34 protein-coding genes and 1 tRNA gene are annotated in these 41,512 nt (G+C 55.3%); 14 read left to right on the top strand and 21 right to left on the bottom strand.

All coding sequences use genetic code 11. The features are described 5' to 3' along the window. The 4 genes from Q0510_RS05200 to sufB all read right to left on the bottom strand — a co-directional run. The coding region (locus Q0510_RS05200) for an aminotransferase class V-fold PLP-dependent enzyme (protein WP_298708901.1) at window positions 1-624 on the bottom strand (624 nt) is incomplete at its 3' end. A 27-nt stretch (window positions 625-651) separates the two neighbouring features. Then, window positions 652-1,959, bottom strand: coding sequence for a Fe-S cluster assembly protein SufD (gene sufD / locus Q0510_RS05205; protein WP_298708902.1), 1,308 nt, complete (start codon window positions 1,957-1,959; stop codon window positions 652-654). Between the two features lie 3 nt (window positions 1,960-1,962). Beyond that, window positions 1,963-2,730, bottom strand: coding sequence for a Fe-S cluster assembly ATPase SufC (sufC, locus tag Q0510_RS05210; protein WP_298708904.1), 768 nt, complete (start codon window positions 2,728-2,730; stop codon window positions 1,963-1,965). A 17-nt stretch (window positions 2,731-2,747) separates the two neighbouring features. After that, on the bottom strand, window positions 2,748-4,193 hold the full coding sequence (gene sufB / locus Q0510_RS05215) for a Fe-S cluster assembly protein SufB (protein WP_298708906.1): 1,446 nt from the start codon (window positions 4,191-4,193) through the stop codon (window positions 2,748-2,750). 172 nt (window positions 4,194-4,365) lie between these two features. Between sufB and Q0510_RS05220 the strand changes: the two genes are divergently transcribed. Continuing rightward, entirely contained in the window at window positions 4,366-5,019 is a 654-nt protein-coding gene (locus Q0510_RS05220) for a metalloregulator ArsR/SmtB family transcription factor (RefSeq protein ID WP_298708908.1), read from the top strand. A gap of 103 nt (window positions 5,020-5,122) precedes the next feature. Here the strand turns inward: Q0510_RS05220 and Q0510_RS05225 are convergent, their stop codons facing one another. Then, on the bottom strand, window positions 5,123-5,707 hold the full coding sequence (locus tag Q0510_RS05225) for an MCP four helix bundle domain-containing protein (protein WP_298708910.1): 585 nt from the start codon (window positions 5,705-5,707) through the stop codon (window positions 5,123-5,125). Between the two features lie 137 nt (window positions 5,708-5,844). Between Q0510_RS05225 and Q0510_RS05230 the strand changes: the two genes are divergently transcribed. Then, window positions 5,845-7,590: a glycoside hydrolase family 9 protein gene (locus tag Q0510_RS05230; protein WP_298708912.1), complete on the top strand. Its 1,746-nt coding sequence runs from the start codon at window positions 5,845-5,847 to the stop codon at window positions 7,588-7,590. A 54-nt stretch (window positions 7,591-7,644) separates the two neighbouring features. Beyond that, entirely contained in the window at window positions 7,645-8,721 is a 1,077-nt protein-coding gene (locus Q0510_RS05235; protein WP_298708914.1) for a DUF4421 family protein, read from the top strand. A gap of 64 nt (window positions 8,722-8,785) precedes the next feature. On the opposite strand, the gene Q0510_RS05240 is transcribed toward Q0510_RS05235, so the two are convergent. From Q0510_RS05240 to Q0510_RS05250, 3 genes are all read right to left on the bottom strand, one after another. Beyond that, window positions 8,786-9,808 carry a phytase gene (locus tag Q0510_RS05240; protein ID WP_298708916.1) on the bottom strand — a complete coding sequence of 341 codons (1,023 nt, stop codon included), beginning with the start codon at window positions 9,806-9,808 and terminating at the stop codon, window positions 8,786-8,788. Between the two features lie 15 nt (window positions 9,809-9,823). After that, window positions 9,824-12,637, bottom strand: coding sequence for a TonB-dependent receptor (locus Q0510_RS05245; protein ID WP_298708918.1), 2,814 nt, complete (start codon window positions 12,635-12,637; stop codon window positions 9,824-9,826). Window positions 12,638-12,890: 253 nt separating this feature from the next. Then, on the bottom strand, window positions 12,891-14,468 hold the full coding sequence (locus Q0510_RS05250; RefSeq protein WP_298708920.1) for a tetratricopeptide repeat protein: 1,578 nt from the start codon (window positions 14,466-14,468) through the stop codon (window positions 12,891-12,893). A gap of 98 nt (window positions 14,469-14,566) precedes the next feature. On the opposite strand from Q0510_RS05250, the gene Q0510_RS05255 reads away from it, so the two are divergent. After that, a complete protein-coding gene (locus Q0510_RS05255; RefSeq protein WP_298708922.1) occupies window positions 14,567-15,451 on the top strand; it encodes a retropepsin-like aspartic protease in 885 nt (294 codons plus the stop codon). 4 nt (window positions 15,452-15,455) lie between these two features. Here the strand turns inward: Q0510_RS05255 and Q0510_RS05260 are convergent, their stop codons facing one another. The 4 genes from Q0510_RS05260 to Q0510_RS05275 form a co-directional block, all read right to left on the bottom strand. Beyond that, window positions 15,456-15,902 carry an N-acetyltransferase gene (locus tag Q0510_RS05260; protein WP_298708924.1) on the bottom strand — a complete coding sequence of 149 codons (447 nt, stop codon included), beginning with the start codon at window positions 15,900-15,902 and terminating at the stop codon, window positions 15,456-15,458. A 206-nt stretch (window positions 15,903-16,108) separates the two neighbouring features. Next, window positions 16,109-16,606 carry a 5-(carboxyamino)imidazole ribonucleotide mutase gene (purE, locus tag Q0510_RS05265; protein ID WP_298708926.1) on the bottom strand — a complete coding sequence of 166 codons (498 nt, stop codon included), beginning with the start codon at window positions 16,604-16,606 and terminating at the stop codon, window positions 16,109-16,111. Window positions 16,607-16,611: 5 nt separating this feature from the next. Continuing rightward, entirely contained in the window at window positions 16,612-17,733 is a 1,122-nt protein-coding gene (locus tag Q0510_RS05270) for a 5-(carboxyamino)imidazole ribonucleotide synthase (RefSeq protein WP_298708928.1), read from the bottom strand. 483 nt (window positions 17,734-18,216) lie between these two features. After that, window positions 18,217-18,289, bottom strand: a tRNA-Lys gene (locus Q0510_RS05275). Between the two features lie 87 nt (window positions 18,290-18,376). Between Q0510_RS05275 and Q0510_RS05280 the strand changes: the two genes are divergently transcribed. Next, entirely contained in the window at window positions 18,377-19,495 is a 1,119-nt protein-coding gene (locus tag Q0510_RS05280; protein ID WP_298708930.1) for a sialidase family protein, read from the top strand. A gap of 56 nt (window positions 19,496-19,551) precedes the next feature. On the opposite strand, the gene Q0510_RS05285 is transcribed toward Q0510_RS05280, so the two are convergent. From Q0510_RS05285 to Q0510_RS05310, 6 genes are all read right to left on the bottom strand, one after another. After that, window positions 19,552-21,117: a RagB/SusD family nutrient uptake outer membrane protein gene (locus tag Q0510_RS05285; RefSeq protein WP_298708932.1), complete on the bottom strand. Its 1,566-nt coding sequence runs from the start codon at window positions 21,115-21,117 to the stop codon at window positions 19,552-19,554. A gap of 19 nt (window positions 21,118-21,136) precedes the next feature. Next, a complete protein-coding gene (locus Q0510_RS05290; RefSeq protein ID WP_298708934.1) occupies window positions 21,137-24,181 on the bottom strand; it encodes a TonB-dependent receptor in 3,045 nt (1,014 codons plus the stop codon). 331 nt (window positions 24,182-24,512) lie between these two features. Further along, window positions 24,513-25,778 (bottom strand): PQQ-dependent sugar dehydrogenase, encoded by a 1,266-nt coding sequence (locus Q0510_RS05295; protein ID WP_298708936.1) that lies wholly within the window; start codon window positions 25,776-25,778, stop codon window positions 24,513-24,515. Between the two features lie 79 nt (window positions 25,779-25,857). Further along, on the bottom strand, window positions 25,858-29,262 hold the full coding sequence (locus Q0510_RS05300) for a PVC-type heme-binding CxxCH protein (RefSeq protein ID WP_298708937.1): 3,405 nt from the start codon (window positions 29,260-29,262) through the stop codon (window positions 25,858-25,860). Between the two features lie 151 nt (window positions 29,263-29,413). Beyond that, window positions 29,414-30,976, bottom strand: coding sequence for a flotillin family protein (locus tag Q0510_RS05305; protein WP_298708939.1), 1,563 nt, complete (start codon window positions 30,974-30,976; stop codon window positions 29,414-29,416). Between the two features lie 4 nt (window positions 30,977-30,980). After that, window positions 30,981-31,577 (bottom strand): hypothetical protein, encoded by a 597-nt coding sequence (locus Q0510_RS05310; protein WP_298708941.1) that lies wholly within the window; start codon window positions 31,575-31,577, stop codon window positions 30,981-30,983. A 98-nt stretch (window positions 31,578-31,675) separates the two neighbouring features. On the opposite strand from Q0510_RS05310, the gene Q0510_RS05315 reads away from it, so the two are divergent. Together Q0510_RS05315 and Q0510_RS05320 are read left to right on the top strand one after the other, a co-directional pair. Next, the gene (locus Q0510_RS05315) at window positions 31,676-31,861 is read left to right on the top strand and encodes a hypothetical protein (protein WP_298708943.1); all 186 of its coding nucleotides are present in this window, start codon (window positions 31,676-31,678) and stop codon (window positions 31,859-31,861) included. 44 nt (window positions 31,862-31,905) lie between these two features. After that, the gene (locus tag Q0510_RS05320; protein ID WP_298708945.1) at window positions 31,906-32,316 is read left to right on the top strand and encodes a hypothetical protein; all 411 of its coding nucleotides are present in this window, start codon (window positions 31,906-31,908) and stop codon (window positions 32,314-32,316) included. Between the two features lie 10 nt (window positions 32,317-32,326). On the opposite strand, the gene Q0510_RS05325 is transcribed toward Q0510_RS05320, so the two are convergent. Beyond that, entirely contained in the window at window positions 32,327-33,247 is a 921-nt protein-coding gene (locus Q0510_RS05325; protein WP_298708947.1) for an SH3 domain-containing protein, read from the bottom strand. Here Q0510_RS05325 and Q0510_RS05330 point away from each other — a divergent pair. Beyond that, the gene (locus Q0510_RS05330) at window positions 33,246-34,769 is read left to right on the top strand and encodes a sulfatase (RefSeq protein WP_298708949.1); all 1,524 of its coding nucleotides are present in this window, start codon (window positions 33,246-33,248) and stop codon (window positions 34,767-34,769) included. The genes Q0510_RS05325 and Q0510_RS05330 overlap by 2 nt on opposite strands. 39 nt (window positions 34,770-34,808) lie before the next feature. On the opposite strand, the gene Q0510_RS05335 is transcribed toward Q0510_RS05330, so the two are convergent. Further along, complete coding sequence (locus Q0510_RS05335; RefSeq protein ID WP_298708951.1) at window positions 34,809-36,269, bottom strand: hypothetical protein; 1,461 nt, start codon at window positions 36,267-36,269, stop codon at window positions 34,809-34,811. Between the two features lie 219 nt (window positions 36,270-36,488). Here Q0510_RS05335 and Q0510_RS05340 point away from each other — a divergent pair, with 219 nt between their 5' ends. Beyond that, entirely contained in the window at window positions 36,489-36,707 is a 219-nt protein-coding gene (locus Q0510_RS05340) for a hypothetical protein (RefSeq protein ID WP_298708953.1), read from the top strand. 46 nt (window positions 36,708-36,753) lie between these two features. After that, entirely contained in the window at window positions 36,754-37,509 is a 756-nt protein-coding gene (locus tag Q0510_RS05345) for a YgaP-like transmembrane domain (RefSeq protein ID WP_298708955.1), read from the top strand. A 13-nt stretch (window positions 37,510-37,522) separates the two neighbouring features. On the opposite strand, the gene Q0510_RS05350 is transcribed toward Q0510_RS05345, so the two are convergent. Then, window positions 37,523-37,732, bottom strand: coding sequence for a hypothetical protein (locus tag Q0510_RS05350; RefSeq protein ID WP_298708957.1), 210 nt, complete (start codon window positions 37,730-37,732; stop codon window positions 37,523-37,525). Window positions 37,733-37,853: 121 nt separating this feature from the next. Here Q0510_RS05350 and Q0510_RS05355 point away from each other — a divergent pair, with 121 nt between their 5' ends. From Q0510_RS05355 to Q0510_RS05370, 4 genes are all read left to right on the top strand, one after another. Continuing rightward, the gene (locus tag Q0510_RS05355) at window positions 37,854-38,630 is read left to right on the top strand and encodes an SDR family oxidoreductase (protein ID WP_298708960.1); all 777 of its coding nucleotides are present in this window, start codon (window positions 37,854-37,856) and stop codon (window positions 38,628-38,630) included. A gap of 165 nt (window positions 38,631-38,795) precedes the next feature. Continuing rightward, window positions 38,796-39,770 carry a manganese catalase family protein gene (locus tag Q0510_RS05360; RefSeq protein ID WP_298708961.1) on the top strand — a complete coding sequence of 325 codons (975 nt, stop codon included), beginning with the start codon at window positions 38,796-38,798 and terminating at the stop codon, window positions 39,768-39,770. Further along, a complete protein-coding gene (locus Q0510_RS05365; protein WP_298708963.1) occupies window positions 39,767-40,420 on the top strand; it encodes a DsbA family protein in 654 nt (217 codons plus the stop codon). Before Q0510_RS05360 ends, Q0510_RS05365 begins: the two co-directional genes overlap by 4 nt. Before the next feature lie 106 nt (window positions 40,421-40,526). Beyond that, window positions 40,527-41,512: hypothetical protein (locus tag Q0510_RS05370; protein WP_298708965.1), on the top strand; the 986-nt coding region annotated here is incomplete at its 3' end.

The following is a 41,512-nucleotide window of genomic DNA, read 5'->3' on the forward strand; positions in this document are numbered from 1 at the left end:
GTCGAGCAGCACGGGGATGCCCTGTTCGTGCGCGAGGGAGATGATCTCTTTCACGGGGTTCACGGTGCCCATGGTGTTAGACACCCAGGCGATGGACACCAGTTTCACACGGCCGTTCAGCATGGAACGGAAGGCGTCCATGTCGAGCTCACCGTTATCGGTAACGGGCACCACTTTCAGTTTCGCGCCTTTTTCCTCGCAAACGAGTTGCCAGGGCACGATGTTGGAGTGGTGCTCCATGCCGGAGATGATGATTTCGTCGCCCTCTTTCAGGAAAGTTTTGCGGAAGCCGTTCGCCACCAGGTTGATGGCGTCCGTCGTGCCCTTGGTGAACACCACTTCGTGATGGTGCGCGCCGATGAAGGCGGCCACGGCGTGACGGGCGGCTTCGTAGGCCGAGGTAGCCTGCTGGCTCAGCGAATGCACCCCGCGGTGCACGTTGCTGTTGTATTGGGTATAGTATTCCTGCATGGATCGGATCACCGAAACGGGCTTCTGCGTGGTGGCACCATTGTCCAGGTACACGAGGGGCCGCCCGTTCACGGTTTGCTGGAGAATCGGGAATTCGTTCCGGATCAGTTCCACTTCGGGCCATAAAATATCTTGTGCAGTAGCTGTTTCCATGATCCTTCCGGGTTTTAAGGGTGAAGGCTAGGCGTTCAGGTATTGCGAAGCGATCTGCTCCACATGCTTGCGCACAGCCGGGATGGTCACCTTGGCGGTGATATCGAAAGCGAACGCTTTCACCAGCAGGTTCCGGGCTTCGGCTTCGCCGATACCACGGGCGCGGAGGTAAAAGAGCGCGTCTTCACTCACCTGTCCGATCGTACAACCGTGGCTGCACTTCACGTCGTCCGCGAAGATCTCGAGCTGCGGCTTGGTGAACAGGGTGGCTTCCGGGCTGATCACCAGGTTGTTGTTCTGCTGGAAGGCGTTGGTCTTCTGCGCATCTTCATGCACGTAGATCTTGCCGTTGAACACGCCTGTGGCCTTGTCCAGGAGCACGCCGCGGTACAGTTCGTTGCTTTCGCAGTGGGGCATGCGGTGGTCGACGGACGTGTGGTTGTCGATTACCTGCGTGCCTGCGGCGATGTAGAAACCGTACATATGCGTTTCCGTGCGTTCTTCGTCGAGCGAGATATTAAGGTTGTTGCGGACGAAGTCGGAATCGGTGAGGGTAAAAGTATAGTTGTTGTAAAGGCTTTTGCCTTTCTGTTCCACCAGGTTCTGGTTGATGAAACGGAGTTGGTTGCCGCCTGTCTGCAGCTGGTATTGGCTCAGCTGCGCGCGTTCGGCCACGATGGATTCGGTAACGCTGTTGATGACAACGGTATCCGTCAAACCGAGCCCTGCGGCGGATTCTACGATCTGCACGCTGGCACCTTCGTTCACTACCACGAGGTGGCGGGGATTGAAGAGGCGGGATTGGCCGGCGGCGTACAGGTGGATCACCTGGATGGGTTGTTCCACGATCGCCTTGGCTTTCACTTCGATGAACAGGCCGTCGTTGAAGAGGGCGGAGTTCAGCTGCGCGAAATGGTGCTCATTGATTTTCGGGCTCTGGTTGAAGTACAGTTCCACAGCGGGCTGTGTACCGGCTTCGCTCAGCCTGCTGACCGTCACCTGAGCGGCGGGGGGCAATTGGGAAAGATGTTGCTGGAGCACGCCGTTCACCAGAACGAGGCGGTGGGCGTCGGGGATGAGCGTGGCGGCAGCTTCGAGCTGCGCCGCGGTTACTTCCGGTACTTCCGGCAGGGTGATCTGGATGTCGTTCTTGAAAAACGGCACCACGTTGGTGTATTTCCAGTCTTCCACTTTCACGGTGGGGATGCCACCGAGTGCGAGGAACTGCTGCAGCGCCGCTTCGCGGCCGGCGAACCAGCCATTGGCGGAGAACTGCGCGCCGAAAAGCGCGGGCAATGCCTCGTTAAATGATATATGCTTAGTTGCTGTGGTCATGTGTTATTGTACAGGTTCTTCTAAACGGATGTCTTCTTTCAGCCAGTCGTAGCCTTTTTCTTCCAGTTCCAGCGCCAGTTCCTTGGTGCCGGATTTCACGATGCGGCCGTTGTAGAGCACGTGTACAAAGTCGGGAACGATGTATTCCAGCAGGCGCTGGTAGTGGGTGATGATGACGAAGGCGTTGTCTTTGCTGCGAAGCTTGTTCACGCCGGCGGATACGATGCGGAGCGCGTCGATGTCGAGGCCGGAGTCGGTTTCGTCCATGATCGCGAGCTTGGGCTCGAGCATGGCCATCTGGAAGATGTCGTTGCGTTTCTTCTCACCGCCGGAAAATCCTTCGTTGAGGGAACGGTTCATTAGGTTGGCATCGAATTCCATGAGCTTCTGTTTGCTTTTCAGCATGTCCAGGAAAGCTTTGGCCTGCATGGGAGGTTCGCCATGGTAGGCGCGGATCTCGTTTACGGCCGTTTTGAGGAAGTTGATGTTGGAAACGCCGGGGATTTCCACCGGGTACTGGAAGGCGAGGAACAGCCCTTCGCGCGCGCGCACTTCGGGGCTCATGTCGAGCAGGTCTTTACCCAGGAAGTCCACCGAGCCATCGGTTACTTCGTAGGATTCGCGGCCGGCCAGCACAGAGGCGAGAGAAGATTTGCCGGAGCCGTTGGGGCCCATGATGGCGTGCACTTCGCCCGGTTTCACGGTCAGATTAATGCCTTTCAGAATAGCATTTCCTTCTACTGCAGCATGCAGGTTTTTGATATCTAGCATCTCTTTATTTTTATAGGTTATCCTACACTGCCTTCCAGCGTGATGGATAATAATTTTTGTGCTTCCACGGCAAATTCCATGGGCAGCTGGTTCAGTACTTCTTTTGCATATCCGTTCACGATCATGTTCACGGCCTGTTCGTTGTCGATCCCGCGCTGGTTCAGGTAAAACACCTGGTCTTCCCCGATCTTGGACGTGGTGGCCTCGTGCTCCACCATGGCCGTATTGTTTTTCGACTCGATGTAAGGGAAGGTATGCGCGCCGCAGCGGTCGCCGATCAGGAGCGAATCGCACTGCGTGAAGTTACGGGCGTTGGCGGCGTTGGGGCCAACCTTCACCAGTCCGCGGTAGGTATTATGGCCGTGGCCGGCGGAGATACCTTTGGAAATGATGCGGCTCTTGGTGTTTTTCCCGATATGGACCATCTTGGTGCCTGTGTCTGCCACTTGTTTGTTGGCGGTAACGGCTACGGAGTAGAACTCGCCGATGGAATTATCGCCCTGCAGGATCACACCGGGATATTTCCAGGTGATGGCAGAACCGGTTTCCACCTGCGTCCAGGAGATCTTGGAGTTTTTACCCTTGCAGATCCCGCGCTTGGTCACGAAGTTGTAGATACCGCCTTTACCGTCCTTATCACCAGGGTACCAGTTTTGTACGGTAGAGTATTTGATTTCCGCATTGTCCAGGGCGATGAGCTCCACCACTGCGGCGTGCAGCTGGTTCTCGTCGCGCATGGGGGCGGTGCAGCCCTCGAGGTAGCTCACATAGGAACTTTCGTCGGCGATGATGAGCGTGCGCTCGAACTGGCCGGTATTTTTCGCGTTGATGCGGAAATAGGTGGAAAGCTCCATCGGGCAGCGGACGCCCTTGGGAATGTATACGAACGACCCGTCCGAAAACACAGCGGAGTTCAGGGCGGCGTAAATATTGTCGGATTGGGGAACCACCGTGCCGAGGTACTTTTTCACCAGCTCGGGGTGTTCCTGAACGGCTTCGCCGAAGGAGCAGAAGATGATACCCAGCTCATGGAGCTGCGCCTTGAAGGTCGTAGCCACGGAAATGGAGTCGAATACCGCATCTACCGCTACGCCGGACAGCATTTTCTGCTCTTCCAGGGGGATGCCCAGCTTCTCGAAGGTGCGGAGGAGCTCGGGATCCACTTCGTCAAGACTGTTATATTTCACCTTGTTCTTCGGTGCGGCATAATAGGAAACTCCCTGGAAGTCCACTTCCGGGAGGTCGAAATTCTGCCAGTTGGGCATAGTCAGTTTCTGGAAAAGCTGGTACCCCTTCAGCCGCCACTCCAGCAGCCATTCCGGCTCCTGCTTCTTGGCGGAAATGAAGCGGATGATGTCCTCGTTAAGGCCCGGGGGCGCAATATCCATTTCGATCTGCGTCTCAAACCCGAACTCGTACTCACGGCCCGCCAGTTCCTGTAATATGTCTTGTTCTGCGCTCATAAATAATTATATACTCTTCTAATCGTTTATCTCGTTGCGTAAACCAGCTACAAAGATAGCGCGCTAAATGCGGTAAATCCATATCGCCGGCCCTATTTTCAAGCCCGTTTACGAATTACTTGCTTGAAATCCCGACAAAGTTACGATATTTGCGAATAAAGCAAGTGTAAACTTGGAAAATTATAAAGCACATCATACCTCTTCTGTCGACCGGCTGTTACTGCTGCTCAAAACGAAAGGCCCCCTTACCACGGGAGCCGTTTCCGTTGAGCTGGGCATCACCGCCGAAGGCGCGCGCCAGCAGCTCCAGCGGCTGGCCGAGGAAGGCTGGGTGCTCTTCGAATCCATCTCCCGCGGCGTTGGCCGCCCTTCCCTCGTCTGGAGCATCTCCGACAAAGGCAACCGCCGCTTCCCCGACTCTCACGCCGAGCTCACCGTTCAACTTATTGATACAATTCGTGATGTATTAGGCGCTGAAGCACTTAATAATGTGATATCCGCCCGGGAATACAAGGTCTTATTAAGATATTACGACATGTTAAAAGAGGAGGAAGGCCTCGAAGCCAAAGTCCGCAAGTTCGCCGAGCTCCGCTCGCGCGACGGCTACCTGGCCGAATACCGCAGGGAAGGTGAGGGGTTCATCATGATCGAAAACCATTGCCCCATCTGCGCCGCCGCCACCGCCTGCCATGACATCTGCAAAGTGGAGCTCCAGACTTTCCAGGAAATCTTCCGGGAATGGGGCACCATCGAACGCCTCGACCACGTGCTGGAAGGCGCCCGCCATTGCGCATACCGCATCTCCCCGGCAACTACCTCAGAATAAAATTTATGAATTATTACGCTGCTATTTGATTGAAAAATCAAATATGAAAAATATGCAATTAAATCTGGCAGCGCATTTCCACGGATTTTCGCATTCACAGTCCCTAATTCAGGCTCTGATGTTCCGCGGGATTGAACGCCTTCTCCGATAAACCCAGCAATACAATCGCCAGCACGCCCAGGATGATCAATAGCGTGAGCTCCAGCCGGGAACTGAGCGACGACCCGCTCGCAATGTCCCTGGAGTCGGTTTGCAGGTTCTTACCTTCCCCGATCTGGATGCCGCTGAGCGTGTTGAGGTTGATAACGGTTTCCTGGAATTGGTGCAGCATGGCCAGCGTGTCTCCGGAGGCGGCCAGTTGGCGGTAGGCAGACAGGTGGGATTTGAAGGAAGACCATTGCTTTTTCTCGTCCGGCGTAAGGTAGGTTGTTTCGTAGATGATAATAAGGCTGTCGATCGCTTCGGTATGCCCGTCGTTGCCTTTCAGCCTTTGTTCGTACAAATGGTTGGCGATGCCAAAAAGGTAAGTAGCTGGCAGCAGGCGGTCGTTGTATAAAGAAGTAACGGATTGTTCAAGCCGGTTGATGTTTCTCCGCTCACGAAGGTTGTTGAGCAATACCAAAACAATAATCACTATAAAAACACAACATACCTTGAACTTGGTCTTGAGTTGGGAAAAACGTTTCATTCGCGGAATTTACCTTAATATATCACTTTTTGCGGAATAAACAGGTCAACGATGAATTGCATGTCGGGAGATGTTGCTGTTGATGGGTTTCACAGGGATTGGGTTATTTGCTATCTTGAGCGGTAAATTCCACTGATATGAGAACCTTCGCGTCCCTCATGCTTTTCCTGCTGCCGGCCGTTGGCGCACAGGCACAGGAGAGCCCCGTCCGCCTGAACCAGAGCGGCTTTTACACTGCCGGCCCCAAACGCGCCGCTGTTACAGGCGCTGTTGCCTCCAGCAAGTTTTTCATCACTACAACCGATGGTAAAGACACGGTGTTCCGCGGCATCCTGCAGAAAGAGAAGCCCTCCCAGTGGTCCGCAACCATCGTCCGCATGGCCGATTTCAGCGCCCTGGAAAAGAAAGGGCACTTCGTCCTGCGCGTTCCCGGCCTGGCTCCCTCATTCCCCTTCGAAATCGGCGATGCGCCGTTCCGGGATTTGGCCGCTGCCTGTTTGAAGGGATACTATTTTCAGCGGGCTTCCATGTCATTGGAAGCGCAATATGCAGGCAAATGGGAACGCCCCGCCGGGCACCCCGACACACAGGTGCTGGTACATGCTTCCGCAGCAGACGGGCGTAGGCCCGGGGGGACGGTAATCGCGTCTCCCGGCGGCTGGTACGACGCCGGCGATTACAACAAATACATCGTCAATTCCGGCATCACCATGTATATGCTGCTGGCGGCTTACGAAGATTTTCCCGCGTACTTCGGCCAGTTTGATATCAACATCCCTGAAAGCGGCAACGGTGTCCCCGACATCCTCGACGAAGCGCTGTACAACCTCCGCTGGATGCTCACCATGCAGGATCCTGCCGATGGCGGCGTATATCATAAATGCACCAATGCCAGTTTTGACGGGATGGTCATGCCCCACGAGGCTACCAAATCTCCGCGCTATGTCGTGCAAAAAAGCCTGACGGCCACTTATGATTTCGCGGCGGTGATGGCCATGGGCTCCCGGATCTACGGAAAATTCGGGAAAGCCTTTCCGGGCCTGGCGGATAGCTGCCGGCAGGCGGCCGTGCGCGCCTGGGAATGGACAGAAAAACACCCGGATAACCGTAACGGTTACAGCCAGAAAGAAATCAATGCCTGGGCCAAACCTCCCATTACGACGGGCGAATATGGCGACAGGAACGCCGCCGACGAAAGAAACTGGGCCATCACGGAACTGTACCTCACTTTACGCAACGGGAAATTCGAATCCCTCCTTCAAACGGTCCCCGACGACGCTGCCATGCCCACCTGGTCGAAAGTGGGGATGTTGGGCGGATGGAGCAGCTTCCGGCTGGCAGCTTCGCCCGCATTGAAAAAACAGGCCGCAGCGCCGCGCGTAAAACTCGCCGGCGCTTTATTGGACAATATCGACAAAAACGCTTTCGGAACCGTGATGGGCCGCACCGCTGGCGACTTCAACTGGGGCGGCAACGCCAACGCCGCCAACCAGGGCGTCATGCTCGTATATGCGTATCTCGCTACCAAAGACAGGAAATACCTCGATCACGCCCTTTCCAACCTCGACTACATCCTTGGCCGCAACGCCACCGGGTACAGCTTCGTGACCGGTTTCGGCAGTAAACCGCCGATGCACCCCCATCACCGGCCCTCTATTGCCGACGGCGTGGCAGACCCCGTGCCGGGGCTCCTCGTTGGCGGGCCAAATGTAAAGATGCAGGACAGCTGCGAATATCAATTTAAAGAAATCGAAACGGCGTATGTGGATCACGAGTGCTCCTACGCTTCCAACGAGATCGCCATCAACTGGAACGCCCCGCTGGTGTATCTTGTCAATGCACTGGAAGCGCTGAAAATGGAAGCGGGCTACGTGAAGCCCTGAACGGGTTGATTTAATTTTATCCTATTTTGCGCCAAGCAATTCAAATTCAAGGAAATGCCCTTCACCAGCACCTGCCTGGGATGGATCGCTACCTGCGCTTCCGCCTTCGGCTTACCCACCGACAGCCTTCCGCACCGGGACTCACTTCCCCCGGGCCAGCCCGCCTGGATAGAGAAGATCGGCGATATGGCTACCGTGAAGGCTACTTACAGCGAAGATGTGGAAGCGTTATCGCTCCTCACGCCGGGGCTGGATGTGGAACTGGCGCCCAATTCGCAGGCTGCTCTTCATGCCAGTTTTTCCTACAGGTTCCTGTCGGTAGGGTTTAAAGTGGCGCCGGGCTTTATTTCTGGCAATAACGACAACGACCTGAAAGGCAAAACCTCCGTAAGAGGCCTTGGCGTGGGGTTTTCTTTCCGCCACTGGCAGCAGGAATTAAGCTACAGCCGCACCAAAGGTTATTATCTCGCCAATACCGCCGATTACGACCCCGACTGGAAAGAAGGTATGCCTTACCTGCAGTTTCCGCAATTGGTATTTACCAGCTTCCAGGGGATTACGGGGTATAATTTCAACTCCCGTTTTTCCGTCAACGCCGTACTCACGCAAACGGAACGACAGCGTAAAAGCGCAGGCAGCTTCATCCCGCTGCTGCTATACCGTTATTACATCATCGACGACCGCACCGAACCCGCATCGCCCGGCGGCGCCACACAGCGGTCCAACAACTTCGAAGTGCTGCTGGGAGCGGGGTATCATCATACTTTCGTCTGGAAAGACTTTTACGCATCGCTCGGCATTACCCCCGGCGCGGGGTACATCTTCACGAAACTAACGACGCGTTATCCCGGCGATCCCGTTCACAGCCATAACCACACACCCGCCTTCCGGATCGACGGCAGGGCAGGACTGGGGTACAACGGCCCCAAAGTCTACGCAGGTTCCTACCTGAACGTGATTTCCAATGCATCCAGGCAAGATAATAACGCCATTATCAACAGCGACAGCCGCCTGATCTTCCGGGTGTTCGTAGGATATCGGTTCCGGGCGCCGAGGATACTTTCCAATACTATGGATCGTATGACGGAGAAAGGTTTGGAGAAGTTGGACAGGATGCGTGGGAAGCGGTAACGTTTGACATAACGGCAACGGCCGACGAGTTATCGCCGGCCGTTATATGCAGTATTGTAAATCATCATTTCAACCGCTCCAGCAGATCCTGCCAGGCGTAATAATGGAACACCCGCCCGTTGCTCATCGCTACGAACAGCCCCCCGGGGAACTGTCCCCCGAAAGTCACCGGTGTGATATCCGATCCATCGCTTTCAATCGTGGAAACGGGCACTTCCCCCACAAAAACATTCTTCCCCTCGCGGCGGAATACCATGAACGTATTCGCCTGCTGGTTGGAAACGATGACATATCCCATGCTATCGCCCGTCGGATATATGGAAATCCCTTCGTGATCGGACGCAAAGCCCTCCCGGCCAAAGAACCCCAGCTCCGTATCGTCGCGCTTGTCCGGATCGGCGAAGTATTTCTTCACGCCCACCGTTTCATCGGAATAATACACGTACCCCAGCTGGTTGTCGACCGCAATCGCTTCGATCTCCTTCTTGCCGCTGTATTTCCCGAATTTGCGCACCAGTTCCGCTTTCACCTGTCCCTTGCCGTCGTCGGCCAGGCGGTACTGCCAGAGGTAGCCGTCGGTGGGGCCTTCCTTCCTGCCCACGATCACGAAAATGGCGGAGTCGTGCGGGCGCGTATACAATGCCACGCCCATCGGATCGGCCTGCGCCTCGCCTTCAAATACGGAAATGCCGCCGTTGTCGATAGGTTCGAGGCCGGGGAGGCGGAAGATGCGGATCTTTTTAGTCTCGCGCTCCGTAGCCACCGCGATATCGGTCAGTTGGCCGGAGAGTGGAAGGTTGTAAGCGATGTCCACGTTGTTGGGGCGCTTCAGTGGTTCCGACTGCCCGACGATCTTACCATCGAGGCCAAAGGCGTACAACGCGCCGTCGGAGTCCTTATCGGTGCCGATGACGAGGCTTTTCAGGGTGTCTGCCCGGTTGATCCAGATCGCCGGATCATCAGTGTCATGTTTCGTTTGCTGGGTCACCACCCGGGGTTTGACGGCATTCTCCGCCACGGGAGCAAGCCCGTTGCAGGCGGCGCCGCCCAATGCCAGGGCTATGCTGAGTATCGTAATTTGATGCATGTTTGATGTTTCAGGTTACAGATCGAATTTAAAGCCGAAGTTGAAACGCGGTCGATAGAACTCGGCCTGCATGGTTCTTTCGCGGATGCCCTGATAGTAACGTAACGGCTGGTTGGTAAGATTGTTCGCCTCGCCGAATACGCGAAGCTGGCTTGTCAGTTTCACGGAAGCGTTGGCATCCAGGAAAAACTGGCGGTCGTAGAAGCGGTCTTCGAAATCGTCGCCGCCCAGCTCGTCGAGGTAAGATGCGGCGTAGTTGCCAGACAGGCGGGCCGAGAAGATCTTGTTCTCGAAAGACAGCGATGCGTTAAACATATGCGGCGCGGTGCCTGGGAGCGTTACGCCGCTGCGCTTCTCGCCGTCGCCGTTGTACACCCCGTCGGCTTTGGATTTGGTGAAAGTGTAGTTCAGGTACACGCCAAAGCCTTTGGCGAAACCGGGGAGGAAGTCGAGCTGGCGTTGCAGCGCCACTTCAAACCCGTAAACTTTCACCTTGTTGCCGTTGCGGGCCTGGGTGTAGGACCAGTTTTCATCAACAGGAATGGGATTGGCCTGGCCCGGGAAGTCTGCCGCAAACTGGGCGGTGTTGTATTGTTCGTTCCGGTATGTGTAGATGAAATCTTTGATGTTTTTATAGAACACACCGCCCGACAGGATGCCCACCGACTTGAAATACTGCTCGGCCATAAAGTCGAAGTTGGTGGCGTAAGCGGCTTTCAGGGCGGGATTGCCGGCGCTGATCTCCTCGTCTTCCTGTACGATGCTCAGGAACGGCGCGATGTCGTAATAGTTCGGGCGCGCCAGCGAGGTAGTAGCGGCCAGGCGCAGCACGAGATTTTCCGTGGCGTTGTATTTGAACGTAAGGCCCGGCAGTACGTTGAGATAGCTGTTTTTGATATTGCGCTTGCCGGTGAGGGTTTCTTCTTCCTCCACCACGTTCCCTTCGTATTTGGTGCTGGTGTTTTCAAAACGGATACCGGCGATGAACGAAAGTTTGGACGTGATGTCCTGGTCCCAGCGCACATATCCCGCCAGGATCGATTCACGGGCTTTGTAATTCACGGCGAGGAACTCCGACGGGTCCGCCGTCTTCTCAAACAAAGAAGCATTTCCCAGGTCGAGCCCGCCGAGGAATTCCGGGGCCACGAAGCGGCCGGGAACATATTGGTTGCCGGGTTGGAAGGGTTGCTTGTTCCATTGGAAACCCGGCATTTTATCCAGCGTCGCGAATTCGTTGAGAGGCTCGTATCCGAAGAAGTCGTTTTCCCTTTCTTTATCCTTCAGGCGAAGGCGGCCACCCACGCGCATACGCCCTTTCTGACCGGGGATCACGCTGAGCGGGAAACGAAGGTTCACCTTCATGCCGAGCTCGCTTTCTTTCGTGAAATCGTTGTTCTCCGTCAGCGTAGCCAGGCTGTAGTCCCCGTCTGTAGCACCGGGCGCGGTAACGAGCGGGCGGCGGGGATTGGTGATGTCCATGGTCAGGGGAACGTCTTCATATTCGTATTCGATATAGCGCTCCCGGTCTTTTTTCTCGCTGGCGGCCGACCACGACGCGCTCCAGTTCAGGTCAACCTTCGGGCTCAGCAGGTGATCGCCGCGGAGGGAGTAATTCTGCACGCGCTGGGTTTCCAATCTCCTGTTCTTGCCGCGGTTCCCACCTGCGCCGCCTTTGTTCTCGCGCGTGAGGGTGCCGGTGTAGCCGGTGATATTGTCGTTCGCGTCATATTCCGGTTCGATGTCTTTGGCGTTGAAAGCAAAACGGTTCTCGCGGTCGTCGCGCCAGGTGTACATCGCGTTCAAGTATAGCGTATTGGCGGGATTGATCTTATAATCCAGTGCGGCCGAAGCATTCCTGCGTACGCGCTGCACAAAGTACTGCCGGATGCCCAGCTCTTCCAGGTACACATTCCCGAAATCGTCCTTCTTCCAGGTGGGCTCGATGTTATCCGACCCGTAATCGTTGTTGTTGTAGGACGCGCTCAGGATAGCGCCGAATTTGGAGTGGAAAAAGCGGTTCCCCAGCACGAGGGCGCCGTTGTAAATCGGCTTTTCCCGGATGGGGTTGTAGCCGGACGACAGCGTGGCCGATACGCGCGGGCCGTTTGGCGCGGCGCGGGTCACCAGGTTCACGGAGCCGCCGATGGCGTCGGCATCCATATCGGGCGTGAGGGTTTTATTCAGCTCGATGGTCTGCACCATATCGCTCGGGATAAGGTCCATCTGCACGTTCCGGTTATCGCCTTCGGCGGAAGGGATGCGGTCGCCGTTGAGTGTAACGGAATTCAGTTGCGGCGCCAGGCCACGAATGATGATATTGCGCGCCTCGCCCTGGTCGTTCTGCATGGTTACACCGGGGATGCGCTTAATGGCGTCGCCGATATTGCCGTCGGGGAAGCGGCCGATCTGGTCAGCGCTCACCACGTTGGTCACGTTGGGATTGTTCTTCTGTTGGTTGAGTGCTTTCGCCTGCCCCCGCAGCCTGTCGCCCACAACTAGCACTTCTTTCCCGGCGATGCCGCCGGCTTCCAGGGCGAGCGTTTGCTCAGGATTGCGTCCAGCAGAAATATTCACATCCTTCGACAATTTACCGTAACCGATGTAAGTCACTTCCAGCCGGTAAACACCGGCAGGCACGTTAAGAAACTCGAAACGGCCCTGCTGGTCGCTGACGGTATAGTGATTGCCGGGGCTCAGCCGGAGCGTGGCGCCGGGGAGGGAGAGCCGCTGGTTTTTATCCATAATATGGCCGGTCAGCAAACCGGTCTCCTGTGCAAATGCCCATATGCTGCAGCAGCAAAGGATCATTACAGACAGCAATTTTTTCATGGTATCTTTTTTAAGTTTTGCCTGCGCCCGGCCAAAAGCGGCCGTCTTTTTTCCGGGCACCCAAAGATGCGCATGAACCATCCGCCGCCGCAAATTTCTACCGTGAACAAAAAGGAAACACCGTTAACAGGTGCGTAAACAATCCGGCAACAGCGTGAACAATTGCCCTGCAAGTGCCTGATAATCAAATTGGAATTCCGTAACAAAATGGCTGTTAAGGAATTATTACCGTAACATGAAGGGCGTGTTAACCTCATATCGACTGGATGAAGGTGGTGAGGTTTTCGCCCTGGCGGAGCTGCAGTTTTTTGCGGAGCCGGTAGCGGACCACCCGCAGGCTGTCCTGCGAAATTCCCAGCAACACCGCGATGTCGGCCGAGCTGAGATTCATTTTCAGGAGGGCGATGAGGCGGAGGTCGCCGGGCGTGAGGGCGTTGCAGTATTCCCTGATTTTATCGAAGAAAGACTGGTGGATCTGCTCGAAAGTGCTGCGGAACTCATCCCAATGCTGATCGTGGTTGAAATTCTGGTGGATGAGCTGCTGGAGTTGCCTGAGTTGCTTCTTCTGGTCGCGGCGCTCGTCGTTGACCATATCCAGGAGTTTTTGCTGGATTTCCTCCAGCAGTTGGTTTTTCTGGATGATGTGGAGGGTGTGGGCGCTGAGGACTTTCGAGCGGGTTTCGAGTTCCTGCTTCAGGCTTTCTTCCTGGAGTTGCAATAGTTCTGTGCGGGTTTTGAATTGTTGCTGCTCCTGCATGCGGAGCAGTGCGGCGTTGCGGATGCGCAGCCTTTGCCGGGAGATCACCAGCACGCCGAGGGTCACGAGCAGGAGGGCGCCGATCACGAGGAAGATGGCGGAGTTGCGGGCATTCCGAAGGCGGACAATTTCCAGGTCTTTCTTCCCGGTATCATACATGGCCTGGATCACGGAAAGTTGCTTGCCGCTTTCGCGGGAATAAATATTGAGGAGGCTTTCGCGGCTGAGCTCACCATAATAGAAGGCACTGTCGTTGCGGCCCATCCCGTTATAGGCGCGGGCCATATCGCGGTAGGCGCTGCTGAGCTGGTATTCTTCCCGGGTGGCGAGCGCCAGTTCCAACGCGTTGCGGGTAAAAGTGAGGCTTTCGGCGTAGCGGTTGGTTTTACGGAGGATGTCGCCCAGGTTGTTGTAGATCTCGATGGTGGCGAGGCGGTCGTGGTGTTGGAGGTTGAGTTCCAGGGATGTGTGGAAGTAATAATAGGCGGAATCGTATTGCCCGAGGTCTTCATGGATGCTGCCCAGGTTCTCGTAGATCTTGGCGACGCCCTGTTGGTCTGCCGTTCGGGCGAAGAGGGAGAGGGCTTTGTGCTGGTAGTAGGCGGCGGAATCGTAGTCTTCACGTTTCTCGCACAGGTGCCCGATGCGGCCGATGGTCTGGGCCATGCCGTTGAAGTTGCCGGCGCGGGTGTAAAGCGCCAGGGCCTCGTCGTATTGGCGGCGGGCTTCCCGGGGCTGGCGGCTGTAATAATATAAGGTGCCGATGTCGTTGAGGTTTTGGGCGAGGGAGATCCATTGCTGCTCCCTGCGGTAGTGCTTCCCGGCCTGCAGGTGGTAGTCGAGCGCCTGGGGATAGTAGCCTAAGTGATAGCAGGCGTTGCCCAGCCGGCTGAGGATCCCCGCGGCGGAGATGGGGTCTTTGCGGGAAAGGGCCTGTTCCAGCGAATCCTTCAGCGCCTTGAACCCCGGGGCGGCGCCGGGCTCCGGCAGTACGGCGATCACGGCCGGCGTTTCCGGCTGGGCGGCGAGCGGAGCGGCAGCAATTAACATCAGGATCAGGAAGATGTATTTCATCCTGCAAAAGAAATAGTCCCATATTACCGCAATGTTAAGCCAAAGCTGCTTGCCGCTGTTTTAGACATTTCATTATCTTCACCCAAATTTTTTAGCTTATGAAACCGTGCATCCTGGCATTCCTCTTCGCCTGCGTCTTCATTTCTGCCAAAGCCGCTCCCGCCGCCAACGAAATCCCCTTCCAGCTCCTCGAATCCGGCCACCTGCTCGTAAAAGCGAAAGTCGACGGCGTAGAAGGCAATTTCATCTTCGATACAGGCGCCGGGCTCACCGTCTTTACCAAAACATTTTTCGATAAGCTGAAATATTCAAAGAAGGAAGACGGCGGATACACCGGATTCCGCGCCACCGGCGAACGGCTGGATATCGACTTGTACGAAGTGCGGAATTTCGAATTCGGGCCTCTGAAGAATGCCGTGCAGGAAGTGAGCTTCCTCGACGCCAACCTCGGCGGCATCGATGGTATCATCGCCATCAAAGTACTGGAACATCAGCCTTTCACGATCGATTTCCCCGCGAAAGTGATCCGTTTCGAGAGCAGGCAGTCGCTGGCCGGCATCCGTAAGCAGGCGAAATCCATCCCTTTGCAACTGGAGCAATCCCGCAATAAATCACTGACCATATTCGCCTATTTCTTGGTAAACGACAGCCTGCGCCTGCAATGCTCGCTGGACAGCGGGGCGGGCAAAGACGTGTTCCGGCTGAATGCAAAGCATCTATCGCGCCTGCACGTGGATGTGCGCGATACGGCCAATGTCCTGAAGGTGGAGCGGAAGAGCGAGTTCAACGAGCAATTCAAATCATCTATATACAAAACGAAGTTGCGGGAACTCTCGCCCGAAGGCGCCCCATCCATCAAGACAGGCCCTTTCCCCGCGCAGCTGGTAGAAGGTTTGATTTACGACGGGATCATGTGGATCAACTGGCTGGGGCAACGCCTGACGTTCGACCTGGATACGCCAGTGCTGCTGGTGCGGGAATAGGGATTTATTTCCACCAATAATAGTAATTATGCGCCCCGTCGTATTCGAAGCCGCAGCGGGGGTAGAGCTTGTTGCCGATGTCGTTGGTTTTTTCGGTTTCCAGCATCAGTCCGCAGGCGCCGGTTTCATCGCACCATTGTTTGGCGCGGTCGATCAGCGCCACGGAAAGCCCGTTCCCGCGGAAGTCGGGGTGAACGAAGAGGTCGCTGAGCAGCCATTGTTTGGCAAGCCGGATGTAGTGATAAAGCTCGTACAGCTGGACGAATCCCGCCGGGCGGCCTTCCGCATACACTAAAAAGATATGCGACTGCTCCTGCCGCAACCGGTCATGGATGAACGATTTACATTTGTCGTAATCCGCCGCCTGGCGGTAGAAAACCCGGTACTGGTTGAATAGATCCGCAGCTACGTCCAGCTCCGCCAGCGTAGCTTTTCTGATGATGAAATCCATGGTAAGCGTGTTGTTGAAGCTGCAAATCTATGGGTATATTGGACCAGCCCGGTCATCCAGAATGCATTATAATTGGTAGTCCAGCTTGGATGCCGTGCGACAGATGACCCGGGGGCATCCTGGGGGGGGGCATGCAGTCATAAAAAAACGCGTAGATACCGGATCTACGCGTTTTTCAAAATATATTGCCTGAGCCTTTCTGAAGGCTATTCAAACTGGTTCAATGTTTCGTTCTGCTTGTTAACTTTCTCGAGATTTTCCTTTTTCAGGTCGGCCAGCTTTTGCCGGAGCGCGCTGTTACTGGTGGCTAAAATCTGCACTGCCAGCAAGCCTGCGTTTCGAGCGCCGTTTACGCCTACGGTAGCCACCGGGATATCGCCGGGCATTTGAACGATCGACAGGAGAGAGTCCCATCCGTCCAGGGAGTTTGATGATTTGATCGGCACGCCAATCACGGGCAATGTAGAAATAGCCGCAACCATTCCGGGCAGATGAGCAGCGCCGCCCGCTCCCGCGATGATGATCTTCAGCCCCCGTTGTTCAGCTGACGATGCATATTCAAACATTCTTTGAGGGCTTCGATGGGCCGATACAACGCTGAATTCGTATCCTATGCCGAATTTATTCAGCACTTCTATTGCCTGGCGCATAATGGGCGCATCGGAACTGCTGCCCATGATAATGCCTACCTCTATCTGGTTCATTTTTATCAGTTTATTATTTTACGTACCGTCTCCGCTTTTGAGACAATTTTATCAATGGTACTGTCAGTAATTGTGATGTGCCCTATTTTTCGTCCGGGCCGTTGGCCACCTTTTTTATTGTACCAGTGCAGGTGAACACCCGGCAAATCCAATAATTCTTTGATTTTCTCTTCCTTGTTGTTGCTGAATGATGCATTATCCAGGATGTTCAACATAAAAGAGGGGGTCCGAAGGGTGGGATCGCCCAATGGCAAGCCGAGTATCGCACGGAGAAGCTGTTCGTATTGCGACGTAACACTCGCTTCAATAGTGTGGTGGCCACTGTTATGGGGCCGGGGAGCGAGCTCATTTACTAATATCCGGTCGTCTTTTGTCACGAACATTTCTACGGCAACAATACCAACCAGGCCAAGCGCTACGGCGATCTTCTCCGCTAACGCGGTAGCCTGGCCGGCAAGCTCTCCGTCCAGCTGGGCGGGCGCTATCTGGTAATCCAGTATGAACTTTTCTTCAGAAAAAACCATTGCGGCAGGTGCGTAAGATTTTACAACACCCTGCTCATTTCTCGCGACGATAACGGCTATTTCCTGCTTAATATCCACCAACTCTTCGAGCAGGCTCGGCTCATCAAAAGCAGTTTGTATATCGGCTGCAGACCTGAGAACCATTACTCCATAACCATCATATCCGTTACGGCGTTTTTTAAGGCAGAGCGGCAGCCTGTTTTCGAAATTGTGGAGATCAGCTTTGCCGTCAACAGCCTCACCCGGAGCTACCGGAATACCCTGCGATATTAAAAATTGTTTCTGTGTAAATTTGTCCTGGATCAGTTCAATGTTGTCGGGCGTCGGGAATACCTTTACCCCGGACTTCTCGAGCTGGCGTAATGCGGCCGTGTTTACGGCCTCCATCTCGATAGTGATAATGTCGAGGCCTTTGCCAAATTCTATCACATCATCGAATGACAAGGGATCTGCACAATAAAAAGAAGAAGCGTATCGTGAACTGGGAGCTGCGTCGTTTTTGTCCATTACGGAGATGTCGAGGCCAAAATCAATCGCATGCCTTATTAACATGGCGCCCAATTGTCCACCTCCCAGTATTCCTATTTTCAAATTTTCTCGCATAGAATCTAATTGGTTGGCAAAGGTATAAAACAATCAGAACAGTTGGCAAATCTATATGCTGCCATGCATCTGTAGTGCAGCTACATAGGCATAAACAATTCAATATGAAACTTATAGATATTATATACTTATATTATGTCAGTCTTGGGGCCTATAATCGGTGTCTGTAGCGGGAGCGCATAGCCGGAGCGAATTTGCCGCAATGTGTTTATTCCTGTTGATGGGAAACCAAATGCAGAGGCATATTTCTGATTCAGGGAATATAATGCCATTTACGTCAAATAGTGGAGACTGGAAAAAACGGCCACCGGTAAACGACCTGACCGGTTAGCGAATATACGGTGCAGGTACGCTAACCGATTCGCTAACCGAAGCATCAGGACCTTTTGTATAATACTTTACGGATGGATCATAAAAAAACCGCGTAAACATTGTATTTACGCGGTTTTCTACAAATTTGGCGAAGCCTGTTCACTTCGTCTGTGACCCTGTAGGGACTCGAACCCTAGGCCCGCTGATTAAGAGTCAGCTGCTCTACCAACTGAGCTACAGAGTCTTGATGATTGGGAGCAAATGTAATAAAAAATCAACCAGTACGCAAAAATGCATTCTGATTGCAGGGAATTTTCGCCATATTGGAAGTATGAAAGCCTCGCTCCTGAAATTCCCTGTTCTCCTCGCGCTGGTCCTCGCCTCCGGTGCCGGCCTCTTCGCGCAGCAGGCCCCTCCGGGCACCATCGTTACCCATGTACCTGCGGAAACGAAGACCTACATCGGCTCCCCTTCGCTGGCGATCCTGCCCGACGGCTCCTACGTTGCTTCCCATGACTTCTTCGGGCCGCAAAGCTCTGAGTTCGTACAGGCCGTAACGCGCATCTTCCGCTCGCGCGACAAAGGGAAATCCAGGCAGCAGGTGAGCACGGTCAACGGGGCGTTCTGGTCCAGCCTCTTCGTGCATAAGGACACACTGTACCTCCTGGGGCCCGACCGGCACCACGGAACCGTTCTCATCCGGCGCTCTGCCGACGGCGGCGCCACCTGGACGCAACCTGCTACCCGCGAAAACGGGCTGCTCCTCGCAGGTATGTACCACTGCGCACCCATGCCGGTGCTCGTCCATAACGGCCGCATCTGGCGCGCGATGGAAACGGCGCACGGGCCGGTGCTGGATTGGGGGAAACGGTATGGCGCCATGATGATGTCGCTGGACGGCCACTTCACCGGCTGGCTCGAAGGCAACGCCGTAGCCGCGCCGGATGGGAGTATCGTCAATATCCTGCGGGTAGACGACCGCAGTTCTTTGGATGAAAAAGCGGCTATCGTCCGCATTAGCGCCGATGGCAGGCGTGCGGCTTTCGATGCGGGGAAAGACTTCATTCCATTCCCCGGCGGCAGCAAGAAGTTCGTGATACGGTTCGATGAGAAATCAGGCCGATACTGGACGCTGGCCAACATCATCCCGCAATCATTCCGCGACCAATACCCGAAGCGCAACCCCGCCACCTTTCGCAATACCCTGGCCCTGATGAGCTCCGCAGACCTGCGCAGCTGGCAAACGCATGAGATCGTGCTGCAGCACCCCGATGTCCTGCATCACGGGTTTCAGTATGTAGACTGGCAATTCGAAGGGAATGATATGATCGTATTGTCGCGGACGGCATTCGGGGAAGGAGCGGGGAAGGCGCATAATAATCATGATGCGAATTACCTCACATTCCACCGCATCAGGAAGTTCCGTGAACTGGAGCGGGAGAAGGAGTAGCAAAAAAAGCCAGCCTGCAGGAATACAGGCCGGCGCAGGAAAAATTCAGTGAACTATTATTTGTATCCTGGGTTCTGTTGATCTTTCATGTTGGGCGCATTGTCGATCTCGTTTTGCGGGAACGGCATGAGGTAATCCTTTTCTTTCCGGAATACCCTTTTCTCCGTAGCGCCGCGCATCTGCGATCCATTCAGCACGAGTGTTTTATTCAGCTCCGTTTCGGCTATTTTCCACCGGCGGATATCGGAGTAGTAGAGGCCTTCGCCTGCAAATTCAATCCGGCGTTCGTGCCGGATGCGCTGGCGCATCTGCTCTTTGCCAAGGCCAGCGGGAATCGGCGGCATATCCACGCTGGGGCGGGCCCGTACGGCATTGATCGCTTCATACACCTCGCTTACCGCGCCGGACAGTTCATTCTTTGCTTCCGCATACATCAGCAGGATATCCGCATACCGGATGATGATGCCATTGATCTGCGACAGGCCGGTTCCGCCGATGGCGTCGCCCAGGTTGGTGGTGGTGTCGTAGGCGGTGTACTTTTTATAGCTGTATCCGGTATATACACCGGGCCATCCGTCGGCATCCACGGGGTAAGGTACGCCGTTATATTTTTGACCTCTTCTGAAGATGGTCTGGTCGAGCCGGGGATCGCGGTTTTCGTTATTCGGGTTTTTAGGGTTGAGCACTGCATCGTTCGGGTCGTAAGGCGTGCCGTCTTTCATTTCGTAGGCGTTTACCAGGTCCTGCGTGGGCTCGATGGAGCTCCATCCCGGGGCATTCAGCGGGTCGTAAATGCCGAGGTAGATGTCCCAGCTCGTAGGGTACCGGGGCTGGAGGAACTGCACGTCGAAGATCACTTCGCTGTTGTTTTCATTCGCCTCGAGGAAAAGACCACGGTAGCTGGGGAAGAGCTCATAACCCAGTTTCATCACTTCTTCAGCGGCATCGGCACAGGCTTGCCATTTTTCCTGGTAGAGATAAACCCGGGTAAGCAATCCCCATGCGGCGCCTTTGGTTACACGGCCTTTATCCTCGGCAGTAACAGGCAGCAGGGGGATGGATGCCTGCAGGTCTTTTTCCACCTGCGCATATACTTCCGCCCGGGTGCTTTTCTTCGCATTTATCTGATCGAGCGAGGGCTCATCGAGCAGCACCACTACGCCGCCCCAGTAATTGGTCAGCAGGGAGTAATAGTATGCCCGCAGGAAGTGCGCTTCACCTTTCATCACATCCCTGGCGGCATCGTCCATCGTTACCCGGTCGATATTGGCGAGGAAGATATTGCAGGCCGATATGCCGGAATAGGCCCCGTTGTACAGTGTGCCCATGGAACCCATGTCGCTGGGCGTTTGCAGGCTGAGGGAGATATTTTTCCAGCCTTCCCAGGGATAGTTGTTGAAGGCATTGGGCGTGAGTACGTCGAGGTAGGGAAGCACTTCGGTAGTTACGTCCCATAGTGAGGAATAGCAGCCGATATTGGCGGCTTTCGCATCCGCTTCCGTTTTCCAGAACGTGGCAGGGGAAATCTGGTCCTGGGGGACTTTATTCAGGAAATCCTTGCCGCAGGAACTACCCAGGAACGCGGTGGCGGCAAGACATATGATGAGTTTGTTTTTCTTCATGACTGGCGAGTGTTTTCGGTTAGAGTTTTACGTTGAGGCCGCCGGAGATTATGCGTACGTTGGGATACTGGGCGGAAGAAGCGCTGGTGAGGTTCCGCTCCGGGTCGATCCCTTCGAACCGGGTGAAAGTGAACGCATTCTGTATGTCTACATATACCCGGATACCCTGGATCTTCGCGCGTTTCAGCCAGGCGTCCGGTAAGGAATATCCCACCTGGATATCTTTGATGCGCATGAACGAGGCGTCCTGCAGCCAGAAGCTGTTGGAGGCGTAGTTCTGACCGGAAGAGATGTTGTATTGCAGCAGCCGCGGCAGCCTGGCATCCCTGTTCTCAGGCGTCCAGGTGTTGCCGGGCATCCACCTGTTCATAATCCCCGCGCCGTTCAGGAAGGGGAAATACAGTTCGCCGCCAACATACGAATCCACATCGGCCACGCCCTGCAGGTTCACCCTGGCGTCAAATCCTTTCCAGCTGGCGTTCAGATAGGCGCCGTAGGTCCAGGTGGGAATAGGCTTGCCCATCACCTGGCGGTCGTCCATGCTGATCAGCCCATCCGGCACGCCATTGGGCCCGCTGATATCCTCGAACTGGATGTCGCCGGGAGCCACGGTCACGTTGGCGGGCTTCGCAGCTTTATCGACCTGGTCCTGCGTCTGGAATATGCCGATGGCCTTCCACATATAGAATGCATCCAATGGCTCGCCGTTCAGCAGGGCGTTTTGCGCTAAATATTGATCAGGAATGTGAAGAATGCTGTTCTTCAGGCGGGTAATGTTGAAGCCACCGCTGAAATTCACTGCGCCGATCTGGTCGTTATAGCCGGCGGAAAATTCCCAGCCCTTGTTGCGGACGCTCATGAGGTTCATTACGGGCTTGTCAGGCATGCCGAGGAAGTCGGGCAGGCCCTCCAGCGACCGGAGGATATCGGTACGGTCGTCGCGGAAGTAATCGAAGGTAACGCTCAGTTTATTCTTCAGAAAACCCGCATCCAGCCCAAAGTTTATCTTTTCGCCGGTTTCCCATTTGAGCGTTTCATCTACCAGCCCGCGTTGCGCGATACCGGTGAGGATCTGGTCGTTCAGGGGATAGAAGCGGGCGAATTTAAGCGTGGGCATATAGGCGTAAAGACCGATCTGGTCATTACCCGAAAGGCCCCAGGAACCGCGCAGCTTCAGTTCGTCCACGATGTTTTGGTTTTTCATGAAAGGTTCCTGCGTTACCCGCCAGCCTACCAGCACCGAAGGCATCAAACCCCAGCGGCCCGCGGGCGATAAACGCGACGAACCGTCGTACCGTGCGATACCTTCCAGCAGGTAGTTCTCCTTATAGCTGTAATTCAGCCTTCCGATGTAGGAACGCAACGCCCAGCCGTTCACGGTGCCGTCGATGAGCGGCGTTTCCAGGCCCGCGTTAATCTCCATCAGCGTATTGTTCACGAAGCCCATGATGGAACCACCCAGCGAACGAGTGTCGCTTTGTTCCTGGCTGTAAATGGCCATAACCGTCAGGTCATGATCCTGCGCGAAAACCCTGTTATAGGAAAGGCTGGTAAAGAGGGTGGTGTATAAAGTCTTTTCCCAGTCGTTGAAGGCTTTGGCGCCGCCGGCATTCATCGTGGTGGCGAGGGTCAGCGTTTTGGGATTGTAGATGTTGACTTTCGGAAGGAAGGTTTGGTTGTCGTAAGTGGAGTAGTCCGCACCGGCGGTAACGTTGAACTTCAAACCCTTGATAATCTCATAATTCAAAAACGCGTTGCCATTGAAAATACCACGAACGCTTTCGTTTTTCCCTTCATAAATCATCGCCAGCGGGCTGCGGAACTGGGTGTTGATAGAGCGTACCCAGGTGCCGGCATATTCGCCGTCGGAAGTGTAGGTGCCGAAGAAGGGAAGCGTGCGGTTTAGCTCTGTAAAGAGGTTGGTGGCGCCGTTGTGCGATTCGCGATATTTTTCATAGCGTATGCCGGTGCGGAGGCCTACTTCCAGTTTATCGCTGACCTTGGTGGTGACGTTGGCGCGCAGGTTATGCAGCTTCGCGTTGCCGTTGCGAACGATGCCATCCTGATCGGCATACCCGAGCGATACATTGAAAGTGGTTTTATTCTCACCGCCGGAAATGCTGATCTGGTTGGTCTGTATTCCCGCAGGCCGGAGCACCAGCCCTCTCCAGTCGGTGTTCGGGTATATGGAAGGATCTTTCCCGTTTTTGTATTCATCGATCACGGCATCGGAGTAGTAAACCGGTGCGCCCTGGTTGATGAGCGCCTGGTTGTACAGTTGCATGTATTCCACGGAGTTGGTCGGTGTTTCCGGGAGAAAGGTGGCTTTCTGTTTGCCGTACGATGTATGGAAATCAAGGTTGATCCTTCCTTTCTTGCCGCTCTTTGTTTGCACGAGTATCACCCCGTTGGCGGCGCGTGAGCCGTAAATAGCCACGGATGCGTCTCTCAGCACGGAAATAGATTCAATGTCGGCAGGATTGACGCTGCGCAGCGATCCCACCCCGCCATCGATGATCACGAGCGCGTTGGCGTTGCCGTTTGTGCCGATACCGCGTACACGGATGGTGGCGCCATCCGCGCCGGGCTGCCCGCTCTGCTGGTTTACCCAAACCCCCGGCACTTGGCCCGACAGGGCCTGCGATGCATTTGTAATGGGCCGGTTGGCAATGGCCCCGGCCTTCATCAGTCCCACAGAACCTGCTACCGTAGCGCGTTTGCGGGTGCCGAAGCCCACCACCACCACTTCTTCCATACCCCTGATGTCCGCAGCGAGGGTAACATCGAGCGTGGCTGCAGTGCCGGGAGATTTACTGACGGGCAGGTAACCCATCAGCCTGAATTCGAGTATTGCGGCGCCAGATTCGATCTGCAGGCTGTATTTGCCTTCCGCATCGGTGGTTGTCCCCGTGTTCTTGCCTTTAAGTAGGATCGAAACGCCTGGTAATGGTTGATTGGATTCATCGGTGACGGTGCCCGTTAATTTGCGGGCCTGTGCCACTGCGAGATGGACGTTGGCGATACAAATAAAGAAGATGAGTAGTAGTCTTCCCGTTTTTTTCATGTCAGTGAAATTTAGATATGCTAAATAAATGTTAAGAACGGAGGGCGAGGTTAACGATCTTACCAGATTTGTAAAGGATATTAGCGGGGACATGGACAATCTTCCGGAGCAGGGGAAGAATAATTAATTTTTGAGCAAAGCGATACGGCGGGAGCGGGGTAATTGATAGCGCAATTTCTTCCGGAGTAGGTAAGGATGTTTACTTTTTATGTAAACAGCGATATACCGGGAGCGACGAATTGATTGCTGGAGTTGTTTGGTAAATGAATTAACTAACGTAAAACGCCCGCGAAACCGAAGCTCCGCGGGCGTTTCTTGTATAATATACTGATTATTTCTTCGTGATGCGGTACAACCGTCCCTGGTCGGTTACGGTGTACAGGGCGCCATCGTTGCCCTGGGTGATATCGCGGAAACGCTGGCCTTCTTTGGGAAGGATCAGTTCTTCACCTACCACTTTATTGTTCTCGATCACGAGGCGCGCGATGTGCGTGCTGCTCAGGCCTGTGATGAAGAGGTTGTTTTTCCATTCGGGGATGTCGGTTCCGGTATAGAACGTCATGCCGCTGGGAGAAAGTACGGGATCCCAGTAATACACGGGTTGCTCCAGTCCGGCTTTCTGCTGGATACTGTCGCCGATCTTCTTGCCGCTGTATTCCAGGCCATAAGTAATCGTGGGCCAGCCGTAGTTTTTGCCGGGTTCCACGCGGTTCAGCTCGTCGCCGCCGCGGGGACCGAATTCCGTTTCCCAGAGATCGCCGGTAACCGGGTGGAAGGCTAAACCTTGTACGTTGCGGTGACCGTAAGAATACAGTTCGGGGCGTGCATCGGCGTTGCCGGCGAAGGGATTGCCTGCAGCGGGCTTGCCGTCTTTCGTGATGCGGACGATTTTACCGAGGCCGGATTTGAGATCCTGCGCCTGGGGGCGGGTTTTGAGGTCCGACCGTTCGCCGGTGCTTACCAGGAGGTTGCCTTCCTTGTCGATCAGGATGCGGCCGCCATAGTGAAGGGTACCGTCATATTCGGGTGTGGCGCGGTAAATCACCGTAGCGCCTTCGATTTTCTTTTCGTCGGCAGAGAGCTTGCCTTTGGCTACGGATGTGAGGGTGCCGCCGGGCCTTTGCTCGGAGAATACCCAATACACCATCCTGTTTGACGCGAAATCGGGATCCACGCGCAGGCCGAGGAGGCCGCCCTGGCCTTTGGAATTCACTTCGGGTAAGCCGGTAATGGGCTCGCTCAGTTTCCCGTCGGTAGTGGCGATGCGCATGGTGCCGGTTTTTTCGGTGATCAGGAGCCGGCCATCAGGCAGGGGCGTGATGCCCCAGGGCTTGCTGAGCCCTTCCGCCAGCATCTTGCCTTCGTAAGGTGTAGTGGTGGTAACGCCGGCGATCCTGGTCTGCCCTTCAAAAGCAGGCTTGTAATCGGTATTGGCGGCACCGGTTTCCACGGGCCCGATGGAGGAATCCCTGGTTGCCCCGGCGGCGGTGCTGTCTTGCTGGCTGTTGCCGGAAGTGCCCTGGCCGCAGGATGCGATCACCACGGCGCCACCTACGCACAGCGTACGGAGGAAGTGGGGAGTCGGATAGATGTTCATACGTTATGTTGGATTATTTGCATGGATAATCAGTGCTTAAATATAGTACAAGTTGGCAAGATTGCGCGTTTCCGGCCCGCTATTCATCTTTTTTCGATTCGGACAGGAAGCTCACCAGGTCCCGTATCTCCTTCTTCGACAACACGGCCTTCATGTCGGGCATGCTGGAAGGGGAGTAGGTTTTTTTCGCGATGGTATTGGCGGCGATGAGCCGTTCGGGTTCCGTGCCGGTTTTGATTTTCAACCCGGCGGCGCTTTCGCCGTACAGGATGCCGGAGATCTTGTTCCCGTCTTTCAGCTCCAGCGTCACCATGCCGAACCCAGGTGCCAGCCGCGCGCTGGGGTTGATGAGGGATTCGAGGATCTGGAGGCGCGTCAGCCTGCCGCCTACGCCGTTGATGCGCGGCCCTGCATTACCGCCGCGGTCGTCGTAGGCATGGCATTTCATGCATTGGGCGTTCTCGTTGCGGAAAAAGATGCGCTGCCCGCGCTGGGGATCGCCGCCTTCAAGACTGCCGGCGTAGAGCGCAAACAGTTCATCGGGTGCGCGTTTGGCGCTGATGGCTTTATACCTGTCGGCCAGGTCTTTGGAGCCGGTGCTGTCGATCGCCTCGCCCAGTTCCAGCACTACGCCCGGCGCCAGGGAACCTGCCGCCAGCTGGTCGAGCAGTTTGCCGAGGGGAGCGGAGGCGTGTTCCGTTTGAAGTTTGCCGAGCGCCAGAATTGCGGCCTGCTTTTCTTCCAGGGGTTTGGTGGCGATTACGTCAGACAGCAGGGTGGCCATGGTAGCCTGGGGTACTTTCATTTTATCGAGCAAATCAAGCCCCGCCACGCGAACGTTCTTTTCTTTATCCGTCAATGCCGCGCGGAGCGCCGTTTCCAGTTCCGGCGTTTCCAGCACAACGAGCGCCTTCAGCCCGGCGATGCGCATTTCCGGCGCGGGATCTGCTTTCACGGCGGCCAGCAAAGCAGGCGATGCGCTGGTGACTTTGAGTTTCTCCAGCGCCAATGCCGCGCTGGTTTTTACGTTTGTTTCCTTGTCCCGGAGGAGCTCGATGAGCGTTGCAGAAGAGGCTGCGATTACTTTTTTGTCGTCGCGCTTTTGGGGGCCGCGCAGGCGCCCGTCTACCCGGTCGAGCACCGAGGGATTGGGCCACACGCCCAGCGCCGCTACTGCTTCCGCCCGCATGGGAGCAGGTTTTGCAGGGCTATTGGCGTAGGCGACGAGCGTTTGGAGGAGCGCATCGCTGCCCGACTGCAGGCATGCATTGATGGCCCTTCGTATGAGCGGTTCGTTTTGGAATGTGGTAGTGCCCAGGAGGTTGCCGAGTGCCGGCATGGCGGCGGCAATGCCATTATCGTCGTTGATGGCGCGGGCGGTTTCTGTAACGATGAACTCGTCGCCGTCTTGCAGGAACCTGGCTATGTCCGCATGCTTCATGCTGCGGAGCGCCACAACCGCCGCGATGCGCACGGCCCTGGAGGGATGTGCCGATAAGGCCGCTACCGGTGCGGGATCGCCGATGCGCGCCAATGCCAGCGCACCCGCATGGCGGAGGTATACATCCTGGTCGTTATTGGCTTCCAGCATGCTGATGAGCGGATTCACCGCGGGGGCGTATTCCATCCTTCCCAACGCTTCCGCAGCAAAGAACCTTGCCCTGGCGGCCGTGTCTTTCAACATGGGAACGATTGCGGAAGCCGCTAGTTTGTATTTGATGTCTCCCAGCCATTTGGCGGTCAGCGCACGGATTTCCGGGTCTCTATCCTGCAGCATGGGGATCAGCAGCGCCGCATGTTCCGCTTGTTTGCGCGCCATCTGGCTGATACCCTGGATGGCGTGCACCCGCGACAGCTGATGGGTGGTTTGCCGCAGCGCGTTTTCGAACACCTGGACGCCGTCACTGCCCCGGCCCGCCAGTTCGAATTGCGCTTTCAACCGCACCCGGTAGTCGGCGTGTTGCAGCAAGGCGCCCAGTTCCTGGGGATTTTTCTTTTTGAAATCCGCCACCATCAGCGATTTTACTTCTTTGCGCATCGCGTTTGCCGCGCCGTCTTTATGATCAAGTTTCCAGATGCGGCCGTATTTATGCGTGCCCCATCCATCTATCCAGTCAGCCACATATAACGCGCCGTCCGGCCCGAAATCCAGCCCGGTGGCCAGTACGCCGCCGAGTACCTTCTTCTGTTCCCCCAACTCGAACCCCGCGCCCGAAGGCTTCAGCTTAAAACTGTGGATCCCCGACCCCGCAGGGTTGCCCACGAACTCCGCGATGAAAAATGATTTATGGTATTCAGGGCCCAATGCCGTGCCCGGATTGTACACCATGCCGGTAGGGCCGCTCACGAAATTGGCGATCGGGGGCGTAATGTACGCCGCCTGGCCTTCCCAGCGGGGCAGGTACATCTTTTCCTCCATCCAGACTTTATAAGTATTGTTCTGCGGGTCGCGGTACTTTCCATATTGCCAGTTGCTGCGCCATCCCGCATCCGAACCGTTCACGATATACACCAGGCGCTCTTTTTCGCCGGGATGGTCGCCGTCGTTGTCTTCACTGATGAGGTTGCCGTATTCGTCGAACACAAATTCGTGGGTGTTGCGCAGCCCGTGCGCGAAAATCTCGAAGTCGCTTCCGTCCGGGTTCGAACGTGCGATGACGCCACTGTTGGGATGTTCCCATTTCTTGCCCGTTTTATCCGTGCCGTTGAAGCCGATGTCGCCGATCTGCCAGTAGATCCTTCCATCAGGCCCCATTTCCACGCCGGACATGCCGTGCCCGCTGAACCCGATATGCACTGCATACCCGTGCGACATGGAGGTTTTCTCATCCGCGATCCCATCCCCGTTTTTATCCCGCATCCGCCACATATCCGGCGCCACGGCTACATACAGATCTTTGCCGTCGATCAGTACGCCGCCGGCCACATCGGTCACTTCGTCGTGGAAATCATCCACCACCAGCTGCGATTGCTCGGCACGGCCGTCGCCATCCAGGTCGTCCAGGCGATAAACGTGTTCCGTTTCGATGGCCAGGTCGCGCCAGTCGTGGGAGCTGTCGCCGTTGAGGTCGGCGAGCCATTTGTTGCGGTGGCTGTTTTCGGGGGAAAGTTCTTCGTGCAGGAATTTCCGGCGGTCTTCGACGGTGGCCAGGCTGATGGAAGGGATCTCCCATTCCCGGTGCCCGCGGATGTCGAATTCGGAATTGTTCTGCCGGTTGGTGGTGGTGTAATAGATGCTGCCGTTGTCGTCGATATCGATGGCGATGGGCGACACCACGAGCGAATCGATCCCCCAGAGGCTGAGCGTCAATCCTTCCGCCAGTTCCGGTTTTATTTCGGCTTCAATAGCGGTGGCGATCTTCGCCGTTTGGGCAGAGTCCATTTTTTTGATCCGCAGATCAACGGCCTTTTGGCCGCAACCGGCCAGGAGTGCGGAAAAGACAAGGGCGCAGGACGATGCCTGGCGCAGAACGGGTAGTTTCATACTAGCAATCTTGACGTGGAAGAAATTTCCGGGCTCATCCCGGAGGCCAGTCAAAATAGGCAAAATCGGTAAAAAACGCAACGCCGTTCATCCCTTTTGGGCGGGGAGGGGAAAAGAAGAAGCCACCCGGGAGGATGGCTTCCTGCAAATTTTATTGTTCTTCCTGTTCGGTGATGGCTGGCAGTGTGGTGTCGCCATTTTTGTTTTTACCGAGGAAATTGGGAAGGTCCATCCCGGCCATGTTGAACATGTCCTGCAGGGGCGGAACGGCTTTGTAGAGGCCGCTGATGAACCCTGCGGTCGAGGATTGCCCGTTTTGGCCGTTGGCGCCGTCCCAAACGGTGACCTTGTCGATCTTGATATTTTTGATGGCTTCGGTCTGCATTTTCACGAGCTCAGGCAATTTGTCGGCGATGAGCAGCAATACGGCGTCTTTCGAATTATTACCTGCGGCCTGAACGATTTTATCGAGACCTTCCGCCTGTTTGGTAAGAATTTCGAACATACCTTTTGCTTCCGCTTCCATTTTTGCGTAGATCGCGTCTGCCTCACCCTTGGCTTTTTCACGGATTTTTTCCGCTTCGGCCTGCGCTTCGATGATGGCTTTCTGCTTCTGGATTTCTGCGGTTACCACGATGTTGGCGTTCTGGGAAGCGCGTTCGCGGTCGGCGCGCGCGTCTTCCGCTCTTCTTTCCGCTACGTACGCTTCTTCAAGCGCTTTTGCGGATTGGATTTTCTCCGCTGCCACGGCGCGCTTTGCCGCTTCCGCTTCTTTTTCGCGGCGCTCCGCTTCCGACTGCGCGATGTGCACGCGGGCGGTATTTTCACCTTCCACGGCGAGGGCATTGGCTTGTGAAGCGCGGATACGCGTGTCTCTTTCGGCCTCGGCTTTACCGATGGCCTCGTCGCGGTTGGCGGCGGCGATGAGGATGGCTTTGTCTTTATTGGCCGTGGCGATCTGGGTATCCCTGTCGCGCTGGGTTTCCGCGATGCTTACGTCGCGGTTTTTCAGCGTTTGCTGGATGGTGATATCCTTTTCGCGGTCGGCTTCGGCTTTACCGGTTTCACCCAGTTTTTCCTGTTCAGCCACGCTTTTCTTGGCTTCGTTGATGGCCTTGGCGGCGGCTTCTTTACCGAGAGCTTCGATGTAGCCGGATTCGTCCTTGATGTCCGTCACGTTTACGTTGATCAGTTTCATACCGATCTTCTTGATTTCGGCTTCTACGTTCGACGCAACGTTGGCGAGGAATTTATCACGGTTGTTGTTGATCTCTTCGATATCCATGGTAGCTACCACCAGGCGGAGCTGGCCGAAGATGATGTCTTTGGCCAGGTCGTGGATGGCGGAGCGCTGCAGGCCCAGGAGGCGTTCTGCCGCGTTGGTCATGGTGCCGGGCTCGGTGGAGATGGCCACGGTGAAGCGGGAGGGTACGTCCACGCGGATGTTTTGCCGGCTCAGGGCGTTGGTCAGGTTTACTTCGATGGAGATAGGCGTAAGCTCCATGAAAGCATAATCCTGGATCACGGGCCAGATGAAGGCGGCGCCGCCGTGGATGCATTTGGCGGAATGCGACCCGTCGGGCCCTTTGCCCACTTTACCATATACCACAAGGATCTGGTCGGAAGGGCAGCGTTTATACCGCTTGAAAAGGGCATAGAGCAGGGTAAACACGAAAAAGACCGCCACAAGGACGGCAATCAGAATGAAATCCATGTATCTATCGGGTTTGTTTGGTGACGATTAAAGCCTGGTTGTCGAGGATGGAGGTTACGGTGACGAGGGCCCCGGTGGGGATGGGCTCCGCGTCGTCGGTCATGGCGTCGAGCTCGCGCCAGGCGCCCTGGATCTGGAGGGTAACTTTCCCCATGCCGGACCTGGCGGCGGGAATGGCGAGGTATACCGTGCCGCTGGCTTTGACGGCGTTCTGCATTTTGAGCGTACCGTCGTAGGCGAGGCGCCCGGTGTAGTAGAACATGGCAGCCATGATGAGCATCATCCCCAAACCGGCAACAGTAGCTGTTAGCACCGTGACGGTAGGAGAGAACCCGTTGTGAATGCCGGCAAGGCCCACCCATCCGAAAATGGTGAAAAAGCCGAACATGTTGCGGATCGTGAAAAACTGGAACCCGATACCATCGTCGGCATCCAGCATGTCGGTAACATCGCCGGTAGCGCCGTCGTGCTCGCCGCCGAAGAGGCTCATCACGTTCTGGACAAGAAATAACAGGGAAAATAATAAGGCGACGGACCAAAAGACCTTCTCGAATACGGGAAGGGGGCTGAACCAGTCCATAATGTGTAACAAACGAATCATTGGCTAGGGATATGTTCGGAGGGAAGATAATGAAATTCTGCCGTTTGAAGGAGTGAAAGGGCACAAATATTGATCCGGGAAGGATAAAACTGTTGCATATGAACCTCAAACGGACATTTGGCACCCTGCTGACCATCCTCGGCATCGTCGGGATTTTGTATACCGGTTATGGTTTTATCCGTCAGAATGCGAACTGGCGCGAAATCCTGGTCGTAGGGATCATCGGTGTGGTGTTCTTTTCCGCCGGTATCGGGCTGGTGCGCAACACCCGCGACGAAAGTTGAGGGCCGGATTTTCCCATCCACCCAAAAAACGGTAAATTCCGGGCATGATTGAAGCAACGGACATCAGGATCGGCAATCTGCTCTGGTATTACGACTATCATATGGTCGAAACCGTGTTCCGCGTGGAGGGGGTTCATGAAGGTTTCGTTTATAACACCGGCCTGCCGCGCAGCAAGCTTCCCCTCGAAAAAACCAATCCCCTCAAGCTGGAGGCGCAATTTCTCTTCCAGTTCGGATTCCTCGCCGGCGACCCGGATTATGGCGAAGATCCGGACGTTTATACGTACAAATACAACCGGACGGACAGCATTTATATCCGCGACGAAGGCGACAAATTCCAGCCATTGGCGGCGCATGAAGGGGGATTTGTGCCGTATGGCCGCCCTATCGTCCACCTCCACCAGTTGCAGAATCTTTTCTACGATCTGACGAGGGATGATGTGTTTATGCAATAATAGGTTAACGTCATTTCATCCCATCATCTTCATTCAACAACTTTTCCAGCATCTCTATGTCTTCCCGGTTATCAGTCTCCATGTTCGTCAAGCCAAAATAGATATGTCCGTAAAGGATTTTCCGGTCTTTCGCAGGAAACCGGCGGATTGCGGACATCACCAGCTCGGGCGCTCCGGAAAAACAAATTGCCAGCGCATCCGATGGCCATTCCGGTGCTGCGCCTTCTGTATCGATATAAACGAGCAGCCATTCATGCAGGACGGCGGTATCTTTGGTCCGGATAATGTGTGCCGCCAACTCCTCAAGTATCATTTCGTAGGTAGCTTCAAACGCGCGGGATCGGGTCAGGTAAGCGCTGTCGGACAATATTTTTCGTTTCTGCGGATCAGCGATCCGGCCGGCTTCTTCGGCCAGTTTATCAGCGCGTTTATATTCCTTCCTTACCGCGGCGAGGGTGCGGCAAAGAATGCCCCGTTGCGCAGTATCCGGCATGTCGCTTAGCAGCCGCACCCGGCTGCGGTGGATATAGCCTTCCGGCTCGCCGGTAATCCATTTCATTTGCCATGTAACGTAATCGATACGCCACCAATCTCCGTTGCCGGGATGCACGGCAAACGGCTGGTCGTTATGCAATGTTACGACGATAGGGGATGAAGTTGAAGGTCCTTTGCGGATATAGGTAAAGCCATCAGGATCGTTGATCACGGCGAGTGGTACGGGCTGCTGGCCGGAGGTAGTTGTAAACAGCAAAAGCAGCAGGGGAAGCAGGATGTGTGGTGGTTGGATGCGCATGGTGTTGCAATTGATAACGATTGAATATCGATCGCCGGTATGGCCATGTAAGGGATTTTTGTCAAATATACTATTTGATTGCAAGTAACTGCCCGGGATGATTATCTTTGACCAGACCATCATCAAAACCGTGAACATGAAATTTAGCAGACTGCTGCTGGCGGGGCTGCTGGCGACAAGCCTTCCGTCCGCCGCGCAATCCTCCAAAAGGCCCAATATTATTTTCATTTTCTCCGACGATCATGCTTTCCAGGCCGTGAGCGCTTACGGCGGCAAGCTCGCCCAGACGCCGAATATCGACCGCATCGCCCGCGAAGGCGCGATCTTCCGCAACGCCCTGGTCACCAATTCCATCTGCGGCCCCAGCCGCGCTACCTTGCTGACGGGCAAGTACAGCCACCGCAACGGTTATCCGCGCAATGAGCAGAAGTTCGATGTCACGCAGGTCCTCTTCCCCCGCGTGCTCCAGCAAAACCAGTATCAGACCGCCTGGATCGGGAAATGGCACCTCGGCAGCCTGCCCGAAGGCTTCGACTACTGGCGCATCCTGCCGGGGCAGGGGCACTACTACAATCCCGACTTCATCGAAAAAGGAAAAGACACGGCCCGCGTTCAGGGATACGTGACCAATCTCGTTACAGATTTCTCCATCGACTGGCTCCGGCACCGCGATACAACGAAGCCTTTCATGATGGTAGTAGGCCACAAAGCCACGCACCGCGAATGGCTGCCCGACCTGCAGGACCTCGGCGCCTACGATCACATCAACTTCCCCACGCCCGCCAACTTCAACGACACTTACGACAACCGGGAAGCCGCCCGCAACCAGGATATGACCATCGGCGCCACCATGCGCCTGGATTTCGACCTGAAAGTCCACGCGAACTATAAAGGCTGGATCTACAACCGCTTCACACCGGAACAACTTTCCGCATTCAAAGGATATTACGACGGTAAAGTGACAAAGGAATTCGACGCGCTTAAACCCACCGGCGCCGCGCTCACCGCCTGGAAATACCAGCGCTATTTGAATTACCTGGCCACCGCCAATTCGCTCGACCGCAACATCGGCCGCCTGCTCGACTACCTCGACCGCACGGGCCTTGCCGAAAATACGGTGGTGGTATATGCATCTGACCAGGGTTTTTACCTCGGCGAACACGGCTGGTTCGACAAGCGCTTCATGTACGAAGAATCGCTGCGGACGCCTTTCGTAGTCCGCTACCCCGGCAAGATCAAGCCCGGCACACAGGTGAAGGAACTGATGTGCAACATCGACTGGGCGCCCACGATCTTAGACTGGGCCGGCGTACCTGTTCCAGACGAAATGCAGGGGAAATCCTTCATGCCCCTGGTTACGCGCAACGGCAACAAATCCGCATGGCGCAAAGCGGCATATTATCATTATTACGAGTATCCCGAACCGCACCGCGTATCGCCGCACTTCGGCCTGAGAACGGAACGGTATACTCTCATCCGGTTCTACGGCCCCGCGGATAACTGGGAATTATACGACCTCGTAAAAGATCCCGGGCAGGTGCGCAACCTGATCGGCCGGAAAGGTTATGAGAAAATCACCGCCGACCTGAAAGCGGAGCTTCGCCGGCAGATCCTCCAATATAAAGACGACGACGCTTTGCGGACGTTCGATAAAGGATAACATGATAAAGCCCGGTTCAAATTTGACCGGGCTTTTTTGTTATATCTGCTGATACCGCATCACGGCCGCCATCACCGCGCCGGACGGCATTTTATCGGGGTCCATCACATGGACTTCCGCGCCGTTCATCAACGCCTGGGTGACCGCTGCGTTCACCATGCATTCGTCGCCTTCCTGTTCCTGGTCGTGCAGCTGCAATTGGTTGGTTTCTTTCACGAAAGCGCCCCAGAGGTGCGCGCCTTCAGCCACGAGCAGGAGGTCCGTTCGTGCGTAGTAACACGCTGGAATGATTTCCGCCGGATCGGTGGTGCTGAGTTTATTGCCGGTATTGTTATTGAAGCGCTCGATGGCCTTTTCGCATTTTCCGCAGAACCAGGGCTCCATGGCCTCCCGGGCGCTCCGGAACAAATCGTTGACGGGTACGTGTTCCATATTGCCGGTGAGCGCCGCGTCCGCCATGTGCCGGTATTTGGTGCGCTGGCGGAAAATTGGGTGGAGGTATTCCACACCGGCCAGCATCAGCGGTATATTGCTGTCGTGGAGCACTTCTTTCCAAAGGGTTTCGTCGACTTCGTCGAGGTACATGGAAATATTCGCCTTATCGTCTGGCTTGCCGGCGCCGATGCCGTGGTAATTGGCGCCCTGGCCTGCGCCGGAGCTGCTGGTGCGGAAGAGCTTCTGGTCGTCTTTTTCTTCAAAATGGACGACATCTTCCACGCCGCGCGGCATGCCGGGCACTTCCACTTCATGCATGCCCCAGGCGTCGGCTTCGTAGAGCGTTGCGCGGTGTTTGCTGAGGGCCAGGAGGTAGAAGCGCTCGTCGGCGGTGAGGAGCGGCAGGAGCGGGCTCAGGTAGAACGTATGATTGATGTAGAATTCCTGTTTTACCGAGTAAGGCAGCCGGATGAAACGGCAGTTGCCGGGTGCGAGGAAGATGGCGAGCCCTTCGCGCTGGTTGCGCCAGAACTGGTCGTCGTGCACCATGATCCGGGCGCATTCCATGAGCGGCCCCAGTTCGTGGCGCGGAGCGCCATTGCTGAGGAGCGCCAGTTCCACCTGGCGAACGAGGTGCTTCAGTGCGATGCTGTCTTGCTGCTCGTTCACTTCCACTCCGCGGCTGTGGGTGGGCAGATACACGGAAATGGTCAAGGGTGCGCGGTGGTTCGACAGCTGCGTGAAGATTTCGCGGTCGAGGGTATTAATTTCTGTAATTCCCTCGGGCGTAATTTGCTTACCTGAATGGGAGGGCGCTCCCGCAGCAGGGCGCGGTTTGGGCGCGGCCAGTTCTTCTTCTCCCTTCAATACGTTGCGGTTAGGGTGCAGCACGCGCACATTGGCCGCTGGTTTCTCCTCGTTTTCGGTATATCGCTGCGTGATGTCGCCGTCTTGTTCCAGTGTAGTGCCTTCCAGGTTGGGGCGGAGCCCGAGTTCGCTTTCATCGCCTTTTCCCGAAGGTTTTCCTTTTGGCGGGATGTATTTCCCTTCTCTGTCTTTTCCCATGGTGAAATTGAATTGGTGATCAGGAAAAACCGGTACAAACTCCATACCTCCGGCATCCCTGCGGGTATGAAAATTCCGATCCTGCGGCTGTTTCCACGCTAATCCTCACTTTGCGGAAGGTTTACACAAAGCCGGCCCGCTTTCTCCTGCTGTTTCGATACGCACGGCGTTTGCAGTTGTTATAGAAAACGTTTCAATCATCTTTCAAAACTATTTGTTATGCAGAACGAACAGCAGGAAATCCATGGCACCACCGTGCCGGTAAACCGTGAAGAAGCCGAACGCGGCTCCGTTGATCCGCAAAATATCCCGGGAGACACTGTCCGGGAAGAAGACGGCTCGCCCGTGGTCGACGAGCAGGATCTGTTAGACAACGACCTTCGCGAAGAGGAGGTTGAAAGCGAGGATCAGGATCCCGACACGGAAGGCCAGCCCTGAAGGGCACCCGTCAACGATTATTCATCTACACCAAACAAACAACCGTATGAACGAAAATGCATGCACAGGCCCCAAACCACCAGTGAATGTCGGGAAATTGGAACGTGTGCTTTCCGCCGCGGCGGGTGCCGTGCTCGTATGGAAAGCACTGACAAACCCCGGCGCTAAAGCCCTGAAAGGCGCAGCGGGAGCGTACCTGCTCTACCGGGCCGTTTCGGGGAATTGCCCGTTGTATACTGCGATTGGCAAGCAACGGCTCCCGGATCCCGTACAAAATATCAATATCCGCAGCACCATCACCGTCAATAAACCGCGGGAAGTGGTATATGCTTTCTGGCGGAAACTGGAAAACTTGCCGTTGTTCATGAAACATCTCCAATCCGTGGAGGAACGCGAAGGCGGGCAATCGCACTGGGTCGCGCAATTCCCCGGTTTTCCGGCGATCCTGTCCTGGGACGCTGAAATTGTTAAGGAAGAAGAAGGCAGTTTCCTGGGATGGAATTCCCTCCCCGGCAGCGTGCTCGACAATGCCGGCAAGGTGGAATTCCGCGATGCGGGAGAAGGGCAGACTGAAATTCAGGCCGTGATCACTTACCGCGCACCGCTGGGCCCGGCAGGTGAATCCATTGCAAGGTTGTTTACCCCCATGTTCAAAGACATGCTCCGGGAAGAACTCCTGAGCTTCGGCTATTTTATGGAGACGGGAAACCTGCCGGCCGACAGTAGCCAGCCCGGCAGGCGCAACCGCCATAAAACGCATTTCACGAAACATACATCCAACGGAAAAGAATCCGAATGGTGACGTAGCGATGGATTCAGATTTTCCCATCTGCGGTCTGGCTTTCAGGCCGGAAGAGGGGAAGGTCGTTTTCGTCGGACATCACTACATCGAAATCCTTTCCTACGGTGTTTTTTACATAATCACCGCCGGAAATGTGGAAGACGGTGGCGCCTGCGATTCTTTCGATCTGCGCGTTCAGCATATGGTCCATGCCTTGAATGTTGATGATGATCTGCCTGGTCATAACGAATGGTTTATAAGGTAAGTACGGCAAACCACAGGCCACGGTTAATGCTGTTGGCGTGGCATGCTTTTCGGTTGGATTTTTCCGTCAGTCTATTTTTCAAACTTTAAAATTTCCGGTTATGCAGGAACAACAAACCGCCCGCAAAACATTGCAGGGGCAATACATTTCTTTGGAAGGAAAAAAAGTCCTCATTACCGGGGGCACCACCGGTATCGGGCGCGAAATCGCGCGCATGCTGGCGGCGGAAGGCGCAAGCGTAATGATCTTCGGCCGCGATGAAAACGCTATGAACGAGGCGTTGGAAGATATCCGGGAGTCCGCTTCCGGCAACGATCCCGTCGGTTTTACGGCGGACGTGGCCACGGAAGAAGGGATTAAAAAGATCTTCTCCGAAGTAGACGCCAACGGCGGCATCGACGTACTGGTCAACAATGCCGCGTTGGGCTACCAGGGCATTATGGAAGGCAATTATGAGGAATGGCAATACATCCTCAACGTAAATATGCTCGGCTACCTGGCCTGTACGCATGAAGCTGCCAAAAGGATGGAAAGCGCCGGTGGTAAGGGACAGATCATTTATATCGGCTCCATGAGCGCAGACACCCGCGATCCCAAGAGCTCCGTATACGTGGCAACGAAATCCGGTATCCAGGGATTTGCCGAAGCGGCCAGGAAAGAGCTCAATCCCAAAGGCATCCGCATTTCATTGGTCGAGCCCGGTGCGGTGGATACGGATATGCAGGAACAGCCTGCCGAAGAAAAATTGAAGAAGATTGAAGCACAGGAAATGCTCATGGCGGAAGATATCGCCGAAGCCGTGCTTTTCGTGATCACGCGGCCGGAGCGTTGCGATGTGGTGGATATGAAAATCCGTCCGCATAAGCAGCTGATTTAACAGCGTGGTGCGCCCCGTGTTGAGGAGGGTTTACACATTCGTTTCTTTTCAGACACAACTACTTGCCTCAACAACAAGACGAATTTCCTGCTGTTACATGAAATCGAAATGGAATGTTTATTGGATCATACTCCAAAACATCATTTCCCACATAAAATCATTGTTATGTTCTACCACGTAAAGGAATTACAGTTCAATGCGCGCGTTTCCCGCCCCGATCCCGCGTTCGCCTCTTTGCTGCTGGAACAGTTCGGCGGCGCCAACGGGGAGCTGGCGGCGGCCATGCGCTACTTCACGCAGGCTTTTGGCGCCCGTAACCCGTTTCCCGATAAGTACGATATGCTGATGGACATTGCGACGGAGGAGTTCAGCCACCTCGAAATCGTTGGCGCCACCATCCAGATGCTGCTTTCAGGCGTGAACGGCGCGCTGAAAAACGCGGCCGACAGCTCAGAAATCATGCAGCTGCTCGACGGCTCCGCCGCCCGCGAATCCTTCATCCATAAAGCCATGGTAGCCCCGCAGATCCTGACTTCCACCGGCGGCGGTCCGGCGCTCACCAACAGCCAGGGCGTTCCCTGGACGGCAGCGTACATCAACGGCGACGCCAACGGCGATCTTTCGGTGGACCTGCGTTCCGACATTGCCGCCGAGTCCCGCGCGAAGATCACTTACGAATATCTCCTGCAGTTTACCGACGACCCGTATGTGAAAGAGACGCTGAACTTCCTCATGACCCGCGAAGTGGCGCACTTCCAGATGTTCCAGGCGGCGCTGGATACCATTCAGCCCAACTTCCCGCCGGGCGTCCTGCAAAGCGATCCCCGGTACAGCAATCTCTATTTCAACATGTCGAACGGCACGGACTACAGAGGCCCCTGGAACGAAGGCGCGTCCACGCACCTGGGGGAAACCTGGCAGTATATCGACGACCCGGTGAAGCATGTTATGGAAACGAACGGACTGCTCGATTGCGAACCGAAAGGCACCCCGCGTACACCGGAACTGGTCGCTGAAATGGACCGGGAAATGTCGAAAGTGCGCAGTGATATGGTGAAAATGGCGACGCCCGTCAGCGGCATGCAATGGAATATGGATAAAGACCCCGACGCAAACGGCATAGCAAATACGGAATCATGAACGGAAGCAAGACAGGACTGAGGCTCACTTATTTTACGGACCCGCTCTGTTGTTGGAGCTGGGCCCTGGAGCCCGTCTGGCAACAGGTGCGCGAGACCTGGCAGGGTCAACTGCAATGGCGATATGTGATGGGCGGACTGATCAAAGATTGGTCTTCTTACCGCGATACCATGCAGGCCGTTTCGCGCCCTGTCCAGATGGGGCCTGTGTGGCTGGAAGCCAAATACGCCTCCGGCCAGCCATTCAACGAAAAGATATGGATCACCGATCCGCCAGCTTCCAGCTGGCCCGCCTGCCTTGCGGTGAAATGCGCGGGAATGCAGGGAAAAGAAGAAGAAATGCTATTTGCATTGCGCTACGCTGTTATGGCGGGCGGCAGGAACATCGCGCGGAAGGAAGTGCTGATCAGCGTGGCGGAGGGCGCCGGCCTGGATATGGACCAGTTCCGCAAAGACCTCGTTTCGCCCGTAGCTTCCGCAGCCTTGCAGGCCGATATGAACGAGGCCCAGTTGAAAGGCATCCATCGTTACCCTACTTTCATTCTCGCCATGGATGGCCGTCCGGGCGTCCTTTTCACGGGCTACCGGCCGGCAGAGGCGTGGCATTCCATCATCAAAGACTATCTGGAAGGGCAGGAATCTGCCGCCTGACGGATAAATCCCGGTACTTAATTTGAGACCTGTGATAACTGTGGAAGCTTTTCCACCAAACCCGCTTATTTGTAACCCAGGCAATGTTATAACCAAATACTTACGCATGAAAGGCTTTTCTCCTTGGTATCACTTCGACAACAGGCCCGAAAACGGGCCGCTGTGGCACAGGAAAACGGGCAATATTGAATACGAAGCCCATGTTTCCGACGATTCACTGTGGATTAAAGTATCCGTCAGGCGCCAAACTGTACTTGCCCTGCGGTCGGGATATTTCCCCGGCAACGGTTTCAAGTTATTGCACACGGATGCAGGCGGTGATTCTTTTAAAATGCTGGCGGAATGCGTTGTGGGCCGTTACCATATTCCTATCTACCTGCCTGATCCATCTGTTCCCATTATCCGTTGCACAACCAAACTCACACCGAAAGCCGATTTGCGCATCCCTTTCTGGCCCCGCGACCTTATGGTTTGCCGGCCTTCGCAGGCGAAGGAGCCCTTCAAAGGCAAACTGTATGTGCAGCAGGAGGGCATCCGTTCGGGGTGGCTATTCGGTGGCATCGACAGTACGGACTCCTGCACTTTCCTCTACTTTCAAAATTTAACGGCGCTCAACGACTATGCGTTGCATACGAAAAAAGGCCTGGGAGATACCGTCGGCGGAGCGTGGCCGGAACTGGGTTTCGGCTTGCCGGCGGCGCCCGATGACCCGCTGCCTGCCAATACGGAGATCACGATCAATGACGCTTTCCTCATGATGCATGAAGACAGGCCGGAAGACGAGAACGACCTGGCAGCGCTGTTCCTGCAAATGCTGGGGCGTTTGTACCTGCACATCCCGTTGCCGGTGACCAGTTATAAACCCTGGCAAACCGTGCTGCAGGGCACGCTCCGTGATTTACAGGTGAATTGCGGCTGCTGGTATCGCGCAGGAGGCCATTCCTACCTCAACGCTTACCTCTGCGATTACGACACCGCGCCGGAGATCATGGTGCAACTGGCGGTTTTGCTGCCGCTGATGGAATATGAAAAATGGGCGAAGGGGCCGGATCTGAAAATCATTGAAACGATACAGGACGGCCTTCATGCTTT

It is taken from the genome of uncultured Chitinophaga sp., from assembly GCF_937874145.1.
GTDB lineage: Bacteria > Bacteroidota > Bacteroidia > Chitinophagales > Chitinophagaceae > Chitinophaga.

Coding starts and splice junctions, on each gene's coding strand:
- sufD (WP_298708902.1), bottom strand. CDS start 1,959: ATGACCACAGCAACTAAGCATATATCATTTAACGAGGCATTGCCCGCG.
- sufC (WP_298708904.1), bottom strand. CDS start 2,730: ATGCTAGATATCAAAAACCTGCATGCTGCAGTAGAAGGAAATGCTATT.
- sufB (WP_298708906.1), bottom strand. CDS start 4,193: ATGAGCGCAGAACAAGACATATTACAGGAACTGGCGGGCCGTGAGTAC.
- Q0510_RS05225 (WP_298708910.1), bottom strand. CDS start 5,707: ATGAAACGTTTTTCCCAACTCAAGACCAAGTTCAAGGTATGTTGTGTT.
- Q0510_RS05230 (WP_298708912.1), top strand. CDS start 5,845: ATGAGAACCTTCGCGTCCCTCATGCTTTTCCTGCTGCCGGCCGTTGGC.
- Q0510_RS05235 (WP_298708914.1), top strand. CDS start 7,645: ATGCCCTTCACCAGCACCTGCCTGGGATGGATCGCTACCTGCGCTTCC.
- Q0510_RS05240 (WP_298708916.1), bottom strand. CDS start 9,808: ATGCATCAAATTACGATACTCAGCATAGCCCTGGCATTGGGCGGCGCC.
- Q0510_RS05245 (WP_298708918.1), bottom strand. CDS start 12,637: ATGAAAAAATTGCTGTCTGTAATGATCCTTTGCTGCTGCAGCATATGG.
- Q0510_RS05250 (WP_298708920.1), bottom strand. CDS start 14,468: ATGAAATACATCTTCCTGATCCTGATGTTAATTGCTGCCGCTCCGCTC.
- Q0510_RS05255 (WP_298708922.1), top strand. CDS start 14,567: ATGAAACCGTGCATCCTGGCATTCCTCTTCGCCTGCGTCTTCATTTCT.
- Q0510_RS05260 (WP_298708924.1), bottom strand. CDS start 15,902: ATGGATTTCATCATCAGAAAAGCTACGCTGGCGGAGCTGGACGTAGCT.
- purE (WP_298708926.1), bottom strand. CDS start 16,606: ATGAACCAGATAGAGGTAGGCATTATCATGGGCAGCAGTTCCGATGCG.
- Q0510_RS05270 (WP_298708928.1), bottom strand. CDS start 17,733: ATGCGAGAAAATTTGAAAATAGGAATACTGGGAGGTGGACAATTGGGC.
- Q0510_RS05280 (WP_298708930.1), top strand. CDS start 18,377: ATGAAAGCCTCGCTCCTGAAATTCCCTGTTCTCCTCGCGCTGGTCCTC.
- Q0510_RS05285 (WP_298708932.1), bottom strand. CDS start 21,117: ATGAAGAAAAACAAACTCATCATATGTCTTGCCGCCACCGCGTTCCTG.
- Q0510_RS05290 (WP_298708934.1), bottom strand. CDS start 24,181: ATGAAAAAAACGGGAAGACTACTACTCATCTTCTTTATTTGTATCGCC.
- Q0510_RS05295 (WP_298708936.1), bottom strand. CDS start 25,778: ATGAACATCTATCCGACTCCCCACTTCCTCCGTACGCTGTGCGTAGGT.
- Q0510_RS05300 (WP_298708937.1), bottom strand. CDS start 29,262: ATGAAACTACCCGTTCTGCGCCAGGCATCGTCCTGCGCCCTTGTCTTT.
- Q0510_RS05305 (WP_298708939.1), bottom strand. CDS start 30,976: ATGGATTTCATTCTGATTGCCGTCCTTGTGGCGGTCTTTTTCGTGTTT.
- Q0510_RS05310 (WP_298708941.1), bottom strand. CDS start 31,577: ATGATTCGTTTGTTACACATTATGGACTGGTTCAGCCCCCTTCCCGTA.
- Q0510_RS05315 (WP_298708943.1), top strand. CDS start 31,676: ATGAACCTCAAACGGACATTTGGCACCCTGCTGACCATCCTCGGCATC.
- Q0510_RS05320 (WP_298708945.1), top strand. CDS start 31,906: ATGATTGAAGCAACGGACATCAGGATCGGCAATCTGCTCTGGTATTAC.
- Q0510_RS05330 (WP_298708949.1), top strand. CDS start 33,246: ATGAAATTTAGCAGACTGCTGCTGGCGGGGCTGCTGGCGACAAGCCTT.
- Q0510_RS05325 (WP_298708947.1), bottom strand. CDS start 33,247: ATGTTCACGGTTTTGATGATGGTCTGGTCAAAGATAATCATCCCGGGC.
- Q0510_RS05335 (WP_298708951.1), bottom strand. CDS start 36,269: ATGGGAAAAGACAGAGAAGGGAAATACATCCCGCCAAAAGGAAAACCT.
- Q0510_RS05340 (WP_298708953.1), top strand. CDS start 36,489: ATGCAGAACGAACAGCAGGAAATCCATGGCACCACCGTGCCGGTAAAC.
- Q0510_RS05345 (WP_298708955.1), top strand. CDS start 36,754: ATGAACGAAAATGCATGCACAGGCCCCAAACCACCAGTGAATGTCGGG.
- Q0510_RS05350 (WP_298708957.1), bottom strand. CDS start 37,732: ATGACCAGGCAGATCATCATCAACATTCAAGGCATGGACCATATGCTG.
- Q0510_RS05355 (WP_298708960.1), top strand. CDS start 37,854: ATGCAGGAACAACAAACCGCCCGCAAAACATTGCAGGGGCAATACATT.
- Q0510_RS05360 (WP_298708961.1), top strand. CDS start 38,796: ATGTTCTACCACGTAAAGGAATTACAGTTCAATGCGCGCGTTTCCCGC.
- Q0510_RS05365 (WP_298708963.1), top strand. CDS start 39,767: ATGAACGGAAGCAAGACAGGACTGAGGCTCACTTATTTTACGGACCCG.